This window comes from Mycoplasma sp. 394 (assembly GCF_054353895.1).
Genome location: NZ_JBTHHL010000006.1, coordinates 1 through 57,671, shown reverse-complemented (window position 1 = coordinate 57,671; position 57,671 = coordinate 1). Strand labels below are relative to the sequence as shown.

The window sequence follows — 57,671 nt, the reverse complement described above, 5'->3', positions numbered from 1 at the left end:
CCATATCAGGGTTAGCAAAGTTCATAATAGTAACATCAAAATCTAAAGCATTTTTTAATAACTCATCGGTAATACCTTCAGCAGACATATGTGGTGCATCAGCATATGATTCTACTTTTAATGAATCAACCATAATTCTTTTTGAGTTTTTAAACACAATGTCTTTTCCGCCATCCATAAAGTAAGTCACATGTGCATATTTTTGTGTTTCGGCAACACGTAATTGACTTACATCTGCTTCTTCCAAAACCCTACCAATAGGCATATTAATTTCCATTTCATCAAATGCAATATTTGTTTGAATTCCTTCATATTTCATCATTGAAACAAATTGGTTAATTTTAACAGGTTGTGACGGTTTATTTTCGTATAAAGGCGAACCAATTAATAAATGAGTTAGTTGTCTAGCTCGATCAGGACGGAAGTTAAAGAAAATAATCGAATCACCATCTTTTACAAAGGAATCTGCTGATAGGTTTGCTTTTTGTGCAGGTATAAAAAACTCATCTGAAATATCATTAGCATATTGCGAATCAACATAATCAAGAGCATTTTGATATTTATTTTGCGAATTACCTAATAAAGTTGTGTATGCTTTTTCAACACGATCAAACATTTTATCGCGGTCCATTGCATAAAAGCGACCAGAAACGGTTGCGATGTTGTAATTATATTTATCACAGATATCTTGTAGTTTTTGCATTGATGCTTTGATTGAACGAGGGGCAACATCACGACCATCACCAAAAGCATGTACAGAAACTTTTTTAAGTCCATATTCGTATGCTGCATCTAGAAGTTCAAATAAATGTGTTTCTAATGAGTGAACACCACCTGGAGATAAAAGTCCCATTAGATGAAGTGTTGAATTATTCTTTTTAACATCCTCGAATGCTTTTACAAATGCTGGAGCAGATTTAAAAGTTCCATCTTTTAAAGCTTTGTTAATTAATGATAATCCTGTATACACAATTGTTCCTGCACCAATATTTAGATGTCCCACTTCTGAATTACCCATTTGTCCTTTTGGTAATCCTACAAACTCACCAGAAGCCTGAATTAATGAATTAGGGTATTCAGCAAATAATTTATCAAAGGTTGGTGTATTTGCTAAAGCAAAACCGTTTCCTTGGATTTCCCTACGTAATCCTAATCCATCTATAACTATTAAAATAACTTTTTTCATATTAAACCTCGATATATTTAATAGATATTGTACCACAAATTATCTTTTTGTTGCAACAGATAATTTTCCATCTATAACTGTATATTCCATATTTTCAACCATTTTAAGTTGATATTCAAATTCGGATAAATTATCGTATGCTTTAGAAAATAAAAACATTATAAAATCATACACCATCATCATTGCACGAACATCATTTTCACAATATTTTTTTAAGTTAGGAACGATATTGTTTTGTCATACAGCATCATTGGTTGCGCCTAAATATCTTAATATAGCAGCTTCCATTGCCATTGTTCCTTTTTGAATTACAAGTTCTGAATAAGGTGTGATTTTGTTTTTCAGATCAAAATTCATATGAGTGATGTATTTTTCTATTTTCTTAATAGAAAAATAGTATTTTAGGAAGTTGATATGAATTAGTTTTTTAGTAGTTATTATGTTTTCTTTAATAAAATCTTTATCAACTTTTGTTGTTTTTATGTTATTACCATCTTCGTAAAAAGCAGTAATTTTTTCATAATTTTTTTTCTCTTGCTTTGAATTTTTAAAACAATCAGCTAAATCAATTGTGTGATTATTAATTCAATCCACCATACCAGCAAAATAATGAATGCTTTTATATTTTTGATCAATATATTGTTCAAATTCTTTGTTGTTTAGATAATTTTCAGTAACTAAATCCTTAATCTCTTTATTACGTGCATTTTCATAATTTTTGTTATATACAACAAATCAATCTGCTTTATTTGAATAAATGACATCGATTAAATCAACTAAATTATATATAGTTAAATCTTTTGTATCTATTACAATATTTTCAACTTTTTCTTCAGTGCCATTTTTAGTTATAATAACAGAAACTTGATTTACTAATTGATTATATGGAGCAATATTATTTAAAGGAGGATATAAGTCAGAAAAACCCTCATAATCATATCAACAGATCCGAGCATCTTTTTGATGTAAGGGGAGAATTTTTGTCAAAGAATCTAAGTTAAAAAAATTAATGTTTTTATTATATAGTTCTATTTTTCTTGTAAATTCAACTAAATTTTCTTTTTCTTTTTTGCTAAAGAAAGAAAAAGAAATTTCATCAAAATTTGGACCTATAAACAGTTTATATAAAGCAATTTTTTGTTCTTTATTAATAAAGTTTCATTCATCAATTCATATTTTTTGTGAATTTGTTTGATAGTTTAAAGTGTCATTCAATCAACTTTTTACGGATTCGATTTTTTTATCCTTTTCAGTCGATAAGAACTTATATATTGCATCAAAGTTGCTTTTGTTACCAAATTCATTAAATGCTTTTTCAATAATTTTTTTATATATCTTAAAAGACCAAAATTCAATGGTAATTTCTTTTGAAAGATTTTCAACAATAAAAAGTTTTTCATCAGTTGAATGAAGTATATCAGCAGTTTTTTGCGAAAAAGAAATACCATTTCTTTTAATAACATTAATAAATTCTAAATGACTGTTTTCATAATGATCAAAACCTAATTTTAAATTAATATCACCTGTTCTTACTAATGCTTCAAACATCTGTTTTTGATATGTAGTTGGATTATCCTTAGAAATTTTACGGATAGATTTTGCAACATCAGCAGCAAAAGATTCATAAAAGTTTATTTTACCTTTTTGTACCTTACGACGTATCCTATCTCATGGATTTATTATTAAAACCGACATATCGTTAATATTAATGTTGTTTGTTTTAAAAATTTGATAAATATAGAAGTGTTTGTAATACATTTCATATTTACATCTTGCTGTATAACTTAATAAAACTAATTTGTTCAAGGATTTATGATAAATAAAGAAAGGTGCAATATAATCAAAATCACCTGATACATCATATAAAGTTCCGTTAAAGATTAAATCTATTTCATTATCCTTGATAGCATTTAATGTATCGATATGCTTGGCTTGATAGTCATTTTTCGAAGAAATAAATTTAACTTGTGAATTTTGAATATTATATTTATTTAAATATCAATTTAATGCATCTTTTAAATAATTATCATAACTATCTTTGTTTACTTTTATATATGTTTCTGTATCACTAACAGAATCTAAATTTAATTCGTGTAATGCATCAATATCGTGATTTTCGAAAAATTCATAATCAAAATTAACAAATTGCTCATCATCTTCTTCGTTAGTTATTTCGATGTTATCTCAAGTTCTGTTTCATCTCTTTTGATATTCTTGTTTAATATCACTAATAAGTGAATCGTTATTTCAAATTAATGCAGGATTATTACCAAAAACGCGTTTAAAAATATTTCATGTAACTTTATTTTGTTGTTTTTGCATTTTATTCAGAATCCTTTTTCTCGATTAGTTTTTGCTCCACTTTTTCAAGTTTAGCAATTTCTTTAATAAATTCTGATTTTCCAAAATCACTTATCTTACGCTGCATTTTTGAAAAATGTTTATGTGCTATATTATTTGCACTATCTTCTATGCTAGATAAAAGTTTTCGCATCTTATCTGCATTTTCAATAATACCTTCAATTTCTTTGTTTGATTTCTCGATATGATTTAATATATTTTTTTCTACAAAGTCGTTGAATTTCTCAAGTATTACTTTTTTACTATTAAATTCTATTTTGTCTGCATTTAATGAATATTTTATTTGTAAGATGTTTTTTAATAAAAAAACAAGATTTATTAAAGCAACATCTCGAACAATAAATATCTCATTATAACCTGAAATTTTTTCAATATAAATAACACTATTAGGTTCTAATTCAGTTACCAAAATTGCAAAATCAGCCTTAAAGTTCTTTCGGTCTTGTTCGAGTTTTTCAATAAAGTCTTTGTTTCTCTTTGATCCTTGTTCAGTGATTCTGTTTTTTGCTTCAATTATAATAGTTCCATATGAATTTTTATCATCATCTAAGATATTTAAATCTTTAAAATCTATTTTAAAATCGGGCTTTCTATTGTTTATATGTTTGGTAGTTTTTTCAAAACTAACATCTTCTGAGAATGCAAAACCTTCTGCAAGTTTATTAAAAATATGATTCTCAAATTCCTCGCCATATTCCTTAGTTGATTTATTATATCTATATTTTTGTAAGGTTTCTAACTCGGTTTGAAGTTTGGTTGATAACTGTTTTTTTTCTTCAAATTCAGCAAGTAGTTTTTCGTTTTTTTCTAGAAGAGATTGTTTTTCTATATTTAAAATTTTAAGTGCATTTTCCAATTCCATCAATTGTTTTTGGTGTTCTTGTTGAAATTTAAGTTTTATGTTTTCAATTTCTTTATTTAAAATAGAATTTTCATAATCTTTCTTTTCTGCTTCAAATTTATCTTTTAACTTATTTCTCTCTTGCTCAAGTTGCTTATAATAATTATCCTTAAGTTCGTTTTCAAGTTTTTGTGTTTTTTCAACATTTTCTATTATGAGTTTATTAATTTCATAATCTTTTTCACTTTTTAGTTCATTGTATTCCTTTGAATTTTTTATTTCTCTTGTGAAAGTTTTTTCTAAATTTTCTTGTATTTCCTTAGTAAGTCGATTTTTTTCATTTTGTATGATTTGTTCTCTTATTTTCCCAGTTTCATCTGTAATTTTTTTTAGATCTTGATTGAGAATATCATTTAAATTAAAATAATCTCCATCTGAAACATTAATATCATCGATGAAGAATTCAAGGTTTTGAATATCTTTAATTTTAATATTAATTTTTTTTGATTTAACTTGCATATCACCACCTTAATATATAATTATTTTAATAATTATATATATAGTTTAACAAAAGCAAATAAAATACAAGAAATTTTCTTGTATTTTATTTATTAGTACACCGATTCTAGTCATTCTTTTTATAAGGTTTTAAGGTTAATAATTCAGTTAGTAGTTCATCATAATCAAATTTAGAATTATCTATACCAAAGTTCCTAATAAGACTTAGTCATTTTTCTTTTAAATCTTTAACATTGTTTGATGATTCTAATCCTATATTGATATAATCTTCTTTTTCGTTAAGTCAGTAGACATTTAAATTAGAATTATAAGGTTTATTTTTTTGATATCACTTACAATTAATTTCATTACCATTTAGATCTGTATTTGTATTAATTCTTCTTAATCTTTTATAATTTACATCTATACCTATATTATTTTCATTATTTGTAACAAGAGTAAATGTTCTGTTTCCACCATCTTCACGATTTAGTTCTAAAACAGCATGACCGGTTGTTCCAGAACCGGCATAGAAGTCTAAAACACGGGAGTTTTTGTTACGAGTTATTTTAATAAGAAATTTAATTAGTTCAGATGGCTTTGGAGTTTCAAAGGTATTTTTGTTAAGTATATTTTCTAATTCATTTGATGCTGATTTATTTGTTATTTTTGAAGAAAATATTAAGTTCTTAACTTTATACTTAAATTCCCTGACTTTTGTGTAGACCTTAAATGTCCCATTTTTGTTTATAACAAAAAGATCATCTTTTTCATTTTCTATTTTTTGCTTTGATCACCTTCATACGCCTTGAACACCTGATTTATTTTTTGGTGGAAATACTTCTTGGTAGTTATCTTTCTTTTGTATCGATATATCTTTACCATTTGTGTATATAGGAAAATATAACTTAGGTCTTGTTTTATAATTAAATGCATTGATATTAGTATTGTGTAGTTCATTTTGAATTATAAAAGGACCTTTTGTGTCATTTAGTATTTCTGTGTCTTTTTCTTCATAGATATATGGCATTAACGAAGTAAGATAATATCAATCTTCTTTAAATTCATAATCAATCGCTTCGTTATCTTTTGTATATACTAAGATAAATTCATTAGTTTTTGATACTAGCGAACCAGATATTTGTCTACCTTTTTTATTAGACACTCAAGAAAAAGAGGTGACAAAGTTTTCTCTACCAAAAATTTCATCCATTAAAACTTTTAAGTATGCTTCTTGTTTATCATCAATTGAAACAAAAATAACCCCATTATCCTTTAACAGCGCTCTTGCTAGTTGTAACCTTTCATTCATCATATTTAGTCAACCATTTTGTGTGAATTTATCACGGTAACTAAATGATTTTGCTGCAATGTTTTCTTTATCATTTGCTAATTTATTTCCATCTTTTAATGAACTTTCGGTATTATAAGGGGGATCGATATAAATAACATCGTAATTAAAATCTAATCCGTTTCTTTGTCTATGTCTTTCAATTAATATGAGATTCTTTAATGCATCATAGTTTTCACCTATGATTAAGGTATTTTGATCTTTTGGTTGTTTATTATCAAAATTAAATGATAATTGATCATCTTTTCTTAAAATAGCAATAGTTTTACTATCTGACTCAGGTGCTGCATCGAAGGTAAAACCCATTTTTACTCTTTGAATAATAAATTGTGAGATATATTGCACTCTATTTGGATTAGTAATATTATCAATAATTTCTTTAGCAATTTCTTTTTGGTCTTGGTTAAATTCAGTTCAAGAAAGCTCATCAATTCTAGCTTTTTCTTGTTTCTTTAGTTCATCTAAATTCTTTTGTAATTTAGATTTCTTTACACTAGTTTTGTTCATTATTCTCCTGTGAAACAAGATTATTTTCTGATATTGATTTAATTATCTGTTTGAGTTTAACACTTTGATTTTGAAGAATTATTCTTACACTTTCTAATGTTGAATCCCCAGAGAATGAAATATTTTTATCTTTATCAATTTTTGCTATTAAAAGAGTTAAGTTTATATTTGTGCTTGTTTTATAGTTTTCTATATATTTTTTATATGATTTAAGAATATCTTCGGTCTTTTGAGAATCGATATCATTTTCTGATTTAACTTCTATATATACAAAATGATTTTTATACTTCAATATAAAATCTGGATAACTTGAACCTTTTTTAAGTTCTGAATCATAGTATTCGATGTTAATCCCTTCGAATACTGGGTTTTTAGTTCATATTTTTAAGTTACCATCCATATCATTGTTATAATTGATTAAATTTTTAATTTCATTTGCAAAAACAGTTTCCGGATAAGAATCAAGGTATATATTTATTTCTTTATCATAATTTGTGTATGCATATTTCATATTTTCGGATACTTTAACACAATTAGTACATTCGCTTTTTTGCTTATCGACAAATACAGTAATTTCCGTAGGTAGTATTTTATCTTCGAGAAAAAAGAATTCAATTTTTCCTTCATCTACAGTTTTCTTATTTAGTTCTTTATAAATTTCTATGAGTATATTTAAATACTTTTTGATAAAAATATATCAGTATATAGTTTTGTCAAAAAATTGGACTGCTTTTTTATATTTATTAGATGTTTCGTTTTGATTTTCATTTTTGCTGTTTTTATAAAAACCATCTACTTTTTGATAAAAAGCATCAATTTCCTTAATAATAGCATCTGTTAAATAATTACTATTTTTATCAATTTGCAATAGATTATATTGTTCCATATCAATTTTATTTTCTATAATTTCACTGTTGATTACTTTATTTCCATATTTTTCTGTTTGTGCAACAATATATCCTTTGTTTTTGTATTCGTTGATAATTTCTTCTTTTATAGTTATAAATGTATCTATAGTAATATTATTAAATTCATCAATTTTTTCTTTGATTTTTGCTTCATATTCCGATTGATTTTTTTGTTTAACAATATCAAAGTTTCTCAATTGACCTATAACAAATTTCTCGCTATTATACTCATCTTTAAGATATAACTTTATTGCTTCTCTTTTTTCATAGTCAACATTACTATAAATATAGTATTTAAGTGCTTCCGAATCTAGATTTTGCTTCTTTTTAGGTACAGGATTTCGTTTAATTCTTCCAATAGTTTGAATTGGTAAGGTGCTAGACGAAATATTACGCAGTTGTACCAACATACAAGCTCTTGGGATATTTCAACCAGTTGAACCACCGATTTTAAAGATAATTACATCAGTATTATCTGAATTTTTAGAAATATCTTTAAGTGAATATCCATCTTTAGTCCGAAGTTGTTTTTCATTAATATCATCATCAAAATATTGAACATATTTTAAATTATATTTATTTAAAATTTCTTTAATTTTATTTAAATTTTTACTAAATTCTTCTTTTTTATTTAGGTCTATATTACTGCTGTTATCAACCTGTATAAGCATCGCAGCATTAATACCAACTAAATCTGGCTCTTTTTTTGCATCATTATATCTTGCTTTAATATGTTTAAATTCTTTACATGCAATATCTAAAATTGTTTCTAGATCGATATCATCTTTGATGTCATTTAGTCCTTTATTAAAAATCCTATGTATTTTTAATAACTTAATATCTGCTTCCATTAATTGTTTTTCAGTTAGTTCAATCAGATTTTTATAATCTTTTGGAGTAGCAGTCATCTTAACAGTAAAATGAGCATTTGATTGCATTAAATTTTCAAACTTATCTAAGTTTGCTTGTTCAGTTTTTCCGTTTCCTTTAGATTTATCAACATCAGAACCAATATGTGCTTCATCGCGGATGTAGATTAATTTATATTTTTCTTTTTTGATTTGACTAATTAAACTTTCGATAGCATTTTGTTCTTTTAAAATAGTATTTTTGCTATATGAAGAAGAACCAATTATAAAAACTTTATTATTAGCAGCAAAAAACCGATAGTTGGTTTCTTTAGAATAATTTTTCTTATTTGAAGGAGATTCAATACGTTCGACTAAAATATCCGAACCTTTTAAATACCTTTTATATTCATTAAAATTATTTTCTAGTTGTTCTGGTAGTTTGGCAACTGATAAAGTTGTAACAATGAAGATTATTTTGTCTTTTTTAAGAGTTTTGTTATGTCATTTAATCATTTGGTGAATGAAATTTAACATCATAAAGGTTTTACCAGAACCAGTAGGTGCTTTAAAATATACTGTTTTACCTTGAGGATTTTCATCATTTATATTTATGGATTTAAGATGACCTTGCGCTTCTCTACAAAGTTGTTTTACTACTTTTTCTTGTGGTTTTATGAGTTTCATACTAATTTTTACCATCCTTAATTAAAGGTTTTAAGGTTAAAAGTTCAGTAAGTAAATCATCTTTATCAAAATTAGTTTCTTGTACACCGAAATTTTTAATTAGGTTTTTTCATTTTTCTTCTATTTCTTTAACAGTAATGTTTGAAAATAAGCTTATATCAATATAATCATCATTATCAAGTCAATATACATTTAAATTAGAATTATATGGATCGTTGTTTTTGTATCAAGTGAGATTATATTCATTCTTATTTAAATTAGTTCTCGTGTTTATTCTTCTTAACCTTTCATAGTTTATATCTCTACCAATGCTGTTTTCATTATTTGTAACAAGTGTGAAAGTCCTGTTACCCCCATCTTCACGATTTAATTGTAAAGTAGCATGACCGGTTGTTCCAGAACCGGCGTAGAAGTCTAAAATTCTAAGGTTTATATTGGGATGTAAATTTATTAATAATTTAATAATATTTACTGGTTTTGGATTATTAAACATTCCATCTGCTGGTTTTATAATATTTGTGAATTCTGTTGTTCCACCTGACGAATCTATTGATGAAAAAATGCTTTTATCTCAATATAAATCATCTAAAAGTTCATTAAACGAAAAGTTAGCAATAACTGATTTAAATTTTTGATAACTTTTATTCGGAATAAATTCAGAATGTTCATATTCATAAACAATGTTCGAATCTTTAGTTGTTTTTACCTTTAATTTATTTTCTTTTATAAGTAATTGAACTTTATCTAGTCCAACCCTTCAACGGCCTAACTTGTTCTTATTCTTTTTTATAGCAGGAGTGATATGTATAAATCCAGATTCTAAAAGAGTTTTTCGTTTTGGTGTATCAAAGTCATATATAAAGTTGAAATCACTACTTGATGTTTTATCGCTTACCTTATTTTTTATACCATCATTATCAATAATAAACTCATTTGTTTCTTTGTTTCATCAAATAATATAACCCATATTTGGTCTCTCATTTAATGTTTCTGCTCCACCACCTTTTTGCAATGGATATAATTCTTTTTCATATAAATTTAATTTTTCGTTAAATTTTCATTTGTTTGTATTTTCTTGAATCCCGACTTTTTTAAAACTTAAATTGTCTATGTTTTTAGCATAAATATGTATATATTCATGACAAGAAGCAACGTTATTTTTATCACTTCTTCCTCCAAAGTTATTTACTCATATACATGATGCTACAAAATTATTTTCACCAAAAATTTCATCCATTAAAATTTTCAAATATGCTTGTTGGTTATCATCGATTGAAACAAAAATAACTCCATCATCTTTGAGAAGTTCTCTTGCCATACGAAATCGTTCGTTCATCATATTTAATCAACCGTTTCTAGTATATTTATCACGGTAAATTAAAGTTTTGTTTTTCTTGTTTTCAGTATCATCTGCAACATTATTTCCATCTGATGCAGATCTTTCAGTGTTGTAAGGAGGATCGATATAAATTACATCATATTTATAATCTAACCCCGCTCTCTCTCTCTCTCTCTCTCTCTCTCTCTATGAGTATTAGATTCTTTAATGCATCATAGTTTTCACCTATGATTAATGTGTTTTGGTCTTTTGGCAGTTTATCATCAAAATTAAAAGATAATTTATCATCTTTTCTTAAGATAGCAATAGTTTTGCTATTGCTTTCGGGTGCTGCATCAAAGGTAAAACCTGTTTTTACCCTCTGTGCAATAAATTGAAAAATATATTGTATGTTATTTGGATTTGTGCAATTATCAATGATTTCTTTAGCAAGATCTTTTTGATCTTTATTAAATTCTGTCGGTGAAAGATCATCGATAATTTGTTTATATTGATTTTTTAGTATTTCTAAAGATTTAGTTTCTTTAGCAGTTAACTTAGTTTTGTTTTTTGTCATGATTCTCCTTACATATATTATGTAAATATTTTACTATGATCTCAAAGACTTTACTATATTTAAACTAAAAAGAAATTCATTCAGAGAAAAGGAAAGAAAAATATAAAAATAAATACCGTTGAATAAATCAAAGGTATTAAATATGGAAAATTAATCTCTAATAACTATATAGTTATCTGCTCACTTTTCAGGAAATGTTCCTTTTTTCATTATAATAGTAAAAAAAGTCTATGATAAATGTAAAAATAAGCATTCTTCATATAGCTCTAAAAAGTCATAATTTTAACATTCTGCCACTTCCATGACTATATGTAATATTAACAGCATTCATTCCTAAATTAAGCTTACCTTGTATAAAATTAATTAGAAAAACTATTCCCATTATTCCAAAGGTACCGTAACTAGTAAACCGTTTATAAAACGACTTCCTAATCTTCTTCAATATCCTGCAATTCTCATAATCCCTCCTTTCCTTATAATAAACAAATTCTTTGCAAAAGAATCATATCTATATTACAAAAAAAGGAAATCATAAGAAAACATAAAATATTTATGAAAAAAATATGAAAAGCAAACCTTTGAAAATCAAAGGTTTGACTTATGAAATAAATTTTATTATAATTTAAAATTTTCTTTTAATTTTGATTCGATTATTTGTTTAATTTTTGATGATGCTATATCTTTTTCAATATTTATAAATGTATGATGTTCTTTAGAGTAAATTTTTAAATTCTTTGAAAGTAATTTACCTAGTTGCCTATTATTTAAATACTCAATATTTACAACTTTAAAAAACTCTTTGTTCTTCAATTCAATCTTTCTGCGATCTCGTTCTGTTTGTAATTGGTGGTTTTTGCTTGCATATAAGCGATTTTTTCATATAAAGTCTATATCTTTTAAAACTACAAAGACTAAATCAATTTTTGGTTCCAAAGAAAGCAAAAACTTATATCAAGGATAATAGAAGTAGTTTCAAGCAAATTTTTGTCATTTAGTAAAATAATTTATCTTAATTAAACATTTTGGGAACAAGAAATCATCTATCATATGTCTATCTATTAAGGATTTATTGAAATTTTGCATCTGTTTGATTTGTATATATCGATCTTTGAAGAATATTTTTTGAGTTCTGTATCCGTTTTTCTTCATATCATTCATATAATCTATGAAAATCTTTTCATCTTTTAGTCTTTCATCAATAATTTGGATGTTATTTTGATTTAAAAATTCTCTGAGATTATTGATAATACTGGATTTTCCACTTGCGCCCATACCGACAAAAGCAATTGATAATCTTGATTCTTTTGATGTGATAAAGTATAAATATATAGATATGGATAAATATATAAAATTAATAAATATCAAGGTTCAACTTAAAAAACCAATACCAGAGAAGAAAACAAAGCAGAAGATGTTTTTAAAACATCAAATTATTCAATTTGATCGAAATCCAAATGCCATCATAATCAATGCGATAATAGATATTGCATTAAATATAGCAAGGATTGCAGATGCTGATGTTTTATACTTAAAATTAGAATTAAATTCGATGTAGTTTATCCTAAGCAATTTACTAATAAAATCATTTGTGTATGGATTTAAAAAGTAAAATGATGTTGAAATTACTACAAAGATTATAAAGAATAATATCGCTGCATATAATGATAGTCTTAGTTCCCTAATCCTTTTATTGTGCTTATGAATCAGTATTTGTTTTATATAAATATAAAACAAAATAAGGATATAAAGAATTTGGATAAATCCATCTATAACTAATCCGTTTGTAAAAGAAAAGAAAAGATATAAAATTGCATTAGTAATAGCCAAAATATAAGCAATTTTCTTTCTTTTAGCAAACAAAATAATAGAGAAAACACCCAATAATCCAGAAAAAGCAACAAAAATATTAACTACCTTTTTCCAAGTATCAATATCCCTTTCTCAAATTCAAATTAGTGAATCTAAATCATATAAAGAAAGAAAAATTAATAATGCAGAAATGATAGTTAATAATAAGATGTCGTATTTTAATCTTCTAGTTATTATAAACCTCTATTAAAATTTGTGACTTTTTGTAAGAAGTTTTGGTTGGTGTGGATTAGAAATATCATAAATTCCACTACTGCTGTAACCATCAACCTTCTTAACTTGAAAATTAGTTCCGTTTAAATTTCATGAAGTACGATCTGCTCTCAATGAATTGTTCTTAACATTAGCAACTGTAAGATTTGTATATGCATCGGTTCCACCTAAAGATTCTGGTGTAATATGTTCGATATTTCATCCAAAGACTGATTTTTTACCATATTCATCAAAATGAACAATAGTTCCTGCATAATCTTTTCCTGTATTACTATCACCAAATTGTAATCTTCATAATTTTTCTGCTTTTGTTGTCATAATATCTCCTTTGTAAGATGTTTAAATATTAAAATGTATAAAGCTTATATAAATTAAATTATTTATTTTTTAGGGTTGTTGTTTCCACGGGCACCACCAGATGGGTTTCCGGTTTTTGATGGTCATCCAGCACGATTTGGATCGTTATCTGGTCTGTTATTTCCTTTGTTTCCAGGCATAAAACCTCCTATTTATAATTAAAAATTTTTTTGCATAATAAGCTTTTATACTTTTTTATTTTACAAAAAAAAAAAACAAAGCAACCCAAGCATTTGAGTGCTAAATTTTGTAATTCGTTTCATATATTTTCATAAATTGCTATTTGGTGTTAAAATAGTGATTTTGTAAGTCTTATACATTTTCAAAATAATTTATGTTTTTAACATTTATTTACTGCTTTAAAAGTTTCTTAATAAGTTCTGAAACCACTGTAACATTTATGCTATTTCCTAATTGCTTATAGGCTTTTTGATCATTTTGATGTAATTTAAAATTTTCTGGAAAACTTTGTAATCTCGCACATTCTCTTGGTGTTAGTCTTCTTTTGTATTTACCTATTATCGGAATGTGAACCATCGCGACTAATGCAGGGAATACATCAGGTTTTTTGACCCTTATACCAGAAGGACGAAATTGAATGATTCCTTCTCAGATGTTGTTGATTTTATCCCCTGCTTGTCATTCAAATTTTTGATGAGTTTTCCTAATGTGTGAAATATCTTTTGATATTCAATTGTCGATAAAAGTTTTGTTTTGATTATATAGTTTTTGATTTTTTTTAATAATATCTTGTTTTCATTTCGGAAATAAAGGATCGACATCGTTGTTATTTAAATATTCAATATAAACAGGAAAACCAATAACTTTTTGATTTATATTTAAATAAAAATCATTTCAAAAATTTAGTACTTCTTCATCATATTCACTAATATGATATTTTGAATTATCAATATTTTTATCCAAAATATTATTAACAGAATTTGCATCTTTTTTTATTAAATTATGAAATGAGATATTTAAAGGAACATCTTTGTTTTTTGGGTCGTATTTACCTAGTATATAGACACGTTCGCGAATTTGCGGGATGCCAAATTGGTGCGGGCTTAGTATGAGAGGATTTTTAGTTAATCTATAACCTAATTTATATAGATTTTCTTGAATAATTTTTCATGTCCTACCACCATCGTGACTAATAAGATTACGAACATTTTCTAATAAGATGTATTTTGTTTTAGTATGTTTTAAAATTCTTTCAATTTGGAAAAACAAGGTACCTCTTGTATCGTTTAAACCTTCTTGTTTACCTGCTTTTGAGAAAGCCTGACAAGGAAATCCAGCGAATAAAATATCGTGTTGTGGAATCGAATCCACTTTTATATTAACAACATCTAGATTCGAATCAAGATGGTAATTATCATAATAAGCAGCAACACATTCTTTATCTATTTCAGATGCAAGAACACAAATTGCATCCTTATCAACAATTTTCATCGCTTGATGAAAACCACCGATACCAGCAAATAAATCGATAAATTTCATTTTATTTCCTTTCTACATCAAATGAATATATAATAAAGTTATCTATAGCATTTTTATTGATTGAATATTTAGGTTTTCTTAAACTACCATCAGGTTGTTTACCTTGTTTAAATAAGTTGAACACATATTTGATATTTATCTTATTTACTTCTAGAATATACATCTTCTTAAACTTTATAGAATGTTTCATTCTGTTGATATAACTTAATGAAGAAATATCTTGTTGTTCGGAGATAAAATCATCAATTTGTTTGATATTTCTATGTTGTTTTAAATTGTTTCAAAACCGAGTAGTTTGATAATTTGTGTTACTATCTTTATCTTTTAATGAACTATGTTCATAAATTAGGTATCATAATTTATTGTGTTTTATTAAAGCATCATTGATGTGTTCTATATCATTTCCAATAATTTGTATGTTATTTTCATCGCTTGATTTTAAATCACCATAAAAATCATCATTTTTAAAATATAAATCAAAATCCAAAAATTCTTTTTTATTTATGTTTTCTGAATTAGTATAAACAATATTATATATCTTATTATCTTTAATGAATTTTTCAAACAAATATTCTAAATATCAACCACTTCATTCTGCTTGAAATGTGTTTTTAAAGTTTGCACAAAACATCTGTTTATATGCATCAATACCTTTAATTTGTATATTTCATTTTAAAGAAAGATTAAATAAATTTATTTGATTTATTAATGATGGATTATTATTTATTCGCTTGTTCAAATAATCATTAATTTTATCGCTTCTGATTACAGTTATTTTATTGTTGTTTTTATCATATTTTTCAAATATTCCATACATTAACCCCTGACTTAAATCATTTATATATACATGCGCAGATGAATTATTCATTTTCTTGTTTATATAAGTTTGTGTATCAAAAGAAACAAATATGATATTTGTATTATATTTGTATATACCAAGAATAAAGGTATTTTTGTTCGTATTTATCACATCTTTATACCAAGATTTTAGTTGAATTCTCTTTTTATAAATAGGATGTTGTCCATTACCACCTAAATAAGTTATATTAGCAATAAGAAGAAAACTGTCTGTGTTATTTAAACTGGAATATTTGAAAAATTTTGCATATTTACTACATTTTTCTATCTTTATTTTGTTATCTAGCAAATTATTTAGGAGTTGAAATTTTTCATCATAACTTAATATTTGATCCAAATCAATACAAACAGAATTATCAATATTTAATTGTTCACTTTTTAGATTCATCATTCTCCAATAAGTTGATTAAATTATACTTTTATATTAACATTTCAATGCATTTTTGTAAATATTAAAAAGATAAAACAGGATATAAAGTATTTAAAGATTTTATATATAATATAAATATGAAAAATATAATTAATGTAAAAATAGAGATTCAAAAGAACTCTCCCATAAAATATGAATATAATCGAAAAACCAAGCAACTAGAAGTTGATCGAATTTTACGTGGTGATTTTGTTTATCCATGCAATTATGGATTTGTTCCAGATGCACTAGATTGAGATGGAGATGAATTAGATGTATTATTATATTCACCTGAGACATTTATTCCTGGTGTTTCGTTGAAAGCTCGCATTATTGGAGCGATGAAAATGATTGATGATGGAGAAACTGATACAAAACTAATTGCTGTACATGCTGATGATTATCGTTTAGATAACATTAAAACCTTAAAAGATTTACCAGCACCTTTTTTAGATACTGTAAAAACCTTCTTTTCAACATATAAAAACTGAAAAAGACCTAATATTACTGAGATTTCTGGATTTGAAGATGTTGATTGAGCATTATCAGAATACCAAGAATGCATTGAGTTAATGCAAAAATATGGACAAATGGATAAAAAAGAATTTATCAAAAAGATGCAAAAAGAACATCCTGATAAATATAAATAAATAAGTTTATTCGCTTATTTAATATAAAAATGATTTTATTTTCATAATTTTGCAATTTTGAAACAAGAAATTTGTTTATATCATAGTTAAATACAAATAAAAACTGAAAAATTCTATAAAATTTATACATATATAAATAGGAGATTTAAAATAATATGACAAAAAAATTTAAGAAATTTGTAATCGGGTTTGGAACACCAATTGCTGCTACAACTGCATTGATTGCAGCATCATGTGGAACAAAGACTCAAACACCAAAAAAGGAAGTTCTTGATATTCCTAATCCAAGCAATTACATTAATCCAAATGAACGTGTTGCTACAATTACTAAGGATAACACATTTACATTACCAGATAGTATGGTAGGAACTAAAATATATGTTATTACTGACACAGGGCATGTAACTGATAAATCATTTAACCAATCACAATGAGAAGCGGCATTAACCATTTTAGATCAAACAAGAAAAGATGGAAAAAATCAACTTGAAGTAAAATCAGTTGAACCAAGAGAAGGTAAATATGACGATTCATATAGAGCTGCTTTAACATCGGGAGCAAAAATTTGAGTTCTTTCAGGATTTACCCATATTGATCACATTAAAAACTTTATTCAACAAAATAATGCTGCATTAAAACAAAAAGGAGTAAAAATATTTAATGTGGATTTTGCATTAAATCCAACTGAACTTAATTATCCTGATATTTATAATATTAACTTTAATGTAAACGAAGCATCATGAATGGCTGGTTATGCATTAGCTAAATATGTTGCAGAAAACGAAACTGATAAAAAACTTTCATCATTTGGTGGTGGAGCATTTCACGGTGTAACCGACTATATTACTGGATATCTAAAAGGTATTTTAGAATGAAACAAAGAAAACCCAAGCAAGAAAGTTACTCATGAAGCAGTTAGATTAGATTCAGGGTTCCAACCTGGACCACAAATGGACCCAGTTATAACATCTGCATTAGCTTCTAACCCAGTATTAATTTATCCAGTAGCTGGACCTGCTACCAAAGCAACATTAGATAAACTTAATCAAAATAACCAATCCACATATATTGTAGGAGTGGATGTTGACCAAGGTAAATCACTTTCTGCACCTGATAGATTCTTAACATCAGTGCTTAAAAATATGGCTCAGGCTGTTTATGATTCAATTTTAGAAAAAGCATTTGGTGATACTAAGAAACCTGTATTTGGGGACAAAAACAGTGTAAAAGGTGACTTCGCTGAAGGTTGAGTTGGTTTAGCTCCATCTTCATTAAAAAATACCACAAAAAGAGAAAAAATGAATGAAGCTATAACAGCAGCAGAAACCAAATTTAGATCATTAACAGCAGATCAAAAAGCATTTATCGATTCAAATAAAGCAACTACTGATGGAACAGCATATACAGATGATCAATTAGCTAATTTAATTAATTCACTTGTTGAAGAAGTAAACAAATAATTAGTTTTATCAAAACACATCATATTTGATGTGTTTTCTATCATTATGTCATTAAAGGAGTAAGATGGAAAAACACGCAATAGAATTTATTGATATTTGTAAATCCTTTGGTGAAATAAAAGCAAATCAAAATATTTCATTTAAAGTTAAAAAAGGTACGATTCATGCCTTAATAGGAGAAAACGGTGCCGGAAAAAGTACTTTAATGTCTATTTTATTTGGACTTTACGAACCTGATAAAGGAATTATTAAAGTTAATGATAAAGAAGTTTCAATAGATGGACCAAATGAAGCAAATCGTCTCGGAATTGGTATGGTGCATCAACACTTTAAACTAGTAGATGTATATACAAATCTAGAAAACATCGTTTTAGGTAGTGAAGATAATAACAAACACACCCGAATCATTGATTTTAAACCCGCAATAAAGAAAATAAAAGCAATTCAAGAATCATTTAATTTATACTTTGATTTAAATAAAGTTACTGGAACTGAAACGGTTGCTACTCAACAAAAAGTTGAAATTATGAAGATGCTTTATCGTGATTCAGATATTTTAATTTTTGATGAACCAACTGCCGTATTAACAGACCAAGAAATTCAAGGGTTGTTAGAAACGTTTAAACTATTTCGTAGTCAAGGAAAGACAATTCTATTTATTTCACATAAATTAGGCGAAATAAAGGAAGTTTCTGATAATGCTACCGTCCTGCGTTTAGGAAAAGTAACTGGTGACTTTGCTGTTAAAGATGCATCGATAGAAGAAATGGCTTCAAGAATGGTGGGAGGAGATGTTGAAATCACCAGAAATGAATATTCTGATACCACCAAAAATCCTGTTGTATTAAGCATTCAAAATGTTTCAACCCAAGGAGATAAGCCCCTTAAAAATGTTTCTTTAGATGTTAAATCTGGTGAAATACTAGCAATTGCTGGAGTTGAAGGGAACGGACAATTAGATTTAGAATATGTTGTTAGCGGAATGAAAAAGACGATATCTGGTGATATTTTACTAGCACAAACTCAGTTATCACAAAAACGTGTTAAAGAGATAGCAAGAGCAAATAAATTTAAAAACATCGGATTGTTTGTTTTAAGTTTATTGATGCTAATAGTCGGAATTGTATTAATAGCAGTACCAAAGCAAGTATCAGAACAATTTACATTTAGAATTTTAGGTGGCATATTCATTTTTGGATTTGTATTATTATTAGGAATATTTTTTAAATTAATACTTGGAATTCAAATTAAACATGTAATAAATAAGTTCTATTTAAATGGGTTAAATAAAATGAAATTACCATTTCAAAAACTAGCAACCTGATCTTTTTCAAGTATGATAATAATGTTTTTTTTCACCTTAATATTTGCAGGGTTGTTATTTAAATACAACACTGTGGCATTAATTGTTTTATTAATGATATCGATTATTTGTTTTTTTGCATTCGGATTAATTGTTTTACATTCATTTTGATATTCAACAATTTACGGAAAGTTTAAAAACAAAAAACACGAACTTTTAAGTGCTCATCTTATAGGATTATTATCATTAATAGCATTGATTGATTTTGTTTTCTCGTTAATCATTAGAAGTTCAACTTCATTAGTATTTCAAAGTTTAGTAATCGTTTTTAGTAGTATCTTTTTAATCGGTTTGCTTATATATATGTTTTTTGTATTTAAACAAAACCAGGCTAAATTTATGATTAAAAAAGACACTACTGAAAATATTTCACTTACTGATTATGGAGTAAAAAACATATCACGTTTAGGTGTTACATTTATACCAAGTGACAGACATAAACACGGACTTGTTTTAGATTATAACATCAAAAATAATACAATATTAAGACGTTTATGAGATAGTGAATATGTGAGATTTGGTATCTTAAGGGATGCGAAGATTAAAAAAGAAAATAACCTAATTACAACTAAATATGATGTGCGTGGGACAAGAGGTGGTCTGTCACAAGCAAGACAATTGTCTGGTGGAAACCAACAAAAATTTATTGTTGGTCGCGAAATGAATACCCCACATGATTTTATTTTAATTGTGCAACCTACCCGTGGTTTAGATGTTGGAGCAATTAAAAACATTCATGAACAAATTTTATTAGAAAAGAAAAACGGAAAGGCAATCTTATTAATTTCATATGAACTTGATGAAGTCCTTGCTCTTGCTGATAAAATTGCTGTAATTAACAGTGGAGAAATATTGGCAGTAAAACAAGCTCAAGATTTAACCAGAACAGAAATTGGTATATATATGGCACATAAAAAAGAAGGAGGTGTAAATGCATAAATATGCAGATAGTAAATTTGCTTCATTTATGGAATCAACTCGACGATTCTTTATGTTTGAAGAAAAGAAAAACACTCGAACAAAAATTTATTCATCCTTATGAGCTATATTTTTTGGTTTACTAATTGCTTCAGTCTTCTATATGATTCTAGGTAGATCGGGTCAAAATGGTCGGCAAACAGGACTTTTCACATTTATAACATATGTATTTACTTTTGCTTTTGATTCATTAAACCAAAAATATTTATTGCTTTATTTAATTTTCTTCGGTTTCGCCGGAATAGGTGTTTCCATCGGATTTAAGTCAGGATTGTTTAATATTGGTGCTGCAAACCAGATGACAACACCAGCAATTATCTTTTTTGCTGTATTGATTCTTTCAAGAACACCCGTTAATAAAATAAGTGTTTCATACCTTGTGATAATGCTATTTATCTTTGTTATAGTTGCATTTATTATGGGTGCTTTATCAGGACTTTTAAAAGCATATTTAAATGTACATGAAGTAATTTCAACCATCTTCTTTAATTGAATAATTGCATACTTAGCACAATATTTATTTAAAAAGGATAACGGTGCATTTGGAACTGGTTTAGAACCTTGATTTGATCAAATCCAAGGAACAACACAAATATTTATTAGTGAAACAGTTACATATAACTTTATTTATGCAGGACTAGTTTTATTAGGTTTTTTTGCAGTTTTAATCTGATATATTTATGCAAAAACTTCAATAGGTTATAAAATCAAAATGGTTGGCTTAAATAAAACCAATGCAAAATATGTAGGTATAAATGAAAAAATGCTGACTGTAATGGTGATGGGATTGTCGGGAGCATTCATAGGATTTGCGGGATTTTATTACATAGTCTTACAACGTAATTCCTTAGAAGCATCAAATTCACCAATAGTCATCGGATTTGATTCAATCTCTATCGCCTTGATTGCTTTAAATTCACCAATAGGAGTCATTTTATCTGCATTTTTATACTCACTGCTATATACATCAGAAACTTTCTTTCAAGCTATTCCACAAGGAAGCGAAGCAATTCGAGAAGAATTCTTTATGCTAATTTATGGAATTATTATCTTCATCGCTTCGCTGTCACTAATCTTTTATAAATTTAAACCGTTTCGGTGATTGTTTAAACAAAGTTATCTGATTACGAATAAAGAGTACTGGAAAGAATTTAAAAAATACTATCAACAAAAATTTAGTGTTTTTGTTCCGAATCGCTTTAAATTAGTAAACAAATGATTTGAAGGTCAAAAACTCAAACGAGCTTTTGCTAAAACCGAAAAAGACTACCAAAATAATGTAGCCCAAAGGATTATTGCTTCAAAAGACTTTAGCAACGAACAACTGATGCAGATGTATGATGAGTTATCGAAAATTAAATTTCAGCATAATGCCCAAAAAGAAGTTGCTGGATTAAATATTTATCGAGACTTACTTGGAAAACATAAAAATGAAGTAAAAATGTTAAAAAATAATTTCAAACATTTTCAAGAGGAACTGTTTTTAGCATTTATTAAGAAAATAAAAGATAAATACTTTAAGGCCTTTAAGATCAAAGAGGAGGTTACATAATGGAAATTATTATTAGTCATGGTGCATTCTTTCTTTGTATCTTGTTATTAGGAACAATTTCTGGTATTTTCTCCGAACGTGCTGGGATAGTTAACATTGCAATTAATGGATTTATGGTGTTCGGTGCTTCTGTATATGCTGTTTATAGCACAATATTTACCGAAGTAATTAAAACCAACAATGTTTGAACTAATATCCCTTTAGTATTTCTTTCTTCAATTACAACTTTGTTGCTCTCGTTCCTATTCGGGTTTGCTGTTATAAAGTTAAAAGCAGACCAAACCGTTGTAGGATTTGCAATTAATATACTTGCTGGTGGAATTGGTGCTTTAATCGTGTATCTGCTTGCTTCAAAAGTATATGCAGGACAATATGTAGAGTTTAAAAACCGTTTTGAACTTGCATTAGATACCAATGAAAACAAGTATGGGAATATACTTTCGCTAAAGGTTGTTTTAACCGTTGTAATCACATTTTTAGCCTGATTTGCATTGCGTAAAACCAAATGAGGACTTAGATTTAGAGCGATAGGAGAAAATCCACAAGCAGCTGATGTAGCTGGAATTAATGTTAATCGCATGAAATGACAAGGGTTAATGATTGTAGGGTTAATTTCAGGTGTTGCTGGTTCAATCTTTATTCAATCGAGTCGACTCACCGAGTTTTCACTGACTAAGGATGTTTCTGGTTTTGGTTTCATCGCATTAGCAATAATGATAACTTCAAGATGAAAGGTATCAATTTCAATTATAGTATCGCTATTCTTCTCAATTCTACTTTCCATTTCATTTTATGGAGCGATCTCATTCGGGGAAGGATTCCGTCGTTATAAAGACTTGTTCCAAATCTTACCTTATATTGTAACTTTAATAGTCTTAGTTGCTACAAGTCGCAATACATATGGACCTGCCGCAGCAGGAATCCCGTATGATAAATCAAAACGATAAACAAAACAAAAAGAGCATCTGCTCTTCTAAAACACAATTTAAAAAGCTACACAATAACTTAATTTTTATAGTGTAGCTTTTTATATTGCATTTAGGCATCGCAGATGCGATGTTTTTAAAAATTATTGATTTGATTTTTTCTTCTTGTTTTTAAATCAAGTATATCCAAAGGTTGCTATACCGAGAACAAATGCTAATACAGCGATTACAATACCAGCAATTGCTCCACCAGTTGGTCCAGTAGATTTTTCAACAGTTTTTGATGTTTGTGCATTTTTATTATCTTGTGGATTTTGGTCTTTTGGTTTGTTTTCGGAAGTAGGTGGAGTGGTTGTTGATCCACTATTGCCTCCTTCTTGTGGTTTTGAACCTTCGGTATTTGATGGGTTATTAGTGCTTCCGCCTTGCTCTGGTTTTTGAGTATCATTATCACCATTTTCTGGTGTATCTGGCTGAGTAGGTAAGGTTGGTTTTGGACTTAATAGTTGTAACACTTTTGATTTAAAGTTTGCTAATTCATTTTCGGTTTTAGCTTCCTTAACTTCTTGCTCTAAGTCTGCTTTGAGTTTTTCATTTGTTAGTTTATCTAATAAACGTTTGATGCTATTAGATAAAACTTCTTTATTTTTCTTGCTTTGTTGCACTTTATCATTAATTGCATTAATGATTTTAGCTAATGCAGCAGTATCTTTTGCTTTTGCAAGTTGATCTTTAAATTCTTGTTGAACTTCTGAATCTAGGCCTTCGGTCAATGTGACAGCTTGTTTTTTAGCAGTTTCAAGTTTGGTTGGTGAAATTGCTAACATACTTTGTGCATCTTGAATTTGTTTTACATATTTTTGGATATCTGATGCAGTTAACATCGATGGATCATGATTGATTGTTTTAATTTGATTGATTGTATCAAGATATGCTTGGTATGAATCATTGGTATAGATTTCATCAGTATTAGCAAGTGGTGTTAATAAATTATCCAATGAAGCAACTAATTCATCTTTTTGAGTTTGTGAATCTTCATTAGCATGATTCATCCGATCTAAAGCTTTTTGTAAATCCTCTAACTTAGCATCTTTGTTGTTTAAAGTTGCTTGTCATTGATCGATTTGTTTTTGTAATTGTTGTGATTGTTGTGGGAATTTTAAAGCATTTTCTACAATAAATGCTTTTGCTTTAGTAATTGCATCTGCTAGCTTTGTATATGTAGTTCCTAAATCATTTGGTTTTAGCTCTTCGACTTTGGAAGCAACTTGGGCATTAAGTTTAACAAAATCATCGATAGTAGCAGTTCCATCCTTGATTTTTGCTTCAAGTGCTTTTTTAGTTTCTTGTAGTTGTGCATAAGTTTGCGGATCATAGTGATTTGCATTCAGATTATCAAGTTCTTTGAGATTAAATTCAGCTACTTGTTGGTTATATGTAGAATATTTTAATCCTTGTTTAGCTGCATCCAGCTGCGATTTTAATTCATTAAAATCATCATTTGAATATTTTGATGGATTAGTAGCCATTTGTTTCACTTGATCTAATAAGAATTGATATTTAGCATAGTTGGCATCTTGAATGTATGATTGATTAGAATATGCAGTGTTGATGATGTTATTTAAGATTGCAACATTCGCTGTCGAAACTGCTGGTGTTCCTGCTTTAGCGGCATCAACAGCAACTTTAAGTTGATGAAGTGAACGATCAGTTAATGCAACATTTTCAGCAGCCATCGCATCAATTGATGTCTTTATTTTATCAAAACGAGTTTTAGAATCTTGAGTTCAATCATTATATCCAGTTGGAGCGGTTGCTAAAGATTCTTTTAGGGTTGCTAAGGTTGGTTTATTTGTTTGATCTCCGCTGTCTTGAGTTTCTCGTGGAGATGGAGAAATTTCATAAATTAAAGGTTTTTTATCTGTTCAATTAATTTGGAATCCTACTAGTTTTTTAGTATTATCTGAGTTTTTAAGTGAAAAACTCAGCGCTTCAAGGTTTAAGGTTCCTAATTTAGTAATTTCTTCTTTATTGGTAGTTGTATTATATCAGATTGCATTAAATGTTGCATCTTGTGCGCTACCATCAGAAAAGACATTAACATCTTTATCATTATATGTTTGTGGATTGATATAGAATTTTAAATTTCCATTATTTTGAGCAGGTGTTCAGTATGTATAATAATCACCATCTACAAAGTATTTAGGTGAATTAATCTTTAAAGTAGGTTCATAATTAGCGCCTGTAAATCTTGCATCAGAATGTGGTACATTATCTCATTTATCATTAATTACAATTTCATTAATTGTTACACCACGATTTTTATTATGCGATGTTCCTTGTAATAAGTCATTTATATCTTTGGTAAATACAATTTTTACATATCTAATATTTTTGTTATTTAATGCAGCAATCTTGCTAGCATCTGCTTCAAAATAGGTAAAGTTGTTGCGTTGAGGATCAACTTTAACCATATAATTTAATCTCTGATCTGATAGAGTGTTATCAAAAAGATATTGAAAATCTTTAACTGCTGCTAAGGTGGTTGGTCCTGTTACAGTGGTAGATGAATTAGATGTAGCTTGTTTGTTCCCTGAATAAAATATTTCATGTCAGCTATTTGATTCGTTGCTATTTGTTTCTGAAACATATATCTTAAAGAATCTTGGATAATCAGATGTGTTGGGATCTACATAAAGTTTAAGGGATTGAAGCGTAGTAGGTTTACCTAAATCATATAAAATATAATCATTTCTTTTTGGTCATCCTTTAAAATTATCAGATGTAGTATAATCCCCGTCTAATGCAGAATCTGAATAACGAGTATCATTACCTCAACCATTAATAATTTGCACATTTGAACCAAGCAATGTACCAAATGATTTAGGTTTTTGAACACTTACATCTAAATTTGAAAAAGAAGGTGTTTGATTTGTTGCTCTTTTAACACGGATATAACGAGCAAACTTATTAGTATCATCAAGTGTTCCTGTATATTGTGTTCATTCAATTCCGTTTCTTGATGTTTCTAAAACAACTTTGTTATCTAGTGTAGCATTTCCGTTAAACTTAATATTAGTAAGTTCATACATTCTTAATAAGTCTAATCCAACATATTTGTCATCATTTAAAGTAATTTGTGTTGTTTGAGTTTGTGAAGATGATGCAGTTGTAGAATTAGGGGTTGCTACAAACAAGTTAAATTCATTATTATTTAACTTCGTGGTAAATAAATTAGTTTTATTTGAATCATCTTTATCAGTATATAAAAACTGATTTGAAGGCCCGAAAAGATGTAATGAAACAAGATTTCAAGTTCCTGTTAGTGATGTATCTGTTGATCTAATTCTAAAAAATTGAGCATGAGCTTGACCACGGATAATTTGATATGCACCACTACGGATGTTACCAAATAATTTTCAAGTACCTGTTGTAGAAGCATCATTATTAGAAGTGCTCAATGCATGTGAATCTCAATATTCTACCACCCCTGAATTTAATTTACTATTACCTTGTTCAATGACTACCGATGTAACTTCTGATTCATTTGCTAATTTAAATTGGATGTATTTGTTATTAGCAAAGTTATTTATATTAGTAGATAAATCAAAGATTGATTTTTGAACATTGGTTATATTATTAGAATTAAAAGTTTGTTTATTCGATGAATCAGCACTGTTATGATTTTCATTATCTTCTGAAATTTGTAAATTATCTGAAATTTTCCCGATTCTAGGTGCAGAATCAGTATTTACAACAAATTCATAAATTCTAAACCAAGCATTTCTCTGGGTGTTTGCAGGTTCTGTATCTACAATTCTAATTGCAGATATATTATCTTTATTTACACTAATATTTCATTTATTATTATCGGTAGTGGTAGTTAATGCTCTAGCATTTAATGTGTAATCGTTACTAGTTGAACCACTTGATTGCTGATTTTGTGTATTTGCATCTTTTTGCAAATCGTTTCAATCACTTTGTCCATAAAGTTGATATTGTACTTTAAAGGATTTAAAGTATTCATTGTCATTATTATTATTAGAACCAAATTTTACTTGTAAATCTTTAGCATGAATTGGTTTTTTAAATGAAACACCAAATCAATCCCCTGTTTTGATTTTTTTATTTCCCCTACCATTATTTTTATAAACTAGTTGTCTTTGATTTCCTAAGATAAAAATATCTGAAAGTGAAGCATTAGACGGATCTGACATTGAAGTAATGACACTGGGTTGGTTATCACTATCATCATCACCTACTGGTTGAACTTTATCAAGATATTTTGAAACTATATCTTGTAGATATGATTGCAGATTTTTCATTACATCTGCACCTACATTTAAGTTTTTAATAATCACTTGTCCATATTTTGGATCACCATATTTGTAAGTTGCAAAATTTTGTAAATAAGTTTGACCGATGTTATATAAATTAACTACTCGGTCTAAAACTGGAGCAACTTTTTGGTTTTCTAAATAAGCTAGCACATAATATTTATATGCTGAAAACATATCTTTAACTGCAGATAAGTAGTTATCTTTGATGTTTGCTAAAAATAATGAATTATCCTTGTTATCTTGTAGTAACTGAATTTCAGAAATAATATTATCTAATTGTTCTAAATATGCATTCGCTTGTGTAGAATGATTACCTGTATATAAATCTAATTTTGAAAAATTAGTAGCCGCTTCTTTTAAAGGATCATCACCAAACACATTAATTTGTCCAGCATACTCGACTGATAAATATTTAGCAACATGTCGCAAAGCAATTGATGCTGGAGTATCAAGGAGTGTATTTGATGCAACCACTTTAAACGAATCGTAGTATAACTTTTTCTTTGCTTCATTTCGTGAATTTGAGTGTGTAGGTAAGATTTTTCAAGAGATGTTAGCTAAATCATAATATGAAAACAAAGAAAATTGTGGATGGATATTAACATCAGTTAATACCAATCCACTAAATTTATCTGGATTAACATTGTCGTTGTTATTATTAGATAACTTAATTAAATCTTCTGCTCCACGAGTTAATATGGTATTTTGTAGTCAAGAATTATCTGCTAAATCAACTGAAAAAGTTTTGTGAAACACAGGTTTGATATTATATGAATCAGATGAATATCTATCAACTGTAAAAGCATCAATATATCTTTTTGATGCATCGTTAATTAAAAAAGGAATTACTTCGTGTGGTAAATTAGCATAATAAGGTAGATATCCCGTATTTAACGATGTGTGATTAGTATCAGTAAAATCAGAACCACCATAACCATATTTACCTTCAAATAGAATTTGAGTGCTTAAATCTGGATAGGCTGTTTGTAACTGTTTTAATCAACTTACTAAATCATTAAATAACTGCAATACTTTTACAGAATCTTCACCTGGTGATAATATTCCTATATGACGAACTCCACCATCTTTGATAACTTGTAATAATTTTTCTTTAAGTAATCCTAAATCTTTTTGATATTCAGCATCAGTATATGTTTGTGAAGAATTTTTAGCATTAAAATCACCTAGTGCATCTAATGTATAAACAAAGTGAACGTGACTTTGTTTTGATGCTTCGGTGATATCTTTGAGATCTTTTAGTTCATCTGCTGTGTATAACACACTTCAACCAGGTTTGCTATCAATTTGATTGCGATTTGATTTATTTTCTCCTAAGATTTTTTGATCTGGGTTTCAGATGTAGGTATTAAGTTTATAAAACGATGCAAAATTCATTAAGTTAATAATATCTTGCTTACTTTGAGTTGGAGCATATGAATATAATTTTCACGAATCCATCATTCCACGCATTTTAATATCAGCATAGTCATTAATGGTAAAGTCTTCTATTTTATATCCATCAAGTTGTTGAAAGATATGTCATAAAGTAGTAGCACCAAAATAAGCAGCATCAGAATCTTTAGCTAAAAGTTCAATATAGTTATCTTGTGTTTTAATTACATATGAATCGTTTTTAGCAAAATTAGAAGCATTAAAATCATTTGATGAATCAATTTTTTTAATTTGATCATCAACTAAGGTGTCACTATCACCTTGTATTCCTACGAGAATATTAGTTTTCCCTTCTACTATATTTCTTGATTCTGAAGATGTAATATTTCTAAATGCTAATGCAGCCTTTAGACGATTTTTAGTTGCTTGATCAATATTAGATTCATAAACTAAATTAACATCTCTAGAAATCAAGGATGTTTTATTTAAATAAGTAATAGATTGAACTTCTGGTGCAATATCATAGTGTCTTGCAGAAGTTGTATCTTGATTTTGTGCTGTAGTAGTTGTTGCTGAAACAGCAATAACACCAATTGATGATGCACCTAAAATCAAATGTTTTAATTTTTTATATTGTTTCATATAATATATTATAAATTAAAACCCAAAAAAAAAAAAAAAAACGGTTTTTAAAGCAGTAAAGAAGGATATTGGGAGATACCATGCCTACATCCTACATTAAATGAGTTTTTAGGGTTAATGATTTTGTAAGTTTAAAATTATTTTTGCTTTTGTTAAGTTAATATTGTAAATTTATCATCGAAAAATAATTTGTGGTTATACAAAAAAACTACACAATAACCTAATTTTTATAGTGTAGCTTTTAGATTGCATTTTGACTCAAATGAGCATCTGCTCTTTTGTGCTTTCTAAACTTCCTTAGATAATTTAACAAGCATAGAAAAAGTTTTTGGTTCGTTGATTGCTAATTCTGAAAGCATCTTACGGTTGATTGTAACATTTGCTTTTTTAAGTCCGTTAATAAATCTTGAGTAACTAAGTCCTTCTGCTCTGGTTGCTGCATTAATCCGTGCAATTCATAGTTTACGGAAATTTCTCTTTACTTGTTTGCGATCTCTAAATGCATATGTTCAAGATTTTATAACTGCTTGTTTTGCGACTTTATAACCGATTGATTTATGTCCAAAGTAACCTTTAGCTAATTTTATTCATTTTTTACGTCTTGCTCTTGTAACTGTTCCACCTTTAACTCTTGCCATATTTATTTTCCTTTCTTAGTTAATAAAATATCAAGCTGAAAGATTAAATCAATGATTTAAATCTTTTAAGGTCGCTTCTGTGCATAAGAGTTGATTTACGGGCTTGACGTTTTTGTTTGGTAGTTTTGTTTTGTGCTAAATGTGAACGGAAGGCTTGTTCTCTCATAACCTTACCTGTTCCGGTAACTTTAATACGTTTTTTTAATGCACTTTTAGTTTTCATCTTTGGCATTTGTTTCTCCTTCTATAGAACCTTGATGCTGAGCATTTAGGTTCTGTTCTTTTAAGTATTTAGCGATTTTTGTTTTATTTGGTTGGAGATTCATGTCTAAGAAACGTTCATTTACAAGTTTTGGTTCGGTTGTCTTATCAGAGATATCTTCGACCTTAGATAAAAACTTTCATAATATATTTTCACCTAAGTCTTTTCTACCTAATTCGCGTCCTCTAAGTTTTACAGAAACCTTAATACGATCACCTTTAAAAAGAAACTCGCGAGCTTTTTTTGCTTTGGTAGTTAAATCGTTTTCACCAATCATAGGAGTCAAACGGATTTCACGATTTTGAATGGTTGTTTGTTTTTCTTTAATAACCTTTTGTTTCTTTTTACGATCATATTTAAATTTTCCGTAATCTAAAATTCGAGCGATAGGTTTAGGTTCCACACTGATTAAAACTAAATCCATTTTTTCGTTTCTTGCTATTTCAATAGCTTCAGAAGTATATTTAACACCTAATTTCTCACCACCACTTCCGATTAAGAAAACTTTTGGAAATGGAATATCTTTGTTAACATAATGTTCTGAAGTAGGTTTTTTTCTTTTGTCGTGTATGATAATGTCTCCTTATAAAAAAGTTTGATTCGCTCTCCTACTTTAAAAGTATCAGAAGTTTGATACATTTAATTGTAGCTAAACCCAAGGCTATGACCATCAGGTGAGATTTCATCTACTTTCTGCAATTAAATAAATTTATTGCTTCTATATTTTATCATATTTGTATTTTTGTGTAGTGATAACAAAAGAAATTAATATATTTTTTTAACTGGTATTAAGTATTAAAATTTATAATATCTTAATTTTCCGAAAAAGCATATATCTAAATTACAAAAATATAAAAAATTTATTATATTTTTCTCTTATTTCTGACTTTCTTTTGCGACTTTATCTAACTTTCTAAATCAATGACTAATTCCACTTTTTGATATATAAATATTGTGATGTTCTTCTAGGGTATTTTTTATATCAGTTAATGAAATCCATGGATTTTCCATTCTTATTCTATATGCAATAAGTTGATTTTCATTAAAAAGGTTCATTAAATTATTATTATATATATAGCAAATATTATCGAATTGTTTTTTTGCACTATCTGTAACTTTCTTTAAATTTGAAAAATCAATATTATTCAGCCGATTTGAAAAATTTTCCATATCACGATTTATCTTAATGTTTTGTAAAGAAAATCAAGATTTTTTAGCACTTATTGCAGATAAAAAATCAAGTAAATTATCAAGTTTTTTAGTATAAGCAATAAATTTTGAATTTCTTTCTAGTACGTTAAATTCAAATTCGTATTTATTAAGTTTATCAATTATGGTTTTTATATGTTCTGAATAATTTGTCTTTAATTCTAGGTGATATGAAGTAGAGTTTTTATCTGAAATACTTCCTCCACCAACAAAAACACCAGCAAAAAAGAAAGAAGGTTGCTGGTTCATTTCATTTTCAAAATTTATTTGAAAATCTTTTTTGTTAATTTTTATTTTACTTTGTTTAGGGGTAAATTTCAAACCTTTTTTTTCAAATTTTTTAACAAGTTTTTCAAAAATATATTCATTTCTTATATTTAAAACAAATTCGGTTTCGGACATAATCGCATTAGAAAAAATAAAGCCATTTAAAAAAGCAACAAATTCATTATCTTTTTTAATTAGATTTATTATTTCTTTTTTTACTTCACGTGAAAAAGAGTTTTTTATCTTTTTGTGTTCCATTATTAAATTTTACAAAATTAAATTGATTTTTATGAACTTAAAAACTTAAATTCTTAGAATCTCCGTGGTGAAAGTTATAAACAGTAAATTCGTGTTTATATGTCGTTAATACTTTTATATTATTTGCTAATAAAGGTAATTGATTCTTAGATAATTCAATAACTTTTTTAAATATATAAATTGAACGAATTGATGTAAAGGGATTTTGATTTAAATATAATGTTCCTAAAACAACCAAACCTAAGAAAGAACCAAATTCTAGGACAATTTTAATAAAACTATCATTTATAGAATTTATAAAATTATATTTATAGTTCGCTTGATAATATTTATAAATTTCTTGTTGCATAAATTCCTTGATAAGATGTTCTTTATTTGCAAAATAAAGAACTGGATATCTTTTCATATAGTAGGATAATTTATTTATAAGTTGCTTAAAAGCGACATTGTTCTCTTTTGAATTTTTTTTAAGTTTTTTAGCAAATATAAGATAGATTATCGAGCAAAAACTTAAAACTACCAAGAGTAAGACTAAAGCAATTCAGTTTGTAATAGCAAAAAATATTATGATAGCTAAATAAGTAAATAAAATAGAAATCGATTGTGATAAAGGGATAAAAGTATGAATATCAATAGTTTTTGATTGATCGATTATTTCTTTAAAAATATCTTGTACACAGTAAGTTTGTTTTACTTCGATACTTGCATCTTTAAATTGTGAAAAAAGGTTGCTGGTAATTGATTTTGATATATATAAAACAAACTTATTGTTTATTTTTTGATAGTAATATTTACCGATTAAAGAAATAAAATAAGCTAAGCATACAACAGATAATAAAATAACAAAATTCAATATCTCGTGATCTTTAATTACTTCAAATCTTTTTAATAAAGCATCAATTGCATATCCTTCTAAAAAAGTAATACCAATAGCAATTAAAGATATGAATATAGATAAAAGAGTAAAAAATATAAATATTGATTTAATATCCTTAAATACTTTCTTCATATTCCTCCGTTTGATTATCAAGATTTAAAATAAAATCATAGTGATTTAGATTTTTGATACTACCCGTTGAATGGATGATGATAATATTTTTTGTTTTAAGATAACTAAAAATCTTATTTAAATAATTCATTTCAACATTTGAAAAAGCATCATCTAAGATAATAATAGAATTATCTTCACAAAGTCCTCTAGCAAGGTGTATTCTCTGTTTTTGACTGCGATTTAGCGATTGCTCTGATATTTGCATATCAATATCTAAGTTTTTTAGTTCTACAATATCTAAAACCACTTTAACCTTAGTTACCTGATTTTCTTCTCATAGTGTAATGTTATTATAAAGACTATCATCAAAAAGCTTATAATGGGAAGTTATATAACTAATACTTTTAAGAAATTGAGCTGTATTTATATTATTTATATTTTCTCCATCAAAACTTATTTGTCCATTATATGTATTTATTTGTTTTAAAAGTATGTTGATAAATGAGTTTCTAGTATTTTTATCGTTTGCTGTTATTGCATAGGATTTACCCTTGATAAATTCATAATTTATATTATTTAAGATTGTATGATTATTATTTTGATAGGTTAAATTGTTAATGCTTATAGAACCGAAAGTAATTTTAGAAAAATCGTGATGTACATCTTTAAATTCAAAATTAAATTTTTTATAAAAACTTTTATATTCATTTAATTTTGAATTTAATTTAATTAAATTATGAATATTTGATGAAAAAGCGACAAAGAAACTCGGTAGCACAAAAATAATGGCAACTGGTTGATGTTGGTTGACTATAAAAAAACCTGTAATAAAAACTAAAAAGAGTCCTATAATAAAGGTAAACCCATTGTTAATTGTTTCAATGATATTAATCTTGGAATGATCTTTATCTATTCTGATAATTCACTTTTTCAAAATCTCATCTATATACTTAATGATGTGACTATCATTCCCTAAGTAGTAAAAAAGCCTAAATCCGTTAAAAGTAGTTTGTAGAGAGTTTAAAAATCTTGCTTCTTTTTGTTTATTTGTGTGCTTATGTTTATTAATTATTAGATTCAAAAAGGAAGGGAAAATAAGTAGTAATATAAGTGCACCTATACCGATTAGAGCAAGTTTATAACTTAAGACAATTAATACAAATAATGTTCCAATATTAACTATGAACGATGTTGCTGCATCTAAAGAAGTTTTTAAAACAATACTTCGAAATTCTGGGATTCTATGTTTAATTCAATTAATATTTTCTTGTGATTTTGAAATTGAAAGCTCGATATTTGGCACACTAAAGATTTTGTCTACAATATTATTCGTTACTAATTTTGAAATATAATTATCTAACTTATTTCTAAGAAAAACATTGATAATACTACTTATTAAAAATATAGATATTAAAGATATATCTGCATATAAATCTGTATAAAATTGTTGGTTTTGTTCTTGTAGTAGACTTATCAGTTCAGTAGTAAAATATACCAATAAAAAAGTAGATGTAGTTGAAAAGAAAGTGAATAGTAAGATAAGTATTATTAACAATTTCCTAGATAATATTTTTGCCATCAAATCCTCTCATATATATTAAATAATCATATCTTATTATTAGATTTTTATAAAAATAGTATTAAAAAAGGACAAAATATTGAAATAATTAATATTCAGAAGCATACAGATTAACGAAAGCAAAATTAAAGAATTTGATAAAATAAATATAAGGAGAAAAATGCAATCATTTAATAAGAAAATTATTTGAGATTTATTTGGTGGTGGTTGCAATTCTGTATCAAGAGCAATAAAAGAATATAATTTAGATCAATATTACAAAGTTTATACTTTCGATGTTGTTAAAACACATAAAGAAAGTTTTCGTGGTCAAACTGACAATAATTTCCAAACTTATATAGATATCGATTTAAGTTCTGATTCAATAATCAGTGATTTTAATAAATTAATTAAAGAAAACACTATACAAAAACCTGACATTATTCTTAGTTCAACATTGTGTCAGTCTTTTAGTAAGGTTTTATCAATGGTTGGAGGAGGAACTTGTTTTTGAAAACAAGAAATAAAAGGTGACAAAAATTCCAAACTTATCGAAAGAAGTTTGGAAGAATTTGAAAACCTTAAATCTGGTTTTACTAAAAGACTTAACGGACCAAAACAACTTTTTATAAAGAGATTAGGTGAAAAATGCGCAGTCAATTCCGTGAATTTGATAAAAACTTTTAAACCAAAATATTGATATATCGAAAATCCTGAAAGTTCGATGCTATTTCAATTTTTAAGAGTGAATTTAGGGTTGAATGGTTATGAAAATGTTGCATGTTATGGTGCATATGATTTTCCACAAAATAAATCTGGCTGCTTTTATTCAAATATAAAAATAGAATTAAAAAAAGATCGCAGACCTAGAACATATGAAACTCAATGAGAAGAAGTGTCCAAAGAATATTATGATAAATGAATTGAAAATGTTGAATATAAGAAAAATTACCTTAATGGGTCAGGTGATTTTAGACATGTTAAAAAAGTTCTTGATGAATTTGGATGCTATAAATATTATCGTAGGTGATATGTTGATATAGGTTATAAAATTGGGGATAAAGGACACTCATCACTAAAGAAAACTTCAATGACATTAGGAAAATTAACTAAACAAAAATATGCATTAAAAACTATTGGTGATTTTAATACAAAGCAAATAGGGGAAGCAAATGAAACATCACATATTCCCGCTGGTGTAATATATCAAATCTTAAAGAAATTTAATTAATCTATTTTGTGTACTTTTATTCAAGCTTCTTCAATTTTTTGTTCTTGTTCTTTGTTTAATTTAATATCCATTAATCTTGCAAAGGTATAAATATCTTCTTTGAAACCAAAATCAAATATGACAAATTCACCATATGTGCTTTTGTAATAATCTATAAAATTTCAATAATTTTTCTGTAATATTTTTCAAAAACCTACCAATATAACAATTGTTTGAATTCTTATATCTTGATCGAATAATTCTGATAACTTATTATAAAAGTGATGATGATATCCAAAATTAGATTCTAATTTCTCTCAGTCAGAACCATTTATTTGTTTGAATTTACTTTCTAAAAATAAATATTGTGGTCGGTTTTTGAATTTAATTTTAAATGTATTAGGACAATTTATAACAAAATCAGGAGACATATAGTTGTTTGGTTCTAATTCGCTTTTAACACTGTGAAATTTATTTCCAGGTGTTAGTTGCAGAGTTTGTATATTTAGGATATTTAAAATGTTCTTTAGAAAGTTTTCACCTTCTTTTTTACCTTCTACTGCTCTGGTTCCTTGTGATCAACCAGTAAATTTTTTCATTCCTTGCTTCATAACTACTTATTTGAAAAATTATATGCTTTTTGCAAAAAAACAAAAAGCAAGTTCATTGAACTTACTTTTTAGAAACCAAAACCTCCACCTAATCCTCCCAATCCTCCTCCGTTTTTAAGTGATTTTGCCATTTCTGTCATACGTTTTACCATTGCTTCGTAGTCAGAAATAAGTTTGTTAAATTCTTGAGGAGAGCGACCGCTACCTTTTAATACACGTTCTTTCCGTGAAACTTGTTTTAAAAGTTTTGGATTTTGACGCTCTCTTTTTGTCATAGAAGATATCAAAATTTGGTAAACATACATCTTTTCTTCTGCTTTTTCTATTTGACTTTCATCTACTTTGGATGCAAGGTTTCCAGGGAGCATTTTTAATATTTTAGAAAACTTTCCAAGGTTTTTTACCTGGTTAATTTGCTCAAGAAGATCATCTAAACCAAAATCACCTGTAATCATTTTATGAAACATTTTAGTTGCTTTATCTTCATCAATTACATCTTGGGCTTTTTCGATTAAAGACATAACATCACCCATACCTAAAATTCTATCAGCCATACGTTCAGGATAGAACAAGTCTAAATTAGATGTTTTTTCACCAGTTCCGATAAAACGAATCGGTAGGTTTAAGATATATCTTAAACTTAATGCTGCACCACCACGAGCATCAGAATCAAGTTTAGTAATTATAGTCCCAGTAAGTTTTAATGCCTCATTAAAGGTTTTTGCAACATTAATAACATCTTGTCCACTTAAAGCATCTGTTACAAAGAATATTTCATCTGGATTTGCAATCTTTTTTAATCTTTTTAATTCATCCATTAATTTTTCATCAATTGATAAACGACCTGCGGTATCGATGATGATTAAATCATTTTGATTTTCTTTTGCTACTGCCATTGCTGTGGAAACAATATTATCTACACTGTTATTTATACCTTCTTCATAAAAATCTACTTGAATACCTTTTGCTAATGTCACAAGTTGTTCAACAGCAGCAGGACGATAAATATCGGCAGCTATAACTAATGGTTTAGTCACCATTTTCTTCTTACGGAATCAGTAAGCGAGTTTTGCTGTTGCAGTTGTTTTACCAGATCCTTGCAAACCACACATCATTATTATATAAGGTCGCTTGCTAATTTGAATTTCTTTTACTTTTGAACCAAGTATTTCAACAAGTTCATTATGCAATATTTTGATGAAGTGTTGCGATGGGTTAAGTTTACCGACAATTTTTTCTTCTAAAGCTTTTTCTTTAACCTTAGAAATAAATTCTTTGACTACTTGCAAGTTAACATCAGCTTCTAAAAGTGCCATTTTGATGTCGCGCATGATTACCAAAATATCTTCTTCGTTTAAGGTAACTTTTTTTTGCACTTTTTCAAGTGCCTTTTGCATTCTTTTTTCTAAAAATCCTAACATAATTCAATTATACATTAAGACAATATTTTCGTGTGACTTTTTTAAATTTGGTATAATTTGAAAATGTTACATTTAACAGTCAAATATACAGAGAGGATTGATAAATATATAGCAAATAATTCTAATATTTCTCGAAATGATATAAAAGAATTGATTGCACAAAAAGTAGTTTGAGTAGATGGAATTTTAGTAAATAAACCTAAATTTGTTGTTTCAGTTGGGCAAAACATAGAAATACAGAAAGTTTTAGATAAAGAAATTCATGTTCAACCTGAAAAAATGGATTTAAATATAATATATGATGATGAATATATATCAGTAATTAATAAACCTAGTGGACTTGTGGTGCATCCATCACCTGGACATACTAGTGGAACACTGGTAAACGGACTTTTGTATCATTTTAAAAACAATTTATCTAATGAAAATGGATTATTGCGTCCAGGGATAGTGCATCGAATTGATAAGGATACTAGTGGTTTATTAATAATTGCTAAAAATAATTTAGTACACCAGTTATTATCCGAGAAGTTTGCAAAACATCAAATAAATCGTAAATATTTAGCAATATGCGATGGGATAATAGAAGATAAAAAGTTACTTTTAAACCTACCAATAGGTCGTTCGAACATCGATAGACAAAGGATGACTATTACAAATATAAATTCCAAACCTGCTATAACTCATATTACAATGATTAAGAGTTTTTATATTGATTATTTACCTAAAACATTAGTTAAATGCGAATTAGAAACAGGCAGAACTCACCAAATCAGGGTTCATTTAAAACATATAGGAAATCCTGTTTATGGGGATCCTTTGTATGGTAAATCAGTTGATGATAAGGGTCAAAGACTGCATGCATATAAATTAGAATTTGAGCATCCGATAACCAAAAAATATCTAGAATTTTATAGCAAACCAGACTCAAAATTTGATGTAGCTAATTTAGATTTTGATGAATTTATTAAAATATATGAAGCAAAGAAAGGACAAAATGAAGAAGTATTATAACGAACAATTTGCTGATACACAGAGTCTTTGAGATAAATACAAAAACTATTTTAATATTTGAGTTTTTAGTTTTATCGGACTTTTATCTGTATTAACTGCTTTATATTTAGCACAAATTATATTTGTAGGTCTTAATTATAATTCTTATGTAGATTTATATCAAACAATCAATAAAACTGTTGAACCAAATGAACAAATAAAAGATATTCAAGGTGCTGCTACTTCTATATATAAACAAGATATTACAACTACATTTTTTTCATTAGTGTTTTATGCTTCAACTATTATCTTTTTTGTAATGTCAGTTCAAAGGTCAACGAAAGAAAAAAATTATGGTTATTTATCTAATGGAGCATTGTTATTTAATTGATTAATTAGTTTATACAACATAATAACATTAGCTATTTTCTTATTTACTCCAAATAATTACAAGGGTTTGCAAGGAAATCCTATTATATTATTTAAATTTATTGTATCGATAATTATTTTATTTATTTATTTGTTATTGTTTGTTTTGGTTCAAAGAGAAGTAAGTCGAATAAGAAAAACATTTATTATTATCTTACAAACTAAGGCATTAAAAGAATTTATGCAAAATGCAAGTCAAAACCAAAGTAATAATCCTTTTGTTTCGCCTTTTGGATTTACTAATCAAAATCCACAGCAAACACAGCAACCACAAGAACCGAAACCACAAGAAAGCGAAGAATATAAAAAACTTATTAGATTGCCACTTAGCCAGCTTCATAAAATAGGAGAAAAATTAAATATTTTTGGTTATGCTGATATGGAAAAAGAAGAATTAATTCAAAAAATTATTGCTTATACAAAGAAAAATAAGACTACATAAATTTATATGTAGTTTTTTTCTTGTTTTTTATGCTTGTGTGAAAGTAAAAAAGCAAGAAAAACATAAAATTAAAAATAATTTGCTTTTTTATATTACTATACTATAATATTAATATATTACTATTAAGTAATATAAGGAGACAAATGAAAAAGTTTTTCTATTATGTATTTTTTATACATAAATTAATTTTGAAGAAAAAGAACACAATTATAGTACCCATTATATGGATTATAATTTCAATAATAAGTTCAATAGTATTTAGTCAACTAAATATAAATACAAAACAAAAAATGTTATCCTTTTATATAGTAATCTTTGTTGAATTATTAATTACAGTTTTCTTTTCAGCAATAAAAACTATTAATATATATAAAGATTTAGAAGAAGAAGGGATAGAATTACTTACTTTATCAAAATCTATTTCGAGAAAAAGCATTATATGAGCAAAAACATTTTCTAATATAGTTTTTGGACTATATTGAGCTGTTATAATTATGTTCTCTAATATATTTATTCTGGCAAGTTTAAAACTATTAGTAATTATGTGATATTTAATCTTTATAAGTCTTGCTACATTCTTTCTAGCATACATTTTATTTGGAACATTCACATCTTTGATTGCTTACAAAATCAACACAAAAGTCGCTATAACACTACCTATTTTGCTTTTTAGTCCGCTAGCAATAGGTGGAAGCATAATTGCTGCCAAAAGCACTTCAACAGCAAATAATTATGCATATTATTTAAATTTACCATATCAGAATCATTTATCAGGAAATAGAGTAAATGCAGAAAAATTCTATTTAAACAATGGATATGATAAATATTACATAGTTCCTAATGGATATGAGAGTTCAGAATTCAATAAAAATCAAAAAGAATTTCTTGATAAAGCTTTTGCTACTTCAAAAGCATCTGCTAGAGATTGACAAATATATTCATATTTAATTACACCTTATCAAATGCTGGATATATTTAATATTAATAATGCTAATATTTTTAATGCATTTTCAGATGAACAAGACAGCAATTTATCCAAATACTTGTTTTATAAAAACAAGGATTCTTATATCTATAATTATATTCTTTTACCTAAATCTAATCTAAAACAATATAGTGTAACTGATAAGTTAAAAAGCACATCTGAAGTTAAAAATCCTGATTCTCAAATTATTCAACCTGCTGTTATAGTAAATAAAAATGCATTTTTGGTGCCTACAGCACTTAAAAATCAAGCTATATTCAATAATTTAATTAATACCAATATTATTTATGCAAGAGATGGTGCTGATACTTTTAAGACTGAATTTCCGGAAGATAAATTTGTTTATAACTCTTCGCAAAATATTGTAGGTGAACTAAAGTGAAAATATATTAAGGAACTTTTATCAGATTTGGCATTTGATGATTATGCACAGAAATTTTATCAACAAGTGCTTAATAAAACACAAAATACACAGCAACTTGAAAGCAAGGATATCTATTTTAAATATCTTTCAGATGCATTAAATAGTGAAAATAGTCATTTATTAAGATTACAAACTCAGAGTGTTGTATTGGATCCAAGTTCTTTAAAAAACAAGTTAATAAAGAGTTTGACAGAAAAGAAAATTTATTTAGCAGTTGCATTGATTTATTATGGATATTTTTCTTATTTAGACACAAAACTTTTTGATGCAATTTTACATAATGATATTAATAATAATTATGATCCTGATACATATACAATTAATATAGAAGGTTTTGACTACAATATAGGTGGATATTCTTATTATGTAGCAAAACAAGAAGTATCAGGTGATAAAAACAATTCAAAAATAATTATTCGCTATGATTTAAACAAATCTAACAATTATTTATTTACACCAGTTGAAGATGTTTATGAGCTAAGTCGAACAAATATAAAGGTAGTTGAAAAAAATATTTACTTTTTGATTTGAATTATTTTATCAGCAGCATTGGTATTAGTAAATAACAAATTATATTATCGTAAGGATTATAAATAATGAATATTCTAGAAGTTAGAAATTTAAGTAAATTTTATTCAAAAAAGAAGAATACTGGTATTTTTGATTTAAATTTTGATGTAAAAACCGGAAGTTTTCATGCTTTTATAGGAGAAAACGGAGCAGGGAAAACAACAACAATAAAGACTATTATTGGATCATATATAAATTATCAAGGAGATGTTTTAATAAATGGAATAAGCATTAAAAAACCAGATAGTAGACAAAGATTAGGATATGTTCCTGAAAACACTATATTCCCTAAAGAAATTACTACATTTGAATATTTAAAGTATTTAGGGATGTTAAATTTAAAACAAGCAACTGAAAAAGAAAAATTGTTACAAAAAATCGATCAGATGCTAGAAAACTTCGGTATTTTAGATCTAAAAAACAAAAAACCTTTTTATTTTTCATCAGGTCAAAAGAAAAAAGTTCTATTAATTCAAGCATTACTGAATGATCCAGAATTATTAATTTTAGATGAACCTGCTGCTAATTTAGACCCAACAGCACGATATCAATTATTCAAAATACTAAAAGAATTGCACCAAAACGGAACAACTATTTTTATAAGTTCGCATATATTGAGTGAAATTAAAAAATATGTAGATTCATTTACACTGATTCATCAAGGCAAAATTTTGTATTCTGGATCAAATGAAAATAATTTAGAAGAGGTTTTTTATGAAAAAGTGATTAAAAATTAGTCTAATAACATCAGCAAGTGTTTTGGGTGTAGCAGCGATATCACTTGTATCTGCTTTTGTTAGTATAAACTCTAACAAAAGCGAATTTATAAACTCGTATACAAATAAACAAGAAAGTAAAGTGGATTACAGAAATTATTTAGTAAAGCAAGTTCATCAAAATGATGATTTATTAACAATTGCTAATAGTTACTATTTTGATGAAAGCACAAGCGAGCAAGTTAAAAACGAATTTTATAATGAACAAAATTCAATAAACAATGGTTATTTATCAGATATATCATCTGCTTTAACATATGCACCTTTATTTATTTATGTAAATTCGAAAGATCGAAGTGAATTGACTGGTAAATATGCTAAAAAAGGTATAAATGTTTTAACAAAATTGTTAAATGAAAATTGGTTTTGGTATTTAAATAATATTAATAAATTCACTTTTATTTATAACCCATATGGTGAAAATTTCAAAGATGATCGTGATTATTTAAATAATCAAACAACAAATATAAAGGATTTGTTGTTTGAAAAGTTAATGATTAAAAACAAAGATGATGAAGTAAAAAATACTGATTCGCTTTTGTATAAAATAAATAAATTCAAAATTAAGAAAATTTATGAACAAAGATTCATTAATTTGATACCAGATGAATACAAAGAAGCAGCATCTGAGTTAAATAAATATATAGATACAAAAATATTATTTATAGAACTTACCGATGGCTCAATTATGACTGTTTTTGTATATAAAAAACAAGTCAATAACCAACCTCAAAAGCATATTTTTATATTACCTGAAATATTAACCACAAGAGTTTTAGGGACATTCAATGAAGTTTATGATGTATTTATCCAAAGTTGAAAAGATGCATATAAAAAATCACTTGATAGTTTATTTAATTACCAAAAAAAGATAATAGATGAAGATGAAAATAAAACAGATGCACAAATAAAAAAAGAAGTTTTTGCAAAATTTACAGACCAAAATTTTGCAAAATTATTCGAAAGAGAAAATTATTCAGAAATGCTACATCGAAGCATTTATGAATACAATCTAAACCACAAATATAATTATATTTCTCGTTTTAGTCTGGGAGACAGTGATGAAAGTTAAAAAAATATTTTTAAATTCATTATTTTTAGTTCCTTTGATATCTGTTTCTTGCACCAATTATTCACAAGGCGAAAAACTAAGTGCTTTGATATCAAACGAAGAAGATATAAGTTCAAATCCTTATGACATTAAACAAAAGAAAACAGATGCTATTATTAATGATATTTTAAATGATCTGTTTAAAGGTTCAGAGGTTAAAAAACTTGAATTTATAAATAACCAAAAGCAAAGTAAAGATGAAATTGAAAAGACTTTTTTGACTATGTCACAGGAATATAATAAATTATTACAAAAATATAAAGAACAGTTAAGTAATATAGAAGATGAAATAGATGATATCGAAACAGATTTAAAGGAACTAAAATTCACACCTAAAATAAACAGTAAACAAATAATTGAAAAAGAATCACAACTCGTAAATAAAATAAAACAATTATCTGATATAAGAGTTCATTTTAGAGATTTTGCGATAAAACAAAATGAAATATTCTCCCAAAATTGATATTATTTTTTCACAAATATAAACAAATTCGATTTTGAATTTATCGAATATGTCTATGATGGACTGCAAAATGGGAAAACAGCAAGTTCAGAATACAAAAAATCAATTGATTCAAAAATTTCATATCCACCATTTAGATTTTATGACAATTATTTAGATAATAAGATTCAAGGAATTGAAAGCGTAGAATTTCGAAATAGTGTTATCTATTATATTAGTAAAGGAAAGATGGTTTTCAGAATTTTAATAGAAAATCTAGATACTGAAAATCCTAAATTATCTATGAAAGCAATGAATTGATATTTTGGTAGTTCAAAAGCAAATACCATTTCACTTCCGCTAGTTTCATCAGTTGTTCACACATTATTTATACATCAATATCCTAATGCATATCCAGAATTTGAAGATGTAATGGTGAAAAAACAAAAATATGGTGAACCTGCATTTATGTTTGGAGTTTGAAAGAATGAAAAAATGAGTTAGAAAAACTATAAGTTTAGGATTATTTATTATGCCAGTGCTTGCTGCTATTTCTTGTTCTAAGCCACAGCAAAATGAAGTTAGTTTCTTAGTAAATAATTCTGTAAATGCAGAAAATGATAAATGAGATAACTTTATAAAAAACGGCTATATCCAAGAAATTTTACACAAATTGTATGATAATAATGAAGATATTCAAAAGTATATTAAAAAGCAAAAGAGTATTAATGCACAAGAGTATTTAACTTCTTTAAAAACTTGATTAAGATACTCAAATAATTTCATTTCTTCCTATGACAAAGGTTCTTTTGACTATAAAACATTTAAGACTAAAAGAAATTTTACAACAGAAAAAGCAGAAGATGAAAAAAGGGTGTTGTTCGAAGAGAATTGATTGTTTTTGTTATTTAATTTAGATAAATTTAAATTTATGCAGTCACCAAATATCGCAACAGATGAATTTGTTAAAGCAGATGTTGTTGATGATGCAGAGACTAAACAAAAGATTTATAAAGATTATTTTATAGCAGATAATAATGAGATAATTGATTTTGTTGTGCAAAGATATAATTTTTATGAAATTGAAGAACCATTAGAACGAGAAATACCTAAAGAAAAGAAAGAAATAGTAGATGATAAGCAAGAAAATAAAGAGATTGTAGAAAAACCAAAAGAAGAAAATTATATTGAACCTAAAAAAGATGAAAAAACACAAAATCAAAGTTTGTTAGAGAAACTAAAGAACTCATTCAATGAACCAAAAACCCAAAAAACAGATGATGATGATAAAGAGAAAGATGAACAAAATGAAAATCAAAAAGATAATAATCAACTAGAGGAAGAAGAAAAAAAACAAAAAGAAGAAGAACTGAAAAAACCAGAAGACTCTAAAAAAATACAAGAATCCGATGAAAAAGATGAGGATATAGAGGGAGAAAATAGCAAAGCTTCTGATGTTGATGAAGATGACGATGAATGTGAGGATGAGGGTGAACTTAAATGCAATGATTTATCAAAAATCCCACCATCATTTTTCCCTAAGAAAAAATTATTTAGTATTGCAAATGATGTAAAAGTTTCTATAAAAAAACCAACATATCATTATGAAGAAAGAATATTTATGTTAACAAAACAAGGATATATCCTTTCTTTTGAAATAGAAACTACCGAAAAAGGCGGTAAAAAGACAATAACAAGAAAAAAATTAAGTGAATATATTTATACATATCCAAAATTGCTATTAAGTAAACAAAAATTAGAAGATTTTGATTTAAAAAAATATGTAAATAGCACAAGAATATGAGCTGATCCAAATGTTTCGCCATCACCTGCTACAAAAGTTATCTTTGAAGAAGAATATGGTGGTAGAGAAATGCGATATACATTAATTAACACAGTTAAATAGTTTATATTTTGTTCTTTATTAGTCCATATTATTGAATATTTTATTATAATATTGGAGGTAAAATGGAAAACAATAAAGACATTATAGCTACAACGATAAATCAAATCGAGAAGAAGTTTGGTAAAGAATCTATTATGCTTTTAGGAGATGTTCCTGAATTAGCAGTAGAAACATTCAGTAGTGGTAGTATAACACTAGATAATTTACTTGGTGGTGGTTATCCAAAAGGACGTATCATAGAGATTTATGGACCTGAAAGTTGTGGTAAAACAACTTTATCATTACATGCAGTAGCAGAGATTCAAAGACAAGGTGGAGTTGCGGCATTTATCGATGCAGAACATTCAATAGATCCATTATTTGCTCAAAAAATAGGTGTAGATGTTAATAATTTAATACTATCGCAACCTGATAGTGGTGAGCAAGCACTAGAAATAGTCGATATTTTAGCAAAAACAGGTAATATTGATTTAATAATAGTCGATTCAGTAGCAGCATTAGTTCCAGAAGCAGAATTGAACGGAGAAATGACAGATCAACAAATTGGTGCTCAAGCCCGCTTAATGTCAAAGGCATTAAGAAAAATAACAGGAAATCTTAATAAAAATAAAACTACTATTATTTTTATTAATCAAATCCGCGAAAAAGTTGGGGTAATTTTTGGTAATCCAGAAACAACACCAGGTGGTCGTGCGTTGAAATTCTATTCAAGCATTCGTGTAGAAGTTCGTAAGGGACAACAAATTATTGAAGATAAAGAAGTTATAGGTGCTGAAATTAAATTTAAAGTTGTTAAAAACAAAATTGCACCACCATATCGTAGTGGACAAAGTGAATTTTACTTCGATAAAGGAATTGATAAAATTGGTGAAGTAATTGATATGGCGACTGAAAAAGATATACTTGATAAAAAGGGTGCTTGATATGGATATCAAGGACAAAATGTTGCTCAGGGTAAGAAAAACCTACGTGATTATTTATTAACACATTCTGATATATATGATGAAATCCTAAGTCAAGTTCAAGAATATAGTAAGCATTAGCCTTACTTATTTTTATAAACATTTATAATATATGTATTATGAGTATCAGAATCTTGTTTTTAGGTGATGTTTTTGGATTACCAGGTATTATAACTGTTGAAAAATATTTATATAAGATAAAAAAAGAACACAATATTGATTTTGTCATTGCACAAGGAGAAAATGTAACAGGACGTAAAGGTTTGTCGGTGGAAGATTATTATCGCTTAAAAAAAGCAGGAATTGATTGTTTTACAATGGGAAATCATGTTTGAGCTGATGAAAGTATATTGCAAATTATTAATAAAGCAGATATAGTGAGACCTTTTAATGTTAATTATGAATATGAGGGATTTGGATCAAAGGTTTTTAGTATAAATGGTTCAACATTAAGAGTTTCTTCTTTTATGGGAGTAAGTTTTAACGAACTGTTTAAGCCTTGACAGGAACAATATGCTAATTCATTTTTATTATCCTTTGATGAATTAACAAATAATTTCCAAAAAGCAGATTTTCATTTTATAGATTTTCATGCAGAAACAACAAGCGAAAAATATGTTTTTGGTTTGTATGTAGACGGAAAAGTTGATGCTATATGTGGGACACATACACATGTCCAAACAAACGATGCACATATTTTACCAAACGGAACAGTCTATATAACTGATGCCGGAATGGTAGGTCCTATTAATTCTGCTATTGGTGTAAATCCTGCTGAAATAATGGCTAAAATAAATGATGATGGAAGTAAAAAAGAAAAATTTGTTGTAAGTTCGAACAACACCCAAATAAATGGGGTTATTATTACATTATATAAAAATGGTATGAAAGAAAAGAAAAATAAAATAGAAACATTAAACATTCAAAATATTGATATTTATAAATAAAATACTTTTAAGTTATAATAAAGACTTAAAAGTATTTTAAACAGAACGAACAATTTTCTTAGAAAAAATAAAGTAAACTGTTAATGGTATAGCAATAACAACTAATGCCCCAGCAGATTGAATGTTTAGCAAACTTCCTCCAGCAGGGACTTGTCCAATTTGTCTAAATCAGATACCGACAGTTGCATCATTTGTTCCGCTAAGTATATAATTTGGTCATAAATAATCATTTCATACAGAAACAAAACTAAAAATAATCAAGAGAATATAGGTTTCTTTCATTTCTTTTCAATAAATTAAATATATTTTCTGTCATAATGTGAGATTATCAATTTTCATTGCTTTATAATATTTTTGTTTACTCTTTTCAAAATGGATAAGTAGATTATACATAAAAAAGTAAGAGAAAAATCCATTTGTAACAAGTGATAAAGGTGTTAAACTGTTTGTGATGTTCAGTTCATTAAGCACCTTATTTAATGATAAGTATATAGCAAATTCAGGGATGAAAGATAAAATAAGTATTATAAGTAAGATAACCTTCTTAGATCTTTTTCCGAGTTTTGAAATACCTATGACAAATAGTGTGTATGTTATCAAACGAATAGATAAAAGCATCAAGGAACTACTTAGAGAAAGTCCAACTGCTTTTCAAAAACGAATATCACTAAAGAAATTGAAATTAGAAAAATCAAACTTTCTCAATCTTATAGTAAATCTTTTATTAACCACATCATCGGTAGGCATTAAGGCAGAGACGATTAAAATATAAATCGGAAATAAGATGATAATGATTAAAATGACTATTAAAATAATAATTAATGCTTCCTTAAATGCTTTTTTATACATCTTTTGCTCCTTTATACTTTATAATAAGTTGAAAAGTCTTTTTGAATACAAATAAACCTAATCAGCTTATTATAAACAGAAACAGTAAGTATAAAATTACTAGTAAACTTGCTGCATATGCTTTGTTTGTATCTACTGATAATGTTCCTGCAAAAGGTTTAATTAATGAAAAAATATAACTTGTAAGTGTATGGGCCCCAGTTGGTACGATGCGTTCTTCAGGTATGATAGCACCAGGATACATTAAAAAAGAGAAAATTAAGTTTGTATATGTAACTAAAATAAAGTATTTTCGGAATTCAACATAATATAAATATTTAAGTCGATCTCAGAATCTAAGATTATCTATTTTAATTAATTTAGCATATTTAACATTAATGCGACTAAAAATAAAACCAAAAATAACGATATTAAAGGGCATTGATCGTCAAAGTTGAAACAGCGTCATATAAAATTTAATACTTAATAAGTTATTTCCGTAAAGAAAACTCCGTTTCGAGTTAAATATACCAAAAAACAAGTTCTCTTCACCAAACAGTAAGATAAAGGCTAATCCAACTGTATAACCAGAAATAAAAAATTGTGAATAAATTAACTTTAAAAAAAAGTTTCTAGTTCTTTTTAAAGTTAAAGAACTGATTAAATAAGAAACAATTATAGATAAAAATAAAGAGATAAATGTAGGTACAAAAAACAAAAAGGTGGAATTTTTCAATCCTGTCTGAAAGTCGTTATCTTCTATAACACGACGATAATTATCTCAACCATAAGAATAATAAATTTTCTTAGTTTTTGATGGAAAATTTATAAATGATTCATGAAATAAATTCACTACGGGGTAGATATAAAAGATGATTACAAGGATTAACAAAGGTAGAATATATAATAAAGCAAGTGAAACATTAGATAATTTAGTTTTGTTGATCGATAACTTCTTCATGTTTAAAACTCATTATTTTGTTTTCTGGTATATTTACATCTACTTTATCTAAAATATTCAATGTTGAATTTGTGTTTGAAACTACATATTCTTTGTCTTGATTTTGTATTGTATATATTGTTAGATCAGCAATATTTTCCTTTTGTCTAACAATTCATTCTGAATCAGTCGATAAGGAAATTTGAATATCTTTAGGTTTTACAAAATATTTATATATATCATCCTCTTTGATTAGATTTAATCTTGGTGAGCAAAAGAAGTGCGCTACAAAGTATGATGCAGGTTCTTCTAACACTTTATCTTTTGTATCGAATTGTTCTATTCTGCCATTATTCATTACCATTATATAATCACTAAGTTTTAAAGCATCATTTTGATCGTGAGTAACTAAAATAATTGATAAATTAAATTCTTTCTTGATTTTTAAAATTCATTCAATAGTTTTTTCTTTAATCTTAACATCGAGAGCTGAAAAGGGTTCATCCATAAGCATCAAAGTAGACTTTTTAATTATCGCTTTAGCAATTAATACACGCTGCTTTTGACCACCTGAGATATTTTGTGCTTTTTGCTTTAAAATTTGCTTTATTTCTACTTTATCAGCAATAAAATCTAGGTCTTTTTTGAAAAACTGCTTAAGTTTTGATTCTTTTTGTAAAACTTTAAATGCATTTTGGTTTTTAAACATATATTTAAAAAACAAAAAATGTCATATTGTATAGAATAATCATCTTTCTTTCTTTTCGTTTTTTGTTTCTTTATACTTATTAATAAGTTTTTGTAAAAAAGGTGATAAATAATATTTAGCATCAAAATTTTGTAAGAATTCTAACCTTTTTTCATGTCTTCAAACAAATGAGTTTTTTGCGCTTAGATAAATATTATGAAAAACACTTATTTCCTCATAAAGAAAGTTTTCTTGCAAAATATAACCTATTTGAGCAGTCTGCATATTGTTAAAAAGAGTGATTTCAGCACTTTTTGGTGTTTCAATTTTAGATAACAAATTTAATAAGGTAGTTTTGCCTGCTCCTGATGGCCCAACTATCGATATTATTTTATTTTCAGGAATATATAATTCTGGGATATTTAAAATTTCTTTTTTTTGTTTTACAAAAACAAGATTTTTTACACTTGCTATACCATTCATAAATAAATTTTACCAAATATACAAAAACAAAAATAAATATGACAATAACTATGAGTTTTTTATCATATTTAAAATGATTTGATATGCTTGTTCTCCTGTTATTATTTTTGGATTCTTTTTCAATGTAGAATCAAGAAGTAAAGAGCGAATTTTTTCGACAATAGCAGATGTTGTTTGGTCGATAGGAACTCAAAAAATATCTTCGCTTTTACTGTTTTCAAAGTTTTTTAATCCTTTGAAAGTTGTATCAGCTGCATATAAATAATTGCTTTCTGTGCTTAATTTATCAATTTGTTTTTGGATTTCATCGGAATTATTTGAATTAGTTTTAAGTTGATTTTTAAGTAACTTTAATTTATTAGTTAAAATAGTTTGTCTTTGAACATATCAATCTGATGCAGATTCAATTTGACTTTTTTGTGGGATTATATAACCAGTTTTTTGTGCTAATAAATCAGTAACCTTAATGTATTCACCATTATAATTTACATTTCCTTGATAAAGTCATTTTAAAAATAATAAAGTTGCATTATCTTGTTTTCCTCCATTATCAATTGAAATTGGGATTAAATTTGATCCACCTTCGATGTATGTGGAAAAAGCATCATTTGCTCTGTTTTTGGTAAGTTGTTCCTGTAAATAAATATCATCTCTTTGAGCTCATTTTTTATATTTTTCTTTATCATCTTTGCTTAAATAAAAAAATCTGGAAATTGGACTATCCATAGATTGCTCATAACCTACATTAGCTACAAAAGAAAAAATCGCTTTATAATCACGCAATGCTCATGAACCTCATTCATCCATTTGGTTTTCAAATTTTATATCTTGAAAAACTGCATTATTTAAATACTCATTAAGATTTAGAGCGACAAATTCATTAAATGTATCTATAAATGCCTTTTTTATGTTAGCATCTTCAAGATTGTATTTCACCTTTGAAAAGTCATATTTATCATTAGTTTTTTGAAGTTGCCAAATTCGCTTGCCCTGTAGTTTATTATTTAAAACTTTTAAAAATGCATCATCTCTTTCATCGATTGTGAAAATCGCTAAATCATCAATTTGATCGCTTGTTTCAACCTTTGATTTATCAAATTCTAATATACTTTTAAGCTTACGAGCAAGATCAAAAAGTGATTCTATCCCGTTAAATGTAGCATCATTAATTATATAACCTTTTAAATTGGTATCGTCTTTGATTTTTAAGTAGTTGATTAATGAATTACTTGGTATTTGGTTACCTAAATCCTTGTGCTGCAAAGCATATTGATATATTTTTGAATTTTCATCAATAGTTGCTCCAGCTTGTTTTAAAAATTCAAATGCTTTATTTAACAAATCGATATTTATAGAAAAACCATCTATATCAGTAACATCAAAAGGAAGATTATAAATACGAGTATTATTAATTTTTTCGCCAGCTAAATTAGTGTGAGTTGTAACAAGTTTGCTTGGAAAATAACTAACCGGTAACACACTTGAAACATCCAAAAGTTTATTATATGAATTAATTAAAAATGCACCTGCTTGGTTACCTAAAAAAATGTTTGCGAGTTTGCTATCATCGTTTTTGATATATTCTGCATTTTGAGCTGCTAATTTTAATTCTGAATTAGTTTTGGTGTCATTGCTAGTTAGTAGTTGCACAGGAAGAAAATTAGGTTGGTCTTTCATTTGTTGATTATACAAAGGGATAATTTCCTTTAGTCCCATAATCAAAGGAAAATAATCACCTTGTGATGTAGCAAAAAGAATTTTACTTTCTCTTTGTTTTTGTGCATTTGAACAACTAATAGCAACTGCTGATGTTGCTAATGATGCGATTGATAAAAATCTCAGTAACTTTTTCATTATAACTCCTTATGGATTATTGCTATATTATAATGCAAAATCATAAATAAAAGAATTAGCAAAATAAAATTGCACATAGTGCAATCTTATTACTGATTTTTTGAAATAATTTGTAGAACTTCATCTAAAACTTGCTGTCCTGTTTTAAAAGATGGATTTTTGTTTAATGTTGAATTTATTAATGATTCCTTAATTACAGCATCGATTTTTGAGGTAGTTTAATTACCTGGTAAATCAAATAATTTTGCTACATCTGTATCGACAAATTCTTTTAAAGATGTGAACGACAATGCTCCTGAATGAAGGTGATGTGTCTCTGTTTTTAGTTCTTCAGTTTGATCATCTAAGGTTTTATTAGGTTGATTTTTGAGTTTTGCTTCATTAGCATCAATTTCATCCTTTAAGGTTTTTTCAGCATTTTCATAAAAACTGATTCCACGTTCTAAATCCTTATTTAAAGGTATAACATAAGCAGCTAATTGTGTCATTAAGTCACGGACATTAATTTCCTTATTATTTCAAGTAGTTTTTCCATTGTAAAGTCAATTAATAAACATAGTAGTTGCTTTATCTTCATCACCACCATTATCAATTGAAATAGGGACTAATGATGATCCACCCTCGATATAGGTTGCAAAATCATCGTCTGCCTTATTTTTTAAAACTTGTTGTTGTAAATAAACATCATCGCTTGTGGTTCACTTTGCTAACACATCAGCAGTTGGTTTATTAAAATATCTAATAGTCTTTGAATTAAATGTGTATTCATATGAAACAGAAGCAAAGATGCTGAAAATTACCTGATATTGACGCATATGTGAAGAACTTGATTCGCTTTTTCCTTCAAATTTAACATCTCTAAATAAAACATCATTAACATTTTTGTCATTTGATGCTTGTACAATAGTTAATTTGTTTTTAACAAATTCGTTAAAAACATCGATAAAATCAGCTTGCATCTTCTTATTTGTTGCTAAATTAAAAGTAATTTTACTTTGATCATATTGACCATTTGTGGAGTTTAGTTGTCAAAGTTTTTTACCTTTAAGTCTATTATTTAGCACTTTATAAAATTCATCTAATGTGTAATCGATTGAAAAGACTTGTAAAGGGATAATAGGTTTGTTGAATTTAGCAACCTTATCATTATCTATTTCAACTGAATCATAAAACTTGTGTGCTAGTTCAAAAAGCGATTCAACCCCTTGGAAAGTTTTAGAATTTATAGCGTAACCTTTTAATGAATCTGGTTTTATTTTTAAGAAATTTATTACTGATTCATCAGGGATGTGATTTCCTTTATCTTTATATTCATTTAAGGTATCAAAAAGTTTTCCATTTCGGTCGATATTTGCTCCTGCTTGTCGCATTAAGTCTAACATCTTATTCATTAAGTCAATGTTTAATATAAATCCGTTGGTATCTGAGACATCAAAAGGTAAGTTAAATAATTTGCTACCTAGTTTTTCTCCAACAACACTAGTATGATTTTCAAGTATTTTCTTAGGAAATAAAGAAATTGGAAGTTCTTTTGATGTATCAAGAAGTTTTTGATATTTATTGATAATATATGCAGTGGTTTTGCTACCTAAAAGCAAGTTAGCAAGTCTGGAATCGTTACTTTTAATATAATTTTCAGTTTGTGTAGCTAAACCAAATTCGCCATCTGCTTTTGTTATTTCCTTTGTTTGTAACTCTATTGGTAAAAATCCAGGTTGATCTTTCATTTCTTTGTTATACAGAGGAATCATCTTTTCTAATGCATACATTAAAGGTCAAGAATTAGGTTGTGCAGTGGCAAAAACAATTTTCTTATCTTTTGCAGCATTGTTTGTTAGATATTCAGTTTGTTGTGTTTTACTTTGTGAGCAACTTGCTGCAAGAGCTACTGAAGCAAGGGAAATAATAGAAAAGAGTTTAGTATATTTTTTCATTTGTGTCCTTTTTATTAATACTAGTTAAAAGTTAAAATTTAAAATCATGTATACACATGATTTCGTTTTATTAGTTTTCTTTACTGATTAAATCTAAAACATGGTTTAACACATCTGTTCCGTTTGCTTTAGTTGCATTTTTATCAAGGGTTGAATTAAGCAATTGTGTAGCGATGTATGCATTAATCTTTGTTGTTTTAGGATTACTTGGTAAGCTAAATAAATCTTCATTACCATCGTTAAATTCTTTTAATGAAGTGAATGATAATGCAGCTGAGTGTGTATAGTTAGCTTGTGATTTTAATGCTTCAGTTGCTTTTTGTAGGTTGGTTTTTTCTTCACCATCTGATAAAGTTTTTAGTTTTGTTTCATTTGCAGCAATTTGTGTATCTAAATCTGATTCCACATTGTTGTAAAAACTTACTCCACGAGTTAAATCTGTGTTTAATGGAATGATGTATGCAGAAAGTTCAGACATTAAATCACGAACATTAACCTCTTTATTATTTCATGTGGTTTTACCGTTATACAATCAGTTTAAAAACATCTTTGTAGCAGCATCTTCTTTACTACCAACAGCAACAGGGATTAAACTAGAACCACCTTCAAAATAGGTAGCATTAGTATCATCTGCTTTGTTTTTAGTAATTTGTTGTTGTAAGAAAACATCATCACGAGTTGTTCATTTCTTTGGAGCATCAGGGTTTTTAGCAGCAAAGAAATTGCGAGATGTTTGCGAATTAACTGATTGCTCAAGACCGACAGAAGCAACTATAGCAAAAATGGTTTGATATTGTCTCATATGTCATGATGCTCATTCATTTGAGTTATTTTCGAATTTTACATCTCTAAATAAGATAGGTTTAGACACATCTTTATCACCTACCTTGGTTTGAACTTGTATTGAATGGTTATCTACAAATTTGTTAAATACTTCAACAAATTTGTCTTTCATTGCTTGATCACTTGGTAAGTTGTATTTGATCTTAGACAAGTCAAATTGGTTATTTGTTGTAGGTTCAAGTTCTCAAAGTTTTTTATAATTTAAATCATTATTGATAAGTTTGTAAAACTCATCTTGTTGGTAGTCAATTGAAAAAGCTTGTAATGGAATAAGTTCTGTTGTTGCTGTAGCAACTTTAGCAGTATCAACTTCGACTGCTGAATAGAATTTTCTTGCAAATTCAAATAAACTTTCAACACCTTCAAAAGTTTTTTGATTAACTATATATCCTGTTAGTGATCCAGGTTTTGCTTTTAAGTAGTTAATTACTGATTCAGCAGGGATGTTATTTCCTTTGTCTTTGTTTGCAGCAAGTTTTTCAAAAACTTTACCTTCATTTACAACTGTAGCACCAGCTGCTTTCATTAGTTCTAATGCTTTGTTTAATAAGTCGATGTTAATACTAAATCCATTAGTATCAGAAACATCAAAAGGAAGGTTATAAATTTTTCCACCTGATGTATCTTCACCAACTAAGTTGTTGTGATTCTTTAAGATTTTAGTTGGAAACAAATTGTTAGGTAAAGTATCAGAAACATCTAAAATCTTACCATATGAATTAATTTGATATGCAGTGGTTTTGTTACCTAAGAGTAAGTTAGCAAGTTTTGCATCATTAGTTCTGATATAATTTTCAGCTTGTGTTCCAAGTTCATATTCACTTTTTGCTTTAGTTTCATCAGCTGTCTCTAAAACAACAGGTAAATATCCTGCTTGATCTTTCATTGTTTGATTATATAAAGGCACAAGTTGCTTAAGAGCAATCATTAAAGGGTATACCTTTCCTTGTGCAGTTGCTAGACGAACAGTATTATCAGAAGCAGCTTTGTCGGTTGGATATTGAGCTGTTTCTGCGCCTGTTCCTGGTGTTTTCTTTTGCTGCGAAGTTCCACAACTAGCAGCAATTAGTGTAGTTAAGCTTGAAGTACCAAAAAGTACTGAAAGAAGCTTATACTTTCTTGTCATTGAATCTCCTTTTATATTATTTTTAATGTTTGCTAATATTTTACTACTTTTTCACACAAATTCATTTATATAATATAAAATAAATATAAAATATGTAAGAGAAGAATAATTATTCTTTCGATAAATTGCAAATTAAAAATCAAAAAAAAAAAAAAAAAATAAAAAAATAATTTTGCTTTTTTATTTTACTGCTATAATATCTAAGCGACTTTTAAAAAAAGTTCAAAAAAGTTCTTTGAAAACTAGATATAAAACATGACAGTCAATTTTTTCGAGAGTTTGATCCTGGCTCAGGATGAACGCTGGCTGTGTGCCTAATACATGCATGTCGTGCGAAGTTATTTATAACTTAGCGGCGAATGGGTGAGTAACACGTACTTAACGTACCTTTTAGATTAGGATAACGATGAGAAATTATCGCTAATACTTGATACCTTTAGCTTTTGCATAAAAGTTAAATTAAAGGAGCATTTGCTTCACTAAAAGATCGGGGTGCGGAGCATTAGTTAGTTGGTAGGGTAAAGGCCTACCAAGACGATGATGTTTAGCGGGGTTGAGAGACTGATCCGCCACACTGGGACTGAGATACGGCCCAGACTCCTACGGGAGGCAGCAGTAGGGAATTTTCCACAATGGACGAAAGTCTGATGGAGCGACACAGCGTGCAGGATGACAGCCTTCGGGTTGTAAACTGCTGTTATAAGGGAAGAAAAAGTATTAAAGGAAATGTTAATACCTTGACGGTACCTTGTCAGAAAGCAACGGCTAACTATGTGCCAGCAGCCGCGGTAATACATAGGTTGCAAGCGTTATCCGAAATTATTGGGCGTAAAGCGTCTGTAGGTTGTATGTTAAGTCTGGCGTCAAAATTTGGGGCTCAACCCCAAATCGCGTTGGATACTGGCATGCTAGAATTGTATAGAGGTTAGCGGAATTCCTAGTGAAGCGGTGAAATGCGTAGATATTAGGAAG

At 27.4% G+C, this 57,671-nt stretch carries 42 protein-coding genes, 1 rRNA gene and 1 pseudogene (1 of these 44 running past the window's edge); 17 read left to right on the top strand and 27 right to left on the bottom strand.

Annotation, left to right across the window (positions count from 1 at the left end):
* The 8 genes from gpmI to ACXYRQ_RS02930 all read right to left on the bottom strand — a co-directional run.
* Positions 1 to 1,186: the 5' portion of a 2,3-bisphosphoglycerate-independent phosphoglycerate mutase gene (gene gpmI / locus ACXYRQ_RS02965; protein ID WP_458614780.1), read on the bottom strand. Its footprint begins 320 nt before the window's first position; 1,186 of the gene's 1,506 nt are visible here — the first part of the coding sequence; the start codon lies at positions 1,184 to 1,186; the stop codon falls past the left edge of the window.
* A 39-nt stretch (positions 1,187 to 1,225) separates the two neighbouring features.
* The gene (locus ACXYRQ_RS02960; RefSeq protein WP_458614778.1) at positions 1,226 to 3,508 is read right to left on the bottom strand and encodes a UU173 family protein; all 2,283 of its coding nucleotides are present in this window, start codon (positions 3,506 to 3,508) and stop codon (positions 1,226 to 1,228) included.
* A 1-nt stretch (position 3,509) separates the two neighbouring features.
* The gene (locus tag ACXYRQ_RS02955) at positions 3,510 to 4,907 is read right to left on the bottom strand and encodes a DUF2130 domain-containing protein (protein ID WP_458614776.1); all 1,398 of its coding nucleotides are present in this window, start codon (positions 4,905 to 4,907) and stop codon (positions 3,510 to 3,512) included.
* A 106-nt stretch (positions 4,908 to 5,013) separates the two neighbouring features.
* Positions 5,014 to 6,744, bottom strand: a complete 1,731-nt coding sequence (locus tag ACXYRQ_RS02950) for a site-specific DNA-methyltransferase (RefSeq protein ID WP_458614774.1) — start codon at positions 6,742 to 6,744, stop codon at positions 5,014 to 5,016.
* Positions 6,731 to 9,202, bottom strand: coding sequence for a DEAD/DEAH box helicase family protein (locus ACXYRQ_RS02945; RefSeq protein WP_458614772.1), 2,472 nt, complete (start codon positions 9,200 to 9,202; stop codon positions 6,731 to 6,733). Before ACXYRQ_RS02945 ends, ACXYRQ_RS02950 begins: the two co-directional genes overlap by 14 nt.
* Entirely contained in the window at positions 9,189 to 10,652 is a 1,464-nt protein-coding gene (locus ACXYRQ_RS02940; protein WP_458614790.1) for a DNA methyltransferase, read from the bottom strand. Before ACXYRQ_RS02940 ends, ACXYRQ_RS02945 begins: the two co-directional genes overlap by 14 nt.
* 16 nt (positions 10,653 to 10,668) lie before the next feature.
* Positions 10,669 to 11,082 (bottom strand): hypothetical protein, encoded by a 414-nt coding sequence (locus ACXYRQ_RS02935; RefSeq protein WP_458614770.1) that lies wholly within the window; start codon positions 11,080 to 11,082, stop codon positions 10,669 to 10,671.
* Positions 11,083 to 11,697: 615 nt separating this feature from the next.
* Complete coding sequence (locus tag ACXYRQ_RS02930; protein ID WP_458614792.1) at positions 11,698 to 12,354, bottom strand: hypothetical protein; 657 nt, start codon at positions 12,352 to 12,354, stop codon at positions 11,698 to 11,700.
* 61 nt (positions 12,355 to 12,415) lie between these two features.
* Between ACXYRQ_RS02930 and ACXYRQ_RS02925 the strand changes: the two genes are divergently transcribed.
* Entirely contained in the window at positions 12,416 to 12,637 is a 222-nt protein-coding gene (locus tag ACXYRQ_RS02925; protein WP_458614791.1) for a hypothetical protein, read from the top strand.
* Here the strand turns inward: ACXYRQ_RS02925 and ACXYRQ_RS02920 are convergent.
* The 4 genes and pseudogenes from ACXYRQ_RS02920 to ACXYRQ_RS02905 form a co-directional block, all read right to left on the bottom strand.
* Positions 12,583 to 12,942 (bottom strand): annotated as a pseudogene (locus ACXYRQ_RS02920) (nicotinamide mononucleotide transporter); the annotation flags it as partial. The gene ACXYRQ_RS02925 and the pseudogene ACXYRQ_RS02920 sit on opposite strands and share 55 nt — an antisense overlap.
* Positions 12,943 to 13,137: 195 nt before the next feature.
* Positions 13,138 to 13,482, bottom strand: a complete 345-nt coding sequence (locus ACXYRQ_RS02915) for an HNH endonuclease domain-containing protein (RefSeq protein WP_458614769.1) — start codon at positions 13,480 to 13,482, stop codon at positions 13,138 to 13,140.
* A 390-nt stretch (positions 13,483 to 13,872) separates the two neighbouring features.
* Positions 13,873 to 15,021, bottom strand: a complete 1,149-nt coding sequence (locus tag ACXYRQ_RS02910) for a DNA cytosine methyltransferase (RefSeq protein WP_458614767.1) — start codon at positions 15,019 to 15,021, stop codon at positions 13,873 to 13,875.
* A gap of 1 nt (position 15,022) precedes the next feature.
* The gene (locus ACXYRQ_RS02905; protein WP_458614766.1) at positions 15,023 to 16,267 is read right to left on the bottom strand and encodes a hypothetical protein; all 1,245 of its coding nucleotides are present in this window, start codon (positions 16,265 to 16,267) and stop codon (positions 15,023 to 15,025) included.
* A gap of 119 nt (positions 16,268 to 16,386) precedes the next feature.
* On the opposite strand from ACXYRQ_RS02905, the gene ACXYRQ_RS02900 reads away from it, so the two are divergent.
* From ACXYRQ_RS02900 to ACXYRQ_RS02880, 5 genes are all read left to right on the top strand, one after another.
* Positions 16,387 to 16,938, top strand: a complete 552-nt coding sequence (locus tag ACXYRQ_RS02900; protein ID WP_458607503.1) for an inorganic diphosphatase — start codon at positions 16,387 to 16,389, stop codon at positions 16,936 to 16,938.
* A gap of 155 nt (positions 16,939 to 17,093) precedes the next feature.
* Entirely contained in the window at positions 17,094 to 18,398 is a 1,305-nt protein-coding gene (locus tag ACXYRQ_RS02895; RefSeq protein ID WP_458614765.1) for a BMP family ABC transporter substrate-binding protein, read from the top strand.
* A 64-nt stretch (positions 18,399 to 18,462) separates the two neighbouring features.
* Entirely contained in the window at positions 18,463 to 20,700 is a 2,238-nt protein-coding gene (locus ACXYRQ_RS02890) for an ATP-binding cassette domain-containing protein (RefSeq protein WP_458614763.1), read from the top strand.
* Positions 20,693 to 22,291, top strand: a complete 1,599-nt coding sequence (locus tag ACXYRQ_RS02885; protein ID WP_458614762.1) for an ABC transporter permease — start codon at positions 20,693 to 20,695, stop codon at positions 22,289 to 22,291. Before ACXYRQ_RS02890 ends, ACXYRQ_RS02885 begins: the two co-directional genes overlap by 8 nt.
* Complete coding sequence (locus ACXYRQ_RS02880) at positions 22,291 to 23,238, top strand: ABC transporter permease (RefSeq protein WP_458597735.1); 948 nt, start codon at positions 22,291 to 22,293, stop codon at positions 23,236 to 23,238. The genes ACXYRQ_RS02885 and ACXYRQ_RS02880 overlap by 1 nt, the downstream gene beginning before the upstream one ends.
* A gap of 122 nt (positions 23,239 to 23,360) precedes the next feature.
* On the opposite strand, the gene ACXYRQ_RS02875 is transcribed toward ACXYRQ_RS02880, so the two are convergent.
* The 7 genes from ACXYRQ_RS02875 to ACXYRQ_RS02845 form a co-directional block, all read right to left on the bottom strand.
* Entirely contained in the window at positions 23,361 to 29,591 is a 6,231-nt protein-coding gene (locus ACXYRQ_RS02875; protein WP_458614760.1) for a glycoside hydrolase family 20 zincin-like fold domain-containing protein, read from the bottom strand.
* 287 nt (positions 29,592 to 29,878) lie between these two features.
* Entirely contained in the window at positions 29,879 to 30,229 is a 351-nt protein-coding gene (gene rplT / locus ACXYRQ_RS02870) for a 50S ribosomal protein L20 (RefSeq protein WP_458607508.1), read from the bottom strand.
* A gap of 43 nt (positions 30,230 to 30,272) precedes the next feature.
* Entirely contained in the window at positions 30,273 to 30,461 is a 189-nt protein-coding gene (gene rpmI, locus ACXYRQ_RS02865) for a 50S ribosomal protein L35 (protein ID WP_435129700.1), read from the bottom strand.
* A complete protein-coding gene (gene infC, locus ACXYRQ_RS02860) occupies positions 30,442 to 31,062 on the bottom strand; it encodes a translation initiation factor IF-3 (RefSeq protein ID WP_458614789.1) in 621 nt (206 codons plus the stop codon). Before infC ends, rpmI begins: the two co-directional genes overlap by 20 nt.
* Before the next feature lie 305 nt (positions 31,063 to 31,367).
* A complete protein-coding gene (gene whiA, locus ACXYRQ_RS02855; RefSeq protein WP_458614758.1) occupies positions 31,368 to 32,225 on the bottom strand; it encodes a DNA-binding protein WhiA in 858 nt (285 codons plus the stop codon).
* 37 nt (positions 32,226 to 32,262) lie between these two features.
* Positions 32,263 to 33,234 (bottom strand): ABC transporter transmembrane domain-containing protein, encoded by a 972-nt coding sequence (locus ACXYRQ_RS02850; protein ID WP_458614756.1) that lies wholly within the window; start codon positions 33,232 to 33,234, stop codon positions 32,263 to 32,265.
* A complete protein-coding gene (locus ACXYRQ_RS02845) occupies positions 33,218 to 34,795 on the bottom strand; it encodes an ATP-binding cassette domain-containing protein (protein WP_458614754.1) in 1,578 nt (525 codons plus the stop codon). Before ACXYRQ_RS02845 ends, ACXYRQ_RS02850 begins: the two co-directional genes overlap by 17 nt.
* Positions 34,796 to 34,955: 160 nt before the next feature.
* Between ACXYRQ_RS02845 and ACXYRQ_RS02840 the strand changes: the two genes are divergently transcribed.
* Complete coding sequence (locus ACXYRQ_RS02840) at positions 34,956 to 36,005, top strand: hypothetical protein (RefSeq protein WP_458614752.1); 1,050 nt, start codon at positions 34,956 to 34,958, stop codon at positions 36,003 to 36,005.
* On the opposite strand, the gene ACXYRQ_RS02835 is transcribed toward ACXYRQ_RS02840, so the two are convergent.
* Both ACXYRQ_RS02835 and ffh read right to left on the bottom strand, forming a co-directional pair.
* Positions 36,002 to 36,583, bottom strand: a complete 582-nt coding sequence (locus ACXYRQ_RS02835; RefSeq protein WP_458614750.1) for a hypothetical protein — start codon at positions 36,581 to 36,583, stop codon at positions 36,002 to 36,004. The genes ACXYRQ_RS02840 and ACXYRQ_RS02835 overlap by 4 nt on opposite strands.
* Positions 36,584 to 36,663: 80 nt before the next feature.
* On the bottom strand, positions 36,664 to 38,016 hold the full coding sequence (gene ffh, locus ACXYRQ_RS02830) for a signal recognition particle protein (protein WP_458597719.1): 1,353 nt from the start codon (positions 38,014 to 38,016) through the stop codon (positions 36,664 to 36,666).
* A gap of 63 nt (positions 38,017 to 38,079) precedes the next feature.
* Here ffh and ACXYRQ_RS02825 point away from each other — a divergent pair, with 63 nt between their 5' ends.
* From ACXYRQ_RS02825 to ACXYRQ_RS02785, 9 genes are all read left to right on the top strand, one after another.
* On the top strand, positions 38,080 to 39,030 hold the full coding sequence (locus tag ACXYRQ_RS02825; RefSeq protein WP_458614011.1) for an RluA family pseudouridine synthase: 951 nt from the start codon (positions 38,080 to 38,082) through the stop codon (positions 39,028 to 39,030).
* On the top strand, positions 39,014 to 39,880 hold the full coding sequence (locus tag ACXYRQ_RS02820; RefSeq protein WP_458614749.1) for a hypothetical protein: 867 nt from the start codon (positions 39,014 to 39,016) through the stop codon (positions 39,878 to 39,880). Before ACXYRQ_RS02825 ends, ACXYRQ_RS02820 begins: the two co-directional genes overlap by 17 nt.
* A 290-nt stretch (positions 39,881 to 40,170) precedes the next feature.
* Positions 40,171 to 41,886, top strand: coding sequence for an ABC-2 transporter permease (locus ACXYRQ_RS02815; protein ID WP_458614747.1), 1,716 nt, complete (start codon positions 40,171 to 40,173; stop codon positions 41,884 to 41,886).
* A complete protein-coding gene (locus ACXYRQ_RS02810) occupies positions 41,886 to 42,596 on the top strand; it encodes an ABC transporter ATP-binding protein (RefSeq protein ID WP_458597711.1) in 711 nt (236 codons plus the stop codon). Before ACXYRQ_RS02815 ends, ACXYRQ_RS02810 begins: the two co-directional genes overlap by 1 nt.
* Positions 42,574 to 43,707 carry an aromatic motif membrane protein gene (locus tag ACXYRQ_RS02805; RefSeq protein WP_458607518.1) on the top strand — a complete coding sequence of 378 codons (1,134 nt, stop codon included), beginning with the start codon at positions 42,574 to 42,576 and terminating at the stop codon, positions 43,705 to 43,707. The genes ACXYRQ_RS02810 and ACXYRQ_RS02805 overlap by 23 nt, the downstream gene beginning before the upstream one ends.
* Positions 43,697 to 44,692: an aromatic motif membrane protein gene (locus ACXYRQ_RS02800; protein WP_458597707.1), complete on the top strand. Its 996-nt coding sequence runs from the start codon at positions 43,697 to 43,699 to the stop codon at positions 44,690 to 44,692. The genes ACXYRQ_RS02805 and ACXYRQ_RS02800 overlap by 11 nt, the downstream gene beginning before the upstream one ends.
* The gene (locus ACXYRQ_RS02795) at positions 44,676 to 46,094 is read left to right on the top strand and encodes an aromatic motif membrane protein (RefSeq protein ID WP_458614745.1); all 1,419 of its coding nucleotides are present in this window, start codon (positions 44,676 to 44,678) and stop codon (positions 46,092 to 46,094) included. The genes ACXYRQ_RS02800 and ACXYRQ_RS02795 overlap by 17 nt, the downstream gene beginning before the upstream one ends.
* Before the next feature lie 62 nt (positions 46,095 to 46,156).
* Complete coding sequence (gene recA, locus ACXYRQ_RS02790; RefSeq protein ID WP_435129746.1) at positions 46,157 to 47,137, top strand: recombinase RecA; 981 nt, start codon at positions 46,157 to 46,159, stop codon at positions 47,135 to 47,137.
* Positions 47,138 to 47,175: 38 nt separating this feature from the next.
* A complete protein-coding gene (locus ACXYRQ_RS02785; RefSeq protein ID WP_458597701.1) occupies positions 47,176 to 48,003 on the top strand; it encodes a TIGR00282 family metallophosphoesterase in 828 nt (275 codons plus the stop codon).
* A 36-nt stretch (positions 48,004 to 48,039) separates the two neighbouring features.
* On the opposite strand, the gene ACXYRQ_RS02780 is transcribed toward ACXYRQ_RS02785, so the two are convergent.
* The 6 genes from ACXYRQ_RS02780 to ACXYRQ_RS02755 all read right to left on the bottom strand — a co-directional run bounded on the left by ACXYRQ_RS02780 (position 48,040) and on the right by ACXYRQ_RS02755 (position 56,699).
* A complete protein-coding gene (locus ACXYRQ_RS02780; protein ID WP_458597699.1) occupies positions 48,040 to 48,852 on the bottom strand; it encodes an ABC transporter permease subunit in 813 nt (270 codons plus the stop codon).
* A complete protein-coding gene (locus ACXYRQ_RS02775) occupies positions 48,845 to 49,792 on the bottom strand; it encodes a hypothetical protein (protein WP_458607521.1) in 948 nt (315 codons plus the stop codon). Before ACXYRQ_RS02775 ends, ACXYRQ_RS02780 begins: the two co-directional genes overlap by 8 nt.
* Positions 49,764 to 50,942, bottom strand: a complete 1,179-nt coding sequence (locus ACXYRQ_RS02770; RefSeq protein WP_458597695.1) for an ATP-binding cassette domain-containing protein — start codon at positions 50,940 to 50,942, stop codon at positions 49,764 to 49,766. Before ACXYRQ_RS02770 ends, ACXYRQ_RS02775 begins: the two co-directional genes overlap by 29 nt.
* Positions 50,943 to 50,990: 48 nt before the next feature.
* Positions 50,991 to 52,796, bottom strand: coding sequence for a P68 family surface lipoprotein (locus tag ACXYRQ_RS02765; RefSeq protein WP_458614743.1), 1,806 nt, complete (start codon positions 52,794 to 52,796; stop codon positions 50,991 to 50,993).
* A 218-nt stretch (positions 52,797 to 53,014) separates the two neighbouring features.
* Positions 53,015 to 54,730 carry a P68 family surface lipoprotein gene (locus ACXYRQ_RS02760; protein ID WP_458614740.1) on the bottom strand — a complete coding sequence of 572 codons (1,716 nt, stop codon included), beginning with the start codon at positions 54,728 to 54,730 and terminating at the stop codon, positions 53,015 to 53,017.
* 70 nt (positions 54,731 to 54,800) lie between these two features.
* Positions 54,801 to 56,699 carry a P68 family surface lipoprotein gene (locus tag ACXYRQ_RS02755; RefSeq protein ID WP_458614017.1) on the bottom strand — a complete coding sequence of 633 codons (1,899 nt, stop codon included), beginning with the start codon at positions 56,697 to 56,699 and terminating at the stop codon, positions 54,801 to 54,803.
* A 267-nt stretch (positions 56,700 to 56,966) separates the two neighbouring features.
* On the opposite strand from ACXYRQ_RS02755, the gene ACXYRQ_RS02750 reads away from it, so the two are divergent.
* A 16S ribosomal RNA gene (locus tag ACXYRQ_RS02750) occupies positions 56,967 to 57,671 on the top strand; the annotation flags it as partial.